Below are 56,265 nucleotides of genomic sequence, written 5' to 3' on the forward strand. Positions count from 1 at the left end.
AACGTCTCCCCCAAGCTGACTTCCTCTGGGATGTCGGCGGATCGGTCCTTCGTCTCCGAGGCACTGGCGTTCTTTCGCGACTGCGAGCGGGCGACGTTCAAGTTCGTCTGCGGCCGCGATGAGGACTTGGTCGAGGTCGAGCAGACACTGACCGCTCATTCCCTCCCACGGTCCCGCGTGATCCTGATGCCGGAGGCGCTCTCGACCGAGGCGCTCCAGACCCGGCGGCCCTGGCTCATGGGGAAGTGTCTGGACGCGGGACTTCGCTACTCCGACCGGTTGCATGTCGCGGCGTACGGGGCCCGCCGCGGCATTTAAGACGATCAATGCCGGCACGACCTCCATAGCTCAAACCCAAGGTGCGACGGCCACTGGGGTCAAGGGGGAAACCCCTTGCCGCCGGAGGCGCTTCCATGAGGAACCGTGGTAGGCAACGGGCGTCCGTTTTGTGGAACCGGCGTTGAGAACTCACCGCTTGCTCCGGAATCCCGGCGGGTTGGTGAGGGGGCATCCGACACGATGTCCGCGCTTGGACACTTCCTCCTTCAGACATCTCCCGACGGCCAGGCCTCCGGCGGGCAAAGGGGCATTCTGCCCCCTTGCATCCCCCTGACCAGGGTGCCCCTGGACCCGGTGAAAGGATGAGGGGTTTGTTGCGACGCTGACGGTTTCTCCTTGACGGGTGAGACGGGTGTTACACAATTGGTTCAATGTGTAACACACCCTCCCACCAGCGGATCCTCGCCGCGGCGCTCGAACTCGCCTCCAAACAAGGGGTCCGAAAAACCAGCCTCGAAGACGTTGCCCACTTCGCCGGAGTCAGCCGGCTCACCGTCTACCGCAACTTCCACGACCGCCGCGGACTCGTCGAAGCCGTCTGCCGCCACGTCACCGACGTCTTCCGCGAAGCCGCCAACGGCCAGCCAAACGAAAGCGTCCGCAACGTCGACGAACGCCTGATCCGCCTCTTCCAGCAACTCGAAGAAATCCCCTACGCCGAACTCGGCCCCGCCTTTCGAGAAATCGGCCAGCTCTACCCCGACATGGCCACCGAGTTCCGCGGCGTCCGCGACAAGGCCGTCGACGACTTCCTCAACCAGGCCTTCGCCGCCGCCGCCCGCGAAGGGGCCCTCCGCCGCTCGTTCGACCCGCAGATCCTCCGCAGCCTGTTCCGGGTCACCCTCCTCGGCCTCCTCGAATGGCCACAGGCCCTCCCCCCGGGAACCCGCCTGGAAACGGTCCTCTCCACCCTCCTCAACGTCTTCCGCTACGGCGCGCTCGAACGGGACGCCACCGTCGTCCCGATCCCCGTCGCGGACTCCGCCTCGTCCGCCCGCCCACCTCGAAAACTCCCTCGAAACTCAGCGGGCCGAAAGGAGCCGCGGACATGATCCGCCATCGCCCCGCCGAATCTCTCCTCACCCTCCCGGAAAACGAACCGGTCGTCATCCGCCCGCTCCGTCCCCGCGACCGCACCGGCTACCGGCTCGCCTTCGCCCGCACAAGCCGCCGGACACGGATCGACCGCTTCTTCCGGTCCGTCGACCGCCTCTCCGAGGCTCAGGTCCGCTACTTCACGGACGTCGACATGGACCGCCACGTCGCCCTGTGCGCGATCTCCCGCAAGACCCCCGTGGCAGCCGGCATCGCGGTCGGCCGCTTCATCCGGAACGAGGAGAACCCCCGCCGCGCCGAGTTCGCGATCACGGTCATCGACGACTACCACTCAAAAGGCCTCGGCCGGGCTCTCCTGACGCGTCTGGCCTCGATGGCCCGCGACCGGGGCGTCGACACCTTGTGGGCCCAGGTCCTCTCAGAAAACATCCGCGTCCTCGACTGGATGAAACGCCTCGGAGCCCAGCGGCGGTTTCTCGGAGAGTCCGTCCGCTGCGAACTCGCTGTCGCCGAACTTCTCGAACACCTCGGTTCCCCAAACCATCCGGACGAGTCCCTGCTGGAGAAGAATCTGGCCGCCGCGGGCCGGTCGCAACCGTAGCCTCGCCTCCTGCCACAGAGCGGCACTCTCCCTTCCTCTCCTCTGTGCCTCTCCGTGTCTCTGTGTTTCAATCTCCTCTCCGGACGTTGAATTCCCGACGACGGGCCTCCCGTCGCGACGGGATTCCTTCGCTATCAAACGACTTGCGCTGCGGCTTCAGACCATCTCCCGCATCCCCCGCGGAATCCTCCAGGAGACGCGCCGCGTGACAATTCTGCCGAAAAGACTCGTTGTGCCGGCTGCCCGAGGACGATGAATCTGGCGGTGATTGAGCGGCGGACGAAGGGCTCCGCGGACTCTCCCCATCGCCGAGGAGACAAGGATGTCGAAGTTCAGACTGTGGGCCGCCTGTTGCGTGGCCGTGATGGCGGCGGGATTCGTGGCAGCGACCCCGTCCGTCGAAGCGGCTCCTCCCGGCCAGCCGAGCAACTGGCAGCGGTTCTACTACTATCCGTACGTCTACTACCCGCACAACTTCCAGAAGCCGGTCGAGTACGATCACATGTACTACCGGTACCCGGTCGAGCGGCGGATTCCGGTGTACAACCAGCACTGGAACAACTTCTACCCGAACCCGCACCCGTACCACTCGGGGAACCATTTCACGATGGACGTGTTCTAGCGTTTCCGGGGGCGATGCAGCATGCAACCCGCGTCTGATCTTCAGATGCGGGTTGAGCTGTTTTGTAGAGCGATTCTCCGAATCGCGGGCGGAGGGCCGTTCTCTGCGATTCGGAGTGGGGACGGCTTGCTGGTGGTCCAGAAGTGTGGGGCGACTGCTCTGCGGTACGGAGTGCCGCACCACGATCAGGCGACAATGCCGTCCAGCGGCAGGCCGTCGGCGATCGGGAAGGGCCGTCCCGTGATGTCGTGGATCTCCGTCGTCGGATCGATCCCCATCTGCTGATACACCGTCGCGGCGACTTCACCCAACCGGATCGGGCGGCTCTCCGGCAGCGCGCCGTCGCGGTTCGACGCTCCAAAGACATGACCGCGGCGGACTCCGCCTCCCGCCAGCAGGGCGGTGTAGCACGCAGGCCAGTGGTCGCGGCTGGCGTTGGCGTTGATCCGCGGCGTGCGGCCGAACTCGCCCATCCAGACGATCAGGGTCTCGTCGAGGAGCCCCCGTTCGTCGAGGTCGTTGATGAGCGCCGGCAGGGCCTGGTCGGTCAGCGGCAGCTGCCACGACTTGAGGATCGGGTACATCCGCGTGTTGTCGAACCCGTGCGTGTCCCAACCCCCTTCGGCCCGGCGGCCGCCGATCGTTCGCGAGAAGTAGACGTTGACGAACTTGACGCCCGCTTCGACGAGCCGGCGGGCCAGCAGGCAGCTCTGGCCGTAAGTGTTCCGTCCGTACCGGTCGCGGACGACATTGGTCTCCTGCGAGAGATCGAACGCTTCGCGAACGCTCGGGGCGAGGAGCATCTGGTAGGCGCGGTCGTACATTTGGTCGACACCGGTGACCGCCTGGGACTCGAGCCCTTCGAGCTGCTGGTCGAGGGCTTCGAGCATGTCCCGCCGCGAGGAGAGCCGCTCCGCCGAGACGTCGTCGGGCAGGCTCAGCTCTGGAACGCCGAAGCCCTTCTCGTTGGGGTCGGACTGGATCAGAAGCGGGTTGTGGCGTTTGCCGAGGAAGCTGGCGTGCTGGGCCGGCGTGATCGAGCCGTCGGAGATCGTGTAGGGATGGGCGACGAAGGTCGGCAGCCCCTGGGGATTGGGGGCCAGGTCGTCGATGACGGAGCCGTAGGCCGGGAAGAGGTCGAGCGTGTCCTTGAGCCGCTGGTCGTTGAATGGCGGACGCCGGCCGGAGAGGGCGTAGTACCCGGCCGAGTTGTGGTGGGTCATGTCGTGCTGGAGGCCGTGCACGAGGGTCACCTTGTGCATGACCTTGGCCATGTTCGGCAGGTGCTCGCAGACCGGCAGTCCCGGAAGCGACGTCGAGATGGGCGAGAACTCTCCCCGGATCGTGTCCGGCGCGTTGGGCTTCATATCGAACGTGTCGATATGGCTCGGTCCGCCCCACTGAAAGAGGAAGATGACCGACTTGGCCCGGACCGGCAGGTGCGAGAGCGGCCTGGCTGCGGCCAGGCGCGGCATCGTGAGTCCCAGGACGCCCATCCCTCCGACCTGGAGGGCTTTGCGGCGGGCGAAGCGGAGATCGAGAGAAGGCGAGCGAAGCATCTTCACGGTCTCAGTCGTTCAAACGTGCGGAGCCACATCGGCCTCGCACCCATCCACTATGGCTGATGAGACAAGGTGTGACCAGTCTGGTTATCGGTTGTGTGTCGGGACGGCGCACCTGTCGATTGGTGATCGACGGGCTTTTCACCGGGTCCAGGGTCTCCCTGGTGGGGAGTGCAGAGGGGCAACGCCCCTTTGCCCGCCGGGGGCCTGGCCGTCGGGAGATGTCTGAAGAAGTGAGTGCCCAAACGCGGACATCGTGTCGTATGCCCCCTCACCAACCCGCAGAGATTCCAAGGCGAGCGGTGAACTCTCGACGCCGGTTTCACCAAACGGGCGTCCGTTGTTTACCACGGTTCCTCGTGGAAGCGCCTCCGGCGGCAAGGGGTGCCCCCCCCCTTGACCCCAGCTGCCGTAGCACGTTGGGTTGAGCAAACAACGCCGTGCCGGCAAGTACGCCCCGAACGAGCCGGCCGGACCTCGCGGTGGCTTTCTACGAGACCGAAGCCGGCAACATCGGCGTCCCAAACCGGACCGTCCCATCCAGCACGGTCGTCCGGATCTGCAGTCTCCCTTCAACGTGGTCGAAGACTACCAGATCGGCCCGGCTTCCCGGGTTCAGCGAGATCTCCTCACAATCCAGCAGCGCCGACGGGTTGTGCCCCGCCAAGTCGCAGGCATCGGCCAGTGAGATCCCAGTCTGCTCGATGATCTTGGCCACGCACTCATCGGTCAGGCTCCCCGACCCGGCGAGCAGTTGCCGCTGACCGGCAATCACGATCGGCCCATCCTCGAGGACCTCGAATCGCCCGTTGTTATACTCATACGTCCCCGGCGGGCTGCCGGCCAGACCCGAGGCATCGCAGGTGATGATGCAGTGCCCCAGCCCCTTGGCGAACAGGACCGAACGAACGAAGCTCGCCGGGATGTGGTAGCCGTCGGTGATCAGGCTGGCCGAAAGCCGCGGCTCGCCAAGCTGGTCCCACAGGTAGTTGGGATGCCGCGGCAGGACCGGGTGGCAGCCGTTGCCAAGGTGCGTGCTGAGCCTCGCCCCCGCCTCAACCGCCGCGCGGATCTGATCGCCGGTCGCCGCGGTGTGGCCGATTGAGATCACGACGCCCTTGGCTGTCACCTCCCGGATGAAGTCGACCGCGCCGGGAGCTTCCGGCGCGAGGGTCATCAGCCGGATCCGGTTGCCCGAGGCCTCCTGCCACCGCTGGAACTCGTCGACGGAGCACCCGCGGACGTGAACCCGGGGATGTGCCCCGCGCGGACCGTCTTCGCTCGCGATGTAGGGCCCCTCGACGTGGCATCCCGCCACCATCCGGTCGACCCACACATCGCGCTCGCACGCCTCCCGGATCGCGACCAGTCCGTCGCGGATCGCTTCGAACGAGTTCGTGATCAGTGTCGGGCAGAGGCGCGTGACGCCGCGAGCCAGGTACGCCTCCAGGACCGGCCGGACCGCCTCGGGAGTCAGTCCTTGGTCGCTGAACCACTGACCGCCGAAGCCGTTGACCTGCAGGTCAAAGAATCCGGGGGCGATCCACGGCCAGTCCTCACCCGATTCGTCATGGAGGAGCTCGACGGAGTGAATCCGGCCCTCCTCAATCGTGACGCAGATCGGTTCCTCGAGGCGATAGTGTCGTCCAAACAGCTGCATCGGTTTTCAGGCTTTCGGGAAGAAGACGCTCTCGGCGGTCTTCCGCAGGAGCCAGTCCCGTTCTTCCGCCGTCACGAAGTCGATCCGGTCCCGCACGAGCGCCACGGAATCGGGGTAGTTGTTCGGCGCGGTGAGCTGATAGGGGCAGTCGCTCCCCCACATCAGCCGCTTCGCGCCGTAGGTCTCATACAGCCGCCGGATCATCGGCAGCAGTTCGGTGTGCGGAGGCTTCTTGTTCCCCAGGGCATAGTACGCCGAGATCTTGACGTGGGCCGTCTTGTGCCGCGCCAGGTCCGCGAGGGCCTTGAGCTGGCTCTCCTCAACCGGACCCGCCATGCCGACGCGGGCGAAGTGGTCGACTACGACCGTCGCATCCGGATAGCGGCCGCACATCTCGTCGACCTGGGCGATGTTCTCCGGATCGATCAGCGGACAGATCGCCAGCCCCGACTTGCCGGCGTGCTCCCACATCGCCCGGATTCCCGCGCTGTCCCTCCAGAGCTTCGTTCCCCCTTCGCCGGGACGGATCCGGAACCCGATGACCCCCTGGGCCTTCAGGCGGTCCATCTCCTTTTCCGGATGGGGAGCCGCCTCGTCGATGCAGGCGACCGCGCCGAACCGTCCCGGATGCTGGGCGATGGCGCTCGTGATGTAGCTGTTGTCGACGCCGTGATACGGCCGGTGCTGGATCAGCACGACCCGCGTCACGCCGCTCTTCCCCGCAAGGGCCAGGAGCTCATCCGCGGTGAAGCTCTCGGGCTTGAGGTCAGCCCGCGTCTGGCCGTTCGCCAGCGGGAACTTCTCGAGGTCGGTCGTCCAGATGTGGGAGTGGGCGTCAACGTAGCCGCTCGCCACGTCCGCCGCGTTGGCCACGGTCGACATCAGTTCCGATCCCAGGGAGACAGCGAGCGCTCCCGCGGCGCTCGCCTGAAGAAATTCTCGACGCGAAACAGACGTCATGGCACCACAAGTGGGGGAAGGAGGAATGATCGGAAGCGACTCCCTCCTTCCGCTCGATCCATCTCCGGCATCATGACGACTCGCCGCCGCCAGCGACACCGGTCAGAACAACATCGGCTTCCCCTGCAGCCGCCGGAGCGTTGACAGCTGGCCGAGGTGGACGGCGAAGTGCGTCGCCAGCAGGTGGGCCAGCATCTCGCCCCGCGTCAGCAGCCCCGACCACTTCAGCCGCTCGATGCCGTGCTGCGTCTGGGCCCATTCGGCGGTCATGCCGCGGGCACCGTCGCAAAGCGATCCGTAGCCGTCCGTGATCGCGACCATGAGGGCTTCGAAGCTGGGCCGGACGCGGTCGTGCGATCCCGCCTGCGAAGTCGGTCCATAGGCGGCGTGCCACTCGTGCGGCAGGCGGGTCGGCTGCCCGATCAGCTTCAGTCCCATGTCGCCGACGATCGCCAGATGCGACAGGATCCAGCGGGGGGAATGCAGGCCGGGGGCGGGACCGTGGTCGAGGTTGTCTTCCGTCATCTCCTCGACGAGCCGGCCCAGGTAGCGGCGGTTGAACTGATTGAGAGCGATCTCGTTCTCGAACATCCCTGCACTCCTCGCCGCAGTCCTGCCGGAGCGGCGTTCACTTGGCGGAACGGGAACGACAGCGGGCCCGTTCCCGGCCGCTCCCTGTCCGTTGGCCCATCAAGCCTAGCGAAACTCCTTCTCGGCGTCCGCCTTCTTGTAGAGCGAAGTCGGGATCTTGATCTCCTTGGGAACGTCGGCCCCCTTGGAGTGGGCGACGATGGCATTGACCGCTTCGATCCCCATCCGGTCCGGGAACTGGATCGGGTCGGCGTAGATCTTCCCTTCGAGGATCGCTTCGCGACCTTCCTTCTGTCCGTCGAAGCCGACGATCGTGATCTCCTTCTCCTTCTTGGCCTTCTCGATCGCGGCGAGGGCTCCGAGGGCAGAGGGGTCGTTGATGGCGAAGACCCCCTTGAGGTCGGTGGTCGACTGCAGGGCGTCGTCCATGGCTCGCAGTCCGGCGTCCTTGGCTCCTCCGCCGTCGAGTTCCACCGCGATGTCGATGCGGTTCGGATGTTCGGCGTTGTAAGCGTCGAGTTCGGCCTTGAAGCCGTCGACGCGGAGGATGCAGGATTCGGCCTGCTTGAAGCCGAGGACGGCGACTTTGCCTCCCGAGGGGCCGAGGGCTTCGATCATGGCGCGTGCGGCCTGGCGGCCGCCGTCGAAGTTGTCGGTAGCGATCTGGCAGACGATGTCGACTCCGTCTTCGCGGCAGGGGATGTCGACGGTGAAGACGGGGATGCCGGCTTTGTTGGCTTCCTGGATGGAGGGGACGATCGCTTTGGCGACGCAGGGGCTGATGACGATGGCCGAGACTTTTTGGGCGATGAAGTCTTTGACCTGCTGGTCCTGGAGTTTGGGGTCCTGGTCGGCGCTGAGGGGGATGGTGGTGTAGCCGTGTTTTTTGCCTTCGGAGTCGATGTTGTCGGCGATGATTTTGAAGAAGGGGTTCTGGAAGGTGAGGAGTGAGACGCCGATTTTGCGGTCGGAGGCGGCGGTGGCGGGCGCCTCCTTGGCACTCCCGGGTTTGTCTCCGGCGGGTGGAGGGGCGGGTGAGGATCCGGAGCAGCCGGTGATGAGGAGGGTGAGGCAGAGGGCAAAGGAGCGGCGCGACAGCATGTTTTCACTCAGTGGGCGAGAATCTGGTGAACGATGAGCCGATATTAAGAGCCGCTTCAACAAAACCCCAGCGACCACACGCACCGGGTCCAGGGGCACCCTGGTCAGGGGATGCAAGGGGGAGAATCCCCCTTGCCCGCCGGAGGCCTGGCCGTCGAGAGATGACTGAAGGAGCGAGTGTCCAGGCGCGGACAACGCGCCGGATGCCCACTCACCTTAGCCGCAGGGATGACAACGCGAGCGGTGAGTGCTCAACGCCGGTCCCACAAAGGGGACGTCCGTTGTGTACCACGGTTCCTCATCGGAGGCCTCCGGCGGCAAGGGGTTCCCCCTTGACCCCGGCTGCCGTGGCACAATGGGTTTGGCGTAGCAACGTCGTGCCGGCAAAGACGGTGTTTTATTCGCCCGTCTTACGAGGGGACTTTGAGGCCGGCTTCGGCCGCTTCGGCTCCGCCTTGTCTCCCAGCGCCTTCCGCACCGCCTCCAGTAACGACTCCATCGCGAACGGCTTCCGCAGATAGTCGGAGACACCCAGCATCTCCGCATAAGCCTTGTGCCGCCCACCCTCGTTCGCCGTGATCATGATCACCTTCGGCGGATTCGGCAGCGTGCGGAGAAACTCCAGCACCGGAAAGCCCCCCATCCGCGGCATCATCATGTCGGTAATGACCAGATCCGGCTGCTCCGCCTGGATCAGCCGCTGACCATCGATGCCGTTCGGAGCCGGAAAGACCTGGTACCCCGCACCATCCAGCACGCCGTGCAGCGTAGAGGAAATCTCCCGGTCATCCTCGATCAGAACAATCTTGGCCATACTGCACTCGAAGCCACGCCGCGGCAGCGAAGGTCGCCACAGTCAACCCGGCCCGAGCATCTTACCCCCGTTCCAGCCCTCCAACCAGCCAGGGCCGGGCTTCGAACGCGGTGGGGTGCATTCGCAGATTGGTGTCGCCCGATACTGGCCAACCGGGTCCAGGGGCACCCTGGTCAGGGGGTGCAGGGGGCAGAATGCCCTTTGCCCGCCGGAGGCCTGGCCGTCGGGAGATGTCTGAAGGAGCGCGTGTCCAAGCGCGGACATTGTGTCGTATGCCCCCTCACCAACCCGCGGAGATTGTAAAGCGAGCGGTGAGTCCTCAACGCCGGTCCCGCAAAGGGGACGTCCGTTGCTTACCACGGTTCCTCATGGAAGTGCCTCCGGCGGCAAGGGGGCGTGGCCCCCCTTGACCCCAGGCTGCCGTGGCACATTGGGTTTGAGCTATGCGCGTCGTGCCGGCAAGGACGCGATTCGCGTCAACGGGACAATCCACCCTACCCAGAGAACGCCTCCAACGCCCCGCTACTCCTCCCGGGGCGGCCGCATCATGAGCGCGTTCGTGGCAGCAAGCGGCGAGCGGCCGGCAAACAGGACGTGATAGACCTGCTCGCAGATCGGCATCTCGATCCCCTTCTGCCGCGCCAGATCATGCACACTGGCCGCCGTGTTGACCCCCTCGGCGACGGAGGGCATCGAACTCAGAATCGCATCCAGCGTCTCCCCCCGCCCGATCCGCTCGCCAACGCCGCGGTTCCGGCCGTGAGGACTGATGCAGGTCGTGATGAGATCGCCAATCCCCGCCAGCCCCGCAAACGTGGCGGAGTCCGCCCCCAGCGCGACGCCGAACCGGGTGATCTCCACAATTCCCCGCGTCATCAGGGCTGAGACCGCGTTGTCCCCAAACCCCAGCCCCGCACAGATCCCGGCCGCGATCCCGATCACGTTCTTGAGCGCCCCGGCCAGTTCGACGCCGAGGAGGTCGGAGTTTGAATAGACCCGGAACCGGTCCGTCGTGAACATCTCCTGAACCCGCCGGGCGAGGTCAGGACTGGCGGCCGCCGCCACGACACTGGCGGGCAACCGATTGGCCACCTCTTCGGCATGGCTTGGACCGCTCAGGACCGCAACATCCCCGACCGGAAGACACTCGCGGATGATCTCCGTCGGACGTTCCAGGGTGCGGTTCTCGATCCCCTTCACGACACTGATCGCCGTGACACCGGTCGGGAAGGCTCCCGCCAGCGGAGCGAGCGTCGCGCGCAGGTACTTCGTCGGAACCGCGACAACGAGGTAGTCGGCGCTCGCGGCCGCTTCACGGATGTCGCCGGTGACCAGCAGCCGATCGGGAAACCGCACGCCCGGCAGCAAGCGGGCATTCATCCGGTCGCGATTCATCGTCGCGGCGTTGGCCGGATCACGGCACCAGAGAGCAACCTGCTGATCCTCACGCTCGCATAGCAGGAGCGCGCATGCGGTCGCCCAGGCGCCGCTTCCCAGAATCGTAATCCGCGACGGCATTCCCGCTCCTACTGCGCGGGGGGGGCGGGAGGGGCCGGAGTCGTCGGCGCCGGCGGAACGAGGTCCTCCGCCACCCAGCCGCAGGACTTGTGCGTCCCGTCACAGAAGGGCCGCCGCTTCGTCTGTCCGCAACGACAGAGGGCGACGTTCTCCTTCCCCGTCAGGTCGTAGACGTTCCCCTCATGGTCAATGATCTTGACCGGCCCCGTAACCAGCAGGGGACCATTCAGACGCGTCTTGATGACCACTTCACTCATGGCAGGCTCCTCTCGACTTTGCGCAGGTCCGTCGAACACGCCCTGGCCTTTGCCATTGCGTCAGTTCACGTACTTCGCTGCCTGGTCCTGGCCGGGAACGACTTCGCCGCACACCCAGGAGTCGCAGCCGGCGCCGCGGAGGACTTCCTGGACGCGGGCCACGGAATCGGGCCGGACGATGAACGTCATCCCGATCCCCATGTTGAAGACCCGGAACATCTCTTCGCGATCGATCTTCCCGAGTCCCTGGACCCAGTCGAAGAGCGCCGGCGTTTGCCAAGTCCCGCGGTCGATCACGAGCCCGCAGCCGGCCGGCAGCAGGCGAGCGATATTGTCGCACAGTCCGCCGCCGGTGATATGAGCGATCGCCGACAGGCCGCTCTTGAGCGCGGCGTCGCGGGTCACGGCCGCAACCGTCTTGGCGTAGATCCGCGTCGGCGTGAGCAGCGCCTGACCGACCGTCTGGTTCAGTTCCGGAACGTGATCGTCGACCGACTTGCCGCCCGCTCCGAAGACCGCCTTCCGGACGAGGCTGTAGCCGTTCGAATGCAGACCGCTCGACCCGATCGCGACCACGACATCGCCCACCTGGATCCGCGAACCGTCGAGGATCGCGTTCTTCTCGACGACCCCGACGCAGAACCCGGCGACGTCGAACTCTTCGAGTCCGTAGACGTCGGGCATGATCGCCGTCTCGCCGCCGAGCAGGGCCGCCCCCGCCTCGACGCAGCCGGTCGACACTCCTTCGACGACACTCACGATCAGGTCCGGGTTGTCCCGGCCAAGGGCGATGTAGTCGAGGAAGAAGAGCGGCTCGGCTCCCAGGCAGAGACAGTCGTTGACGCACATCCCGACGAGGTCGATGCCGATCGTGTTGAACACGCCGGCCATGTGGGCCACCTTGATCTTGGTCCCCACGCCGTCGGTCCCCGAGACGAGGACCGGATCCTCGTACCGGTTCTGGGCGTCCTGCAGGCGGAACAGTCCCGCGAACCCGCCGGGAAGCGGCATCGCCCGCTTCGTCATCGTGCGGGCCATGAGCTGCGGCAGCCGCCCCATCGCCTGTTCGTACAGGTCCAGGTCGACGCCGGACGATTTGTAGGTGAGCGACATGCTTCCAGTTCTGCGGGCGGGACTCAGGAATGCAGGAGGTGAAACACCAAGGCACCAGGAAGGCACAAAGGACACCAAGAGGATGCTAAGAACAGGAAGGCAAGTCCCGCGAGACCGCAGCACTGATTCGCGCCACGGGCTTCCTCTCAGGCCAACGCCTCTCTCCATCCTTTGTGTTCTTGGTGCAACCTTAGTGTCTTTGTGTTTAACTCTCCTCGGCCTACTTCCACTCCGCCAGCTTCTTGGCCACGCGGTGCTTCGCGAGGACGACGTACTTCGGCAGGCCCCCTTCCATCGGGACCGTCGTCTCGCCGACGATCAGCGGGGCGGCGTAGTCGACGAACTTCTGGTTGACCATCATGCCGCACTCCGAGATCCAGTCGCTCGGCAGGAAGTGCTCCACGTTGGCGATGTCTTCCAGCGGCTGCAGGCCGGTCGTCCACTTGTAGGGGCTGGTCGACTCGCGGACGATCTTGACCATCAGGCCGCTCTTCCCTTCGACCGCGGCGCGGGTCGCCGCGTTGCCGCAGGCGACCGCCTCTTCCGCGTCCGTCAGGCTGGCGAAGTGAGCCGCGGCCCGCTGGGCGTAGCCGAGCTTGACCGTCCGGGTCTTGAGGTTGAGCTTCCCTTCGACGATCTCCTTCAGCTTGTCCGCCGAACCGGCCAGGACCGCGTGGCCGAAGGCGTCGAGGCGGGACTTGTCGGCCCCGATCTCCTCCCCGTCCTTGTTCTTGAGCCCTTCGCCGACGATGACGATGCAGTAGCGGAGCTTCTCGACGACGCTCTTCACCTTCGCCAGGAACTTCTCCTCGTCGAGGGCGATCTCCGGCAGCAGGATGATGTGCGGCGGGTTGTCTTCCTGACCCCGCTTGGCGAGGACCGCCCCGGCCGAGATCCAGCCGGCGGCCCGTCCCATGACCTCGATGATGCAGCAGGAGCCGTCGTCGGTCGCCATCGAGCCGACATCGAAGCCGACTTCCATCGTCGTCGCGCTGATGTACTTGATGACGCTGCCGTAACCGGGGCAGTGGTCGGTGTGCGGCAGGTCGTTATCGATCGTCTTCGGCACGCCGATGACCCGCATCTCCCAGCCCCGCTTGACCGCTTCGAGGTGGATCTTGTGCGAGGTGTCCTGGGAGTCGTTCCCGCCGGCGTAGAAGAAGTACCGGATGTTGTGGGCCTTGAAGACCTCAAACAGCCGGTCCATGTCCTTGGCGGCCTTTTCCGCCTTCTTCTTGAAGTCGAGCTTGTAGCGGCAGGTCCCGAGGGCCGCGGCGGGGGTGGTCTTCAGCCCCTCGATGTCCTCGGGCTTTTCCTTGCGGATGTCGATGATGTCTTCGCGGAGCATCCCGTAGATGCCGTTCATTCCGCCGTAAATCTCCTTGATGCAGGCGTGCTTGAACGCTTCCTGCATGACCCCGGCGACGCTGGCACTGATGACCGAGGTGGGCCCACCGGACTGACCGACGAGGAGATTGCCTTCAAGCTGTGCCATGGGAGGGGTCGAAAAAGGGGAGAATGCGGAGACGAGAAACATCATCCGAATCCGATGCGAACGACATCCTCGCACTCGAATCCCGGACTCTCGCGACAGGATAACGGTCCCGGTCCGGGCTGCAACGACTCGGAAAACGTGGCCGGACCAATCAGGAGGCGGTTATACTGGTCAGAGCAGGAGAGGTTGCTATGGGACGGGGTGAGCTGGAGGAGTTCCACGAGTTCGTCGCGCGGACGCTGCGCGATGGAGGCTCGACGCTCTCCCCCGAGTCCGTCCTCGCTCAATGGCGACGGGTTCGCCATGACGATGAAGACGTCTCGCTCCTGCGGGCCTCGCTGGAAGAAGCCGATGAAGGCCAGCTGGTTCCCGCCGCCGACGTCCTGGCCGATCTCCGGGACGAGTTCGGGCTGGGCCGATCGGATTCGAGCCCGTCGTGAGCGATCGTCACCGGGTTTTCATGACGCCAACCGCCAGGCGAGACCTTCGTCAGCAGGCTCAATGGCTCCATGCCCGATCGGCCACGGGAGCCGCCCGCTGGCTGAACGAGTTCGAAAGAACCTTGGAGACGCTCGCAGCGAATCCCCTCTCGGCAGGCCTGGCGCCGGAGAGTGACTTTGTCGGCCGGGAGATCCGTGAGGCGGCATTCAAGACGCCCCGCGGAAATCCGTATCGAATTGTTTTCGACATCGCGGGCCCGGTCGTCCGAATCCTGCGAATTCGCGGACCAGGGCAAGACGATCTGTCACTCGAGGACTTGGAGTAGACGGAGATCACCGTGATTCTCCGACCGATCGGCCTCAATTCATGTGTTCCTTGATCGCCGGGATGCAAGTTGACCCCGGCGCGACCAATTCCCAACTCATTGATTCACGAATTCCGCTCCACTAAAACTCGACGTCACGCTGCAGCCCCGCGGTGCGGGCCGTGACTTCACCCCGATTCCTCAATCTTCGCTTCCATGCCCACACACGACATCGGTTTGGTTGGTCTGGCCGTCATGGGTCAGAACCTCGTCCTCAACATGGCCAATCACGGCTTCTCCGTCGGCGTCTACAACCGCACGACCGAGACGACGGACGAGTTCGTGGGGGGCCTCAAGAGCGAGCCGGCCGACAAGGTCCACGCCGGCACCGCCGACCGGATCAAGGGCTACCACACCCTCAAGGACTTCGTCGACAGCCTCAAGGCCCCGCGGCGGATCATGATCATGGTCAAGGCGGGGGGCCCCGTCGACGCCGTCATCGACCAGCTCAAGCCGCTCCTCGCGCCCGGCGACATCATCATCGACGGCGGGAACTCGGACTATAAGGACACGAACCGCCGCGACGCCGACCTCCGCAAGGCGGGCCTGCGGTTCATCGGCACCGGGGTTTCGGGGGGCGAAGAAGGGGCCCTCAAGGGACCGAGCATCATGCCCGGCGGCCACCACGACGCCTGGCCGTTCGTGAAGGACATCTTCCAGTCGATCTCCGCCAAGGTCGGCCCGAACAACGACATCCCGTGCTGCGACTGGGTCGGCGATGCCGGCGCCGGCCACTACGTCAAGATGGTCCACAACGGGATCGAATACGGCGACATGCAGCTCATCTGCGAAGCCTACTTCATCCTCAAGAACGCCCTCGGCCTCACGAACGAGGAGATGTACGAGGTCTTCAAGGAGTGGAACGAAGGGGAGCTCGAGAGCTACCTCATCGAGATCACCCGCGACATCTTCACCGTCAAGGACAAGGCGACCGGCGAATACCTCGTCGACGTGATCCTCGACACCGCCGCCCAGAAGGGGACGGGCAAGCTGATGAGCCAGCACGCCCTCGACCTCGGCGTGCCGACGACCCTTATCACCGAGGCGGTCTTCGCCCGCTGCCTGTCGGCTCAGAAGGAAGAGCGGGTCCGGGCCTCGAAGCTCCTGACCGGCCCGACCGGCGCGAAGTACCAGGGGGACAAGAAGCAGTTCATCGAGGACGTCCGCCAGGCGCTCTACGCCTCGAAGCTCTGCAGCTACGCCCAGGGCTACGTCCAGCTCGACGCCGCCGCCAAGGAATTCGGCTGGAAGCTAAACAACGGCAACCTGGCCATGCTGTGGCGCGGCGGCTGCATCATCCGCAGCCGGTTCCTCGGCGACATCAAGTCCGCCTTCGACAAGAACCCGCAGCTCGAAAACCTGCTCCTCGACGACTTCTTCAAGGCGGCGGTCATCAAGGCCCAGCCGAGCTGGCGCCGCGTCGTGGCGACCTCGGTCGAGCTCGGTTACCCGATCCCGGTCTTCAGCGCGGCCCTCAGCTACTACGACGGCTACCGCAACGGCCGCCTCCCGGCCAACCTGCTCCAGGCCCAGCGGGACTACTTCGGCGCTCACACGTACGAGCGGACGGACAAGCCCCGCAAGGAAATGTTCCACACGGACTGGATCCGCGAGCGGAAGGCCTGAGCCAGTCCCTGCCCGCCGAAGCCATTCTGAACGCCGAGGGAATCCACCTCGGCGTTCTTTTTTTGCCGGGATCGAACTCTCGAACCGGACGGAACTCTATCGAGGTCCTGGTCGAGACGCTTTTCTCTCGCCCGCAATCGCAGCCAATTGCGAGCTCTTGGGGATCAGCGATTCGCGACGCTCCATCGGTTGCCGGAGCGTCACGATGTCGTACCAGACTTCGTCCGCCTCGCACTCCGCTCCGAGATGGAGAAGGTCAAGGAGACCAACGAACTCGAAGTAAACGGAGTGGCCCGCCTCGTTCTGAAACTCGTACTCCGCGGCCCGTCCCCGCTGTTCCGCGACGCGAAGGGCCGACCCGGCATCCGCCGCACGCAGCAGGAGCATCCGCTTTTCGCAGGTCCGGTTCCGGTTGTCTCGGCCATCGACCGCGACTCGGTACTGGAACAGCAACGTCGCGGAGAAACGATCCTCGGCGGTCGTCTTGTCAGCCCGGCTCATGGCTTCCCCCTCTGACGTTGCGGGACTACTCGTCGTAGTGCGGCTTGAGGCCCCAGAGGGCAAGCACTGCCCGCTCCCGTTCCCGCATGAGCGGCTGCTCTTCGTCGGTCAGGTCGTCGTAGCCGCACAGGTGCAGGAGGCCGTGGACGAGGTAGAGCGTCAGTTCGTTCTCCGGTGACCAGCCGAACCGGGCCGCCTCGCGGACGGCGGTGTCGCCGCTGACGATGATCTCCCCCTCAATCCGCTTCCCCGCGCCGCGCGGGGCCCGCGGGCCGGGCTCTGTCAGGACTTCGTCTTCAAAGAGGAAGCTGATGACGTCGGTCGGGTAGTCGTGATCGAGGTGGTCGCGGTTGACGTCGTGGATCGTCGGATCGTCGACCAGGGCCACGCTGATTTCCGCCTCGAGGACTCCCTCGACCGTGAGGGTCTCGCGGATGATCCGCTCGACGACGGACTCGGAAATCTCGACAGCCGACTGCTGATCGGAAACAGCGATCTGATAGGTCCCGGACATTTCCACTCTGGTCATTGGAGACATTCGTCCCAGGAGGGTGACGCTCCCGCGGAGCCGCGACGGTACGCGACGCCTTCGGTGCTGGCCACGCCGAGAGACCGATTGCGGTCTCAATCATAGAGATTCAGCGAACGCACCCACGCGCCGACGCGCTCCCGGCCCGTCGTCCGGTCCGCGGGGATCGACAGCGGCCGACCGCGCGCATCGAGGATCAGCCCAACCGTCCCTCCGCGGACCTCCGCTTCGACAACTTTTCCCGGTCCGGCTCCGAGATCGAACGCGGACGCCGGACGCAGCACCACGCGGGCCGTCTCACCCGCCGGAAGCGGATAGAGCCGCAGGTCGCCCACGTTGATCTCGCCGGTCTCGCGGAGCGACGGCCCCGTGATCTCATACTGAAAGCAAAGGCTCCCCGGCTGTCCCTGCCCCTTCGCGGCGATGACGGTCCCCAGATAAATCAGACAGTCCCGCTCGAAGACCTCGATCGCCGCCTGCGGATGGACCGAGGCCAGGACTCCCAGGTGCGGCATCATGAAGATGCTGTCCTTCGCGAGCTCCGTGATCCCTTCCGGCTCAAAGGCGTCGATCAGCATCATCGCCGTCTGCTCCATCCGGGGAGCATGCGAGAGGACGCCGCCGGAGGCAACGAGCAGGTTGAGCTGCATGTTGTCGACGATCGTCTGGCCGCTCGTCGTCTGCTGGAACGTGTCGCCGACGGTCCGCTGCTGCTGAACCCCTTTGAGCGTCGTCGCGAACGCCTTGTGCTGGATGTAGGCCAGCCGCAGTGCCTCGCGGGAGACCGCCTGCTCGAAGATCAGGGCCTCGAGCGTCTGGGGGATCGTGGTCGGCCGGATCATCTTGTTCTTGACCCGGTTCCGCAGGTCCCGCTCGTCCATCTCCAGATGGACCCAGCGGAGGACGTTCTCCATCCCCGCCTCGGCGCAGACGTTGGAGATCGAGTAGCTCATCCCCAGGTTGGCGCTCACGGTCCGGTTGAAGACCGGCTGGCCATCCTCGCCGCGGAAGACGCTGAAGACGTCGGTCGTCGCCCCGCCGATATCGACGCCGACGCAGTTGATGCCACGGGCCTTCGCGATCTGCTGCAGGATGTCGCCGACGGCCCCGGGGGTCGGCATGATCGGGGCGTCGGCCCACGAGATCAGCTTGTCGTAGCCGGGAGCGTGGGCCATGACGTGTTCGAGGAACAGGTCGTGGATCTTGTCCCGGGCCGGAGCGAGGTTTTCCCGTTCGAGGATCGGCCGGACGTTGTCGACGACCGAGAGCGTGATCGAATCGTCGAACGTCTTCGCCACGAGGGCTGCCGCCTGGTCGTTCCCGGCGAAGATCACCGGGAGCTTGTAGTTGCTGCCGAACCGCGGCCGGGGTTTGGCGGGGCCGATCAGCTCAGCGACCTGCAGGACGTGCTTCGTCGTCCCGCCGTCCGTTCCACCCGCCATCACGACCATGTCGGGCCGAAGGTCGCGGATCCGCTGGATCTGCTCGTGCGGCTTCCGCTTATCGTTCGAAGCGATGATGTCGAGAACAATCGCTCCCGCCCCGAGCGCCGCCCGCTCGGCGCTGGCGGCCGACATCTCGCGGATCACGCCGGTGACGAGGACCTGGAGCCCCCCGCCGGCGCTCGAGGTCGAGATATAGATGTCGCACCCTTCGCGATCGGTCGCGGGGCGGATGATCTGGCCGTCATCGTCGATGAGGCGGCGGCCGGCGAGTTCGCCGACTTCGGTCGCGGCGTTCGTGACGCCCACCGTGACGTCGGCAACCGGCTGTTCGACTGTTGTGGGGGCTTCGCCGCGGTGGGTCTGGCGGTAGTGCCCGTCGACCTTCTCGATGAGGATCGCTTTGGTGGTGGTGCTGCCGCAGTCGGTCGCCAGGATGACTTGGATCTGACTGGGATCGACGGGCATCCGGTCGCTCTCGGTTCGGGGCAGGCCTCAACGGGATGGACGAGCGAGAGATACCACAGTCGCGGCAGTGACACCATTCCGCCCGCGCCGGCACTGATCGGCTTACCTGGCCGCCGCCTCGAAAAGAACGAGAGGATCGATCCAGACCCCTTCGTTGAGGACGTCCCAGTTCTCGCCGTAGTCGACCACGAGCGCGAGTCGCTTCTTCCCGGCCAGGGAGACCGGCGGCACCCGTTGCCGCGTTCCTCCGCCGCGAAGCAGGTCTGATCGATACGCGTCGACCCCGTCGAGCTCGATCCGGAAGCGGGCGCTCCCGGCGGCCCCGACCTGGTCCGGTAGCCCGATCGACGAACGAAACTCGGCGGCCGTCGGAGGAATCTCAAATTCCCAGCGGGTGCGGCCAGTGCCGGCCAATCCCTGGCAGAGGGCCCGCCCGCCGATGACCGCCACAGGGGGCGCCGCAGGGGAGTCGGCTTCCGCGACCTCCGATAGCCCGGGAAGAAACGGTGTCCTCCTGATCGCGACCGGCGGGAACTTCGAAAGGGGCCGGACGCGATCGGTCAGGAATTGAATCTGGACCATCGCGTCTTCGGAGATCGCCAGCTCGTCCGCATCGCGGCGAAACCGCCAGCGGGAATCCGACGGATCGAACTGTGTGCTGTCGACAACAAGGTTCGTCCCGTTCACCAGCTCAACCGTCTCGTGTCGTCTGGGGACCGGTCTCGTCGTCAGCAGCTCCGGACTGAACAGGATGCCGCGATAGCCGGCTTCCGGAATCTTCGTCTCGCCGACGCTCGACCGGAACTGCAACTCGCCACGATTAAGTCCGACGAACTCCCCCCGCAGGATGTCCCGATTGCTCAGGAACACGACGTCATCCGCGGGCTCCGCGTCACGGGGGCGGGTGGGGAATCGAGAGAGGCGCTCCCCTTCAAGGCGGCGGATCGCGCGGACTTCTTCGAGCGGGACCGGAATCTCGACTGATGTGGGCAAGGAGAGCCGGACGTGAAGCACCTCATCCGCCAGCCGTAGGTCTCCGGCGATCAGGACATCGCCTGCGGTCGTCCAGACACATGATGTCCCCTCCGACTCCGGCTTCCGCGGCGGAAATCCGATCGAAAGGACCTGCTGCCGATCAAAGGTCTTCGCTCCGGACGGTCCCTCGATGGCGATCGCCTCATCCGACCAGCGGACGATCCGGCTCGCGGCCACCGGCGCCGGTTCTCCCCGGACTTCGATCTGCAGCTCGCTCGCCGGCAACGGTGAGGCAACCGCAACGAGGCTGGTGAAGACCACTCCGGCAAGGATTCGGCTGAGCGTCTTGAACGGCTGAACCATGGGTTCCGGTCTTCAATCCAACGACACAGCGGGGCAGGGGAATGAGCAACAGAGCGGCGCCGCGAGCGGCTCACATGTTCTTCTTGGGACGGGGAACACGCCCCTTGCTTCCACCGCCGCGTCCACTCCCTTTGCCGCGGCGGCCTCGCTCCCCGCGCTCCCGCGTACCGGAGGTCGCGAAGCCGGGACGATCGACATCCCCCACGGGAATCGACTCGCCTCCCCTGGCCATCTGCTGCTTGAGCTGATGGACGCGGTCCCGGAGCTGCGCGGCCCGTTCGAACTCCAGGTTCTGCGCCGCCGTGAACATCTCCGATTCGAGCTCGGCGAGGTACTCCTGCGTGACGAACTGCCGCTCGTCGGTCGCCCCCGCCGCCTGCTGGACGATCCGGCGGGCTTCGATCTCCTCTTCGATGCCGCGCTTGATCGCCTTCTTGATCGTCTCCGGCGTGATGCCGTGTTCGGCGTTGTAGGCCATCTGAACCTGCCGGCGGCGGTTCGTTTCGTCGATCGCCTCCTGCATGCTGTCGGTGATGACGTCCGCGTACAGGAACACCTCTGCGTTCACGTTTCTGGCAGAGCGGCCGATCGTCTGGATCAGGCTCGTCGCGCTGCGTAGAAAACCTTCCTTGTCGGCGTCGAGGATGCAGACGAGCGACACTTCGGGAAGGTCGAGGCCTTCCCGGAGCAGGTTCACACCGATCACCGCGTCGAACTTCGCTTCCCGCAACTCGCGGAGAACTTCCACGCGCTCGATTGCGTCCAGCTCCGAGTGCAGCCACTCGCAGCGGATCCCTTCTTCTTTGAGATAGCTGACGAGGTCTTCCGAGAGCCGCTTCGTCAGGGCGGTGACGAGCGTCCGCTCGCCGCGGGCGGCGCGGATCCGGATCTGTTCGATGAGGTGGGGGACCTGGCCGCGGGCGGGGTGGATGTGGACCACGGGATCGACGAGTCCGGTCGGCCGGATGATCTGCTCGACGATCTGGCCTTCCGCCTGATCCAGTTCCCAGTCGGCCGGCGTGGCGGAGACGAAGACCGCCTGCCCGCGGCGGGCGTTCCACTCCTCGAACTTGAGCGGACGGTTGTCGAGCGCCATCGGGAGGCGGAACCCATGGTCGACCAGCGTCGTCTTGCGGGCCTGGTCGCCGTTGTACATCGCCCGGACCTGCGGGACCGTGACGTGCGACTCGTCCACGAACAGCAGGAAGTCATCGGGAAAGAAGTCGTACAGCGTCGCCGGCGGCTCGCCAGGGCGGCGTTTGGCCAGGGCCCTCGAGTAGTTTTCGATTCCGGGGCAGTAGCCGATCTCGCGGAGGAGCTCCAGGTCGTGCCGCGCGCGGGCGGAAAGCCGCTGGGCTTCGAGGAGTTTTCCTTCTTTCTGGAACTTGGCGAGCTGCTGGTTCAGTTCCTCCTCGATCTCGCCGACCGCGTCGTCGATCCGGTTCTGGGGGAGAACGAAGTGCTTGGCCGGGTAGATATAGACGTCGTTCTGCGGCTTGGAATTCTCGCCGCTGACGGGGTTCACGATCGAGAGTTTTTCGATCTCGTCTCCCCAGAGTTCGACGCGATACGCAAACTCCTCATAGGCGGGCCAGATCTCGATGACGTCGCCGCGGACGCGGAACTTGCCGCGGCTGAAGTCGATGTCGTTCCGCTCGTATTGGATGTCGATCAGCTGGCGGAGCATCTCATCGCGGTCGATCGATTCCCCCACGCGGAGGGGGATCATCATCTCGATGTAGTCCTTCGGCGAACCGAGGCCGTAGATACAGGAGACGCTGGCGATGACGATCGTGTCGCGGCGGGAGACGAGGGCGCTCGTCGCAAGGAGGCGAAGGCGGTCGATCTCCTCGTTGATCGAGGCGTCCTTCTCGATGTAGATGTCCCGCTGGGGGATGTAGGCTTCGGGCTGGTAGTAGTCGTAGTAGCTGACGAAGTAGGCGACGGCGTTGTTGGGGAAGAACTCTTTGAATTCGCTGTAGAGCTGTGCGGCAAGGGTCTTGTTGTGGGCCAGGACCAGTGCCGGCCGCTGGAGCTGGGCAATGACGTTCGCCATGGTGAACGTCTTGCCGGTGCCGGTGGCGCCGAGGAGGACCTGGGAGCGTTGTCCGGAGCGGAGGTTATGGACGAGGGATTCGATGGCCCTGGGCTGATCGCCGGCGGGGGCGAATTCGGAGTTCAGTTCAAACTGCGGCATGAATCCCATCCAGGGGCGAAAAGTCGAAGCGATATTCTACGCCAAGCGCTGAATGAAAGAAGGCGTAAAGAGTCGCGGGTCAAGGGCGGCCAGCCCTTGCCGCCGGAGGCACTCCTGTGAGGAACCGTGGTACACAACGGGCGTCCCCTTTGTGGTGCCGGCGTTGGGAACTCACCGCTCGCTTTGCAACCGCTGCGGGTTGGTGAGGGGGCATACGGCACGGCGTCCGCGTTTGGACACTCACTCCTTCAGACATCTCTCGACGAGAGGGCCTCCGGCGGGCAAGGGGCATTCTGCCCCCTGCACCCCCTGACCAGGGTGCCCCTGGACCCGGTGGACGAGCCCTCACCGTGTTCTCGCGACATCACCATCGCCCGATATACTTCCCGGTCCAAACAATCCGCACAGGATTCTCCATGGACTCGCAACTGGAAGAACGGTCATTCTCGATCGGCACGCTACGGCTCAACGTGGCCGTCGGTCCCCAAAACGGCCCGCCGCTGATCTTCTTCCACGGCGTCACCCGCCGCTGGCAAACCTTTCTGCCCATGCTCTCCGCCTTCATCCCGCGGTGGCAGGTGTTCGCAGTCGACTTCCCGGGACACGGCAAGTCGGACCGGGCCGAAAGTCCGCACCTCGTCGCCGACTACGTCGAGTGGGGAATGACATTCCTCCGGACACACTTCTCCGGCGAGATCAACCTCTACGGCCACTCGCTCGGCTCCATGGTCGCGGCCGGATGCGCAGCCCGGCTGCGGAACGTCCGGGCCATCATCCTCGAAGACCCGCCGTTCGACGTCATGGGAGAACGGATCGCAACGACGCCGCTGCTAAACTACTTCCGCGAACTTTTGCGGTTTGCCGGGTCCCCCGAGAGCGTCCGCGACGTCTCGCGGAAGCTTGCCGAGGTCCGGATGGGGTCCCCGGGGAGCACCAATACGTTTCGCCTGGGAGACATCCGCGACGGCGTCTCGCTCCGCTTCACGGCGGCGAGCCTCAAGCAGCTCGATCCGCAGGCCCTCGTGGCGGTCGTCGAGCGGAACTGGCTCGAAGGGTACAATCGGGACGAAATCCTGAGCCGCATCGATTGCCCCGCGCTCCTGCTCCAGGGAGACGTGAAGGCGGGCGGAATGCTGCCGGATGCGGACGCCGACGACGTGATCGGGCGGCTCCACGACGGGACGCTGATCCGGCACCCGGGAATCGGCCACGTCATTCACTGGCAGAAGACGCAGGACGTCATCAACGCCGCTCACGGCTTTCTGGAATCCGTTCGTTGACCGCTGACTCACCCCCGCCGCGGATCTACCTCGACAACGCCGCCACGAGTTTTCCAAAACCGCCCGGTGTGGTGGAGGCGGTCACGCGGTATCTCACGGACGAAGGCGTCTCGCTGGGACGGGCGACCACCCGCAGCGGCGAAGAGACCGCCCGTCGAGTCAGCCAGCTCCGGACAAAGCTCGGCCAGTTCTTCGGCGCCGGCCCGGGCGACGAAGTCGTGTTCACGTTCAGCGGAACCGACAGCCTCAACATGGCACTCCACGGCTTCCTGAAGCCGGGCGACCACGTCGTGACGACCGACATCGAGCACAACTCCGTCCTCCGGCCACTCGAATGGCTGCGGCAGCGCGGAATCGCCGTGACGCACGTCCCCTGCGATTCCGCAGGCCGAGTCGCGACGGACGATATACGACAAGCGATCCGTCCCGAGACGCGGCTCCTCGCGGTGTCCCACGCCTCCAACGTAACGGGGACGGTTCAGCCGATCGCCGATTTCGCCGAGCTGGCCCGCAACCACGGAGCCCGGATCCTCGTCGACGCCTGCCAGACCGCCGGGCACATTCCGATTTCGATCCGCGAAGCAGGAATCGACTTCCTCGCCTGCTCCGGCCACAAGGGACTGCGCGGCCCGCTCGGAACCGGCGTCCTCGTCATCGCCCGCGACGCAGTCCCGGACCTCGAAAGTTTCCGGCAGGGGGGCACGGGAAGCCACAGCGACTCCCCGCTCCAGCCCGCCGCCGGCCCCGACAAGTACGAGGCGGGGAATCACAACACCCCGGGACTCCTCGGCCTGGCCGCAGCGCTGGATTGGATCGAACAGGAAGAGCTCGGTGCTCTCCACGAGCGGGAAGCCGCGCAGACGGCGCGCCTTCAGGAGGGACTCCGTTATCTTCCGAACGTACGAGTTCCCGGTCCCGAGCCCGACGAGCGCGTGCCGGTCGTGAGCTTCGTCATCGAGGGGTTCGACTCCCGCGACGTCGCGTCGATCCTCGATGCCGAGTTCGGCATCGAGGTCCGGGCGGGCCTCCACTGCGCCCCGCGCATCCACACCGCCCTCGGCACGCTCCCTTACGGAGGAACAGTCCGCCTCAGCCCCGGACTGGCCACGACCGACGGACAGATCGACGCCGCCCTCGACGCGGTCGCGGAGATCGCAGGCGGCTGAGCTCGCTGGATTGGAGCCGGCACAGCCGCGGCGGCGAGGACGGCGTTCAGACAGTGATCAGAGGCTTCCCGGCTCGCCCGGGAGCACCAGCAGCTCGACCTTCCGGAAATCAATCGGATGGCTCTCCGACTGCAGCGAGATCGTCCCTTCCTTCAGCATCTTCGTCCCCGCCTTCTCGGCAAGTTCCTTGGCATGGGCGTCCCGCTCATCCAGCTGCGCCTGTTCGTACTCCAGCACGGTCTCGCCATCAATGATGTGCTTGATGACCTTGTCCCCATGGACCTCGATCTCCACGGTCACCCACTGTTCGCCGTGATACGTCTTGGACTTCGAACTCGTGCAGTGCGGCAGGAACAGCTTCCCCCCCATCACGACATTCGTCCCCGGGGTGCAGAGGTTCGCCGTCGTCCGCATCCCGCTCCCCGTCCCGCCCAGGAACTGAACTTCGATCGAAGCGGGGAAGTCCTGATCCTTCGCCATCCCCTTCGGATCTTCCCCGTGGAGCATTGCCCCGCTGTTGCGGATCGCCCACCCCGGGCCGCCGGGACACTGGTCGCCGACAAACCGGTACTCCACCCGCAGCCGGTAGTGCGAGAACTTGTCCTTGTAGAACAGGTGCCCGAAGGTCTCGTTGTACTTGTCGTACCCGTCGTAGCGGACCTTGAGCAGCCCGTCCTCCACGCGGAACGTGTCCTTCCAGTTGTCCCCGAACTCGTGATAGCGGATCTTTGGCGTCCAGCCGGTCAGGTCTTTGCCGTTGAAGAGCTGGATCCACTCTTCCTTCTTCGGCTCCTGTCCAAAGGAGACGAGGGACGACGTCATCAGGAGAGCGAAGGCGAACGAGGCGATCAGGCGGCGCGACACGGAAGACCTCAATGGCAACAGGCAGCGTCGTGAGACGGGAATGAACGATCCGGAGGGGCGATTGTGGACCCACGATCCCGGCAACGCAATCACACCGGAAGGCCGCGGCGGACGGAGGCTCCCTTGCGCCAGTGAACCGGGGTCCAGGGGGCCCCCCCTGGTGGGGAGTGCAGAGGGGCAACGCCCCTTTGCACGCCGGAGGCCCGGCCGTCGAGAGATGTCTGAAGGATCACGTATCCAAACGCGGACAACGTGCTGTATGCCCCCTCACCAACCCGCCAGGATTGCAACGCCAGCGGTGTGGTTTGAGGGAGTCCTCAACGCTCGTACCACAAAGCGGAAATCCGTAGTGCCCCACGGTTCCTCATGGAAGCGCCTCCGGCGGCAAGGGGTTGCCCCCTTGACCCCGGCCGCCGTCGTACGTTGGGTTTGAGTGAGCAGAGTCGTGCCGGCAAGGACGGTGCTGTCACGCGCCGGAATCGCACTCACTCCTCAACTGCCCACCTTTCGGCCAACGCACCCACGGGCGGACCTCACAGTGATCGCAGATCCAGAGGCCAGACGTCCACCACCGCGCCGGAACGAATCGCGTAGAGAACCCGGTGTGCCGAATGCCGTACGGAGTCCGCCGAAGGGACCAGTTCGACCTTGTCGCCAATCCGCAGATCATATGACTCCGGCCCCAGGGCCAGCCGGCAGGTCTCGTCATCGACCGCGTCGATCGCCGCATCGGGCAGCTCATGACCCCCGGCAATCCGCCGCACGATCGGACGACGCTCGAAGGATGAGAACACCGCCGCACCGCAGTCGAGAACCGCCCGCTCCAGCTTTCCACGGTGAAGGACAGTCCCGATCAGGCAGAGCGCCGGACGCAGCGACAGGTCCTCCGCCGGCCGATGTGGGTCACCGAACACGTCTCCGCCGATGCGCAGCTCAGTGGGCTCCGGACACCGCGCCGCTTCTCCGATGAGATCCGCACCGGCGACCGAGACGACATCGCACCGCATCCCGTCCTGCGCCATCCGCTCGCGGGTCTCCCCCAGGATCCCCATCGCGCTCCAGACCAGCCTCTCTCTCTCGGCCGCCGGAGTCATTGTGTCGAGGTGCCCGACATCACCGGTCAGTCCGATGACCTCAACATTCGAGAGCCGGCGGATTCCCCGAAGAAGATGCTGAGTGTCCGGTCCGGGCCGCACCCCCAGGTGGTGCCGGCCCAGGTTGACCTCGACGAGCAGTTCCGCGCGAAGCCCCTCGCGGTGGCAGATCGAGTCGATCTGCTCGGCATGAACGTAGTGGTCGACCGTCGCTACCAGACGGACTCGCCGCGCCAGCCGGGCGTACCGCTCCAGCTTGTCCGGACCGACGATCGGCCGCGTCACAACGAGATCGGTTTCCCCAGCCTCGGCGAGACGTTCAGCCTTCGACAGCGAGGGGAGGGCAGCGCCACTTAAACCGAACGGGGCCAGATAGCGGATCAGTGACGCCGAGAGCAGCCCGCCGGCGTCACAGCGCCACCGCTTTTCACACGCCTTCAGCCGCTCGCCAATCCGCGCCGCATTCTGCTCGAGGATGTCCAGATCGACACAGAGCGCCGGCGTTTCGAGCGTACTCGAGTGCCTGCCGATCATCGACCGGTCATCCCTCGGCGGATCAGTGGTGGCCGCCATCCTTGAGGGCGATCTTGCGGCGGGCGCTTTCCTGGGCCTGCTGCTTGGCGGCGTATTCTTCGTCCGTTCCGACCGGCATCTGCTGCGTGGCCGCCAGCTCGGCGCGGGCCTTGGTGGCGTCGATCTGCGAAGCGGGGACGGCGACGTTCGTCAGCAGGGTGACGATGTGCCCCTTGATCTGAAGGAACCCGCCTTCGATGAAGTACCGCTCGACGCCGCTCCCCGTATCAAAGTGGAGCTCGCCGGTGCCAAGCCGACCGACCGCGGGGGCCCGCCCCGGCAGGACGCCGATCTGTCCGTCGAACAGCGGGAACTGCAGCGACCGGACGTTCTGGTCGATGAGCGTGGTTTCCGGGGTAACGACGACGAGTCGCAGTTCGGTGGCAGCAATCATGTTACAGCGAAGATTCCGATGAGACGCTGGACGGACGTTCGACAACTGTACCGCAGACGAGGGGGAGCGTCACGGATCGGGGGCGAATTCTCACGTCCGGGGTGCCGGCGGTCCGCCCCGCCTCCGGCAGAAGCCCCTTCGACGGAGGTCGCCGGCACGCGGTATAGTGCCGCCGGACCAGGGCAAAAGTGAGTCGCGGGAGGGGGTCAGTGATGCAAAAGGTGTTTCTGTGTCTCGTTGGGGCAGCGGTCCTGCTGGGTCTCGCGCAGACGGCCACGGCCGATGAGCGGGTCTCGGTCCTGTTCGTCGGGGACATCATGCTCGACGGCGGACCGGGGCATCTCGTCGCCTGCGGCAAGGACCCATTCGAGCACTGCGCGGCCCTCCTGGACGATGCCGATTTCACGATCGGTAACCTCGAATGCGTCCTCGGGAGCAAGGGGAAGCAGCTCCTCAAGTCCTACACCTTCCGGGCCGCCCCCGGCTCCGAGACCTCCCTGAAGCGGTACTTCTCCGCCCTGAGTCTGGCGAACAATCATACGGCAGACTTCGGCTCGGACGGCTTCGCCGAGTCGCTGCGGCTGCTCAAGGAAGCCGAGATTCCCCACTTCGGCGGCGGGAGCACGCTCGAAGAAGCCCGCAAGCCCCTGATCCTGGAGAAGGACGGCGTTCGGATCGCGCTCCTTGGCTACAACGGGTTCCGGGCCAAGGAGTACGCGGCCACCGAAACCGCCGCCGGCTCCGCTCCCCTTTATGCGGAGATGGCCGTCGCGGATGTCCGCCGGGTTCGGGAATCGAAGGCGGCCGACGTCATTATTCCGTTCCTGCACTGGGGAGACGAGATGATCGCCATGCCGGACGCGGACCAGCGGGGGCTGGCCCGGGAGCTGATCGACGCCGGGGCCTCGGCGGTGATCGGGTCGCATCCGCACGTCGTCCAGACGGTCGACGTCTACCGCGGCCGGCCGATCGTCTACAGCCTTGGGAACTTCGTGTTCGACTACTTCCCGGAAGACCCCGAGGAGTGGACCGGGTGGGCGGTCCGGCTGACGTTCTCCAAGGGGGACAGCACGCCCGTCGATCTGGAGACCTTCGCCGTGACGCTGGACTCGGCCGGAATCCCGCGGCCCGTCGACACCGCATCCGACGGCCCGACGATCCCGGTTCCTCCCGGCTCCTCGCCCGGCGCCGGCCCGGCAGCTCCCGCGGCGGTCTCGACCCCGGCCGCCTCGACGATTCCCAGAGGATCTGCGGCGACGCCCCCTGGAAAATCCGGGGATTGAACCGCGCCGGTGGTGACGGTGTCCGGTACCCGGCCTAAAGTTCACCCCCGCTTCGTCCCCGCCCCTGCCTGCCGGCTGCCGGGCCGATCCGGCGATCTCTCCTCGCCTTGGGCGAATCGAGACCGTCGTCCCTTCGTTCATCTGAAATCCGCGGTTCCGGAGTCGGACGCCCGCGGCCCCGTGATCCATGCTCGAAAATCTGCCCGTCAAGTCGCTGCCGTTCCAGGGATACACGATCGAGGGGTACTCCCGCGCGGCGGTCCAGAGCTACTGGCGGATCCCGGAACTGCGGGTCGGGTTCGACATGGGCGGGACCCCGTGGTCGTTCATGGGGACGCAGACGTACTTCATCACGCACGCCCATCTCGACCACATGGCGGCGCTCCCCGCCTACGTAGCGCGGCGGAAGATGATGAAGATGGAGCCGCCGACGATCTACGTGCCGGAGGAGGTCTATGAGGCGACCGACCGGATGCTGAAGTCGTGGCAGCGGCTGGATCGGGGGCGGATGCTGTGCGAGTTGATTCCGGCGAAGGCGGGGGTGGAGTATGAGCTGTCGCGCGAGTATGTCGTGACGGCGTTCCCGACGAAGCACACGGTTCCGTCGCTGGGGTACATCCTGTGGGAGCGTCGGCGGAAGTTGAAGCCGGAGTACCAGGGGTTGTCGGGGGACGAGATCCGGGACATCAAGTTGTCGGGCCAGGAGGTGGCGGCGGAGGTTCGGATCCCGATTGTCTGTTATTGCGGGGATACGGCTCCGCAGGGGCTGGATGGGGATCCGGCGATTTATCAGGCGAAGATTCTGATTACGGAGATGACGTTTTTCCGTCCGGAGCACCGGAAGGAGAAGATCCATAAGTTTGGTCATACGCATCTCGACGACATTATCGAGCGGGCGGAGAAGTTTCAGAATGAGTTGATTGTGCTGGGCCATTTCAGCACGCGTTACATGGACAAGCAGATCAAGGCGGCGGTGGAGAAGAGGCTTCCGGCGAGCCTCAAGGAACGCGTCCACCTGTGGTTGTGAGTGGACAGATCCGGGGTCCAGGGGCTCGCCCCTGGTGGGGAGTGCAGAGGGGCAACGCCCCTTTGCCCGCCGGAGGCCCGGCCGTCGAGAGATGTCTGAAGGAGTGGGTGTCCAGGCGCGGACACGGTGCCGTATGCCCCTCACCAATCCGCGAAGAGTCCAAGGCGAGGGGGGAATCCTCCACGCCGGTGCCGCAAAGGGGACGTCCGTTGCTTACTACGGTTCCTCATAGAAGTGCCTCCGGCGGCAAGGGGTTGCCCCCTTGACCCCAATGGCCGTCGCACGTTGGGTTTGAGCGAGCCATATCGTGCCGGCAAGAACGCGGTTCGAGTCAGGCCGCAGCAACCATCGCAGCCGCAATCCCTTACAACCTTAACAAAAACACCAAACCCACATGCGAACCTGTTCGCCCCCCACGTGTCGACCGACAGCCCACCAGTGATGCCCAGAGCGTCATCCCCACCCGAACGGATTTGCCGCGGATTATGCCGAGCTCACTGACCGTCGTCCTGCTCATCGTCTGCCTCGACGCCATCGGCTTCGGAATCGTCCTGCCGATCCTCCCCGACCTTCTGAAGGAAATCTCCTCCCAGGTCCACGTCGCCAACCACTTCGGCTGGTTCCTCTCCGTCTACGCGCTGATGCAGTTCCTCTGCTCACCCGTCCTCGGCGCCCTCAGCGACCGGTTCGGACGACGCCCCGTCCTCCTCGTCTCCCTCGCCGGCGCCGCGGCCGACTACGTCATCATGGGACTCGCCCCCAACCTGACGATCCTCTACATCGGCCGCATCATCGCCGGCATCACCGGCGCCAACATGGCGGTCGCCACCTCGTCGATCGCCGACGTCTCCAACGACGAAAACCGCGCCAAACACTTCGGCATGATGCACTCGGTCTTCGGGATCGGGTTCGTCATCGGCCCCCTCATCGGCGGCGTCTTCGGCGCCATGTCGCTCCGCTACCCGTTCCTCATCGCGGCGGCCCTCAACGGAGTCAGCTTCCTCCTCGCCCTCTTCGTCCTGAAAGAATCGCTCCCCGAAGAGAAACGGCGAAACCTCGACGTCACCGCCCTCAACCCGTTCAAGTCCCTCCGCTGGGTCGGCAGCATGCCGGCCCTCGTCCCGTTCCTGGTCGTCTTCATCATCGTCCAGCTCGCGGGACAGATGCCGGGGAGCCTCTGGATCATCTCCAGCATGGACCGCTACGGCTGGAGCCGGGAACTCGTGGGAGCGTCGTTCTCCGCCTACGGACTCCTGATGGCGATCTCCCAGGCGTTCCTGACGGGGCCGGTGACGAAGCGCCTCGGCGAGTTCCGGGCGATGGTCCTCGGCCTCTCGGTCGAGTGCATCTGCTACGTCCTGTTCGCCTTCGCGACGCAATCCTGGATGGTCTTCGCCCTCCTGGTCCCCCTCTGCTTCGGCGGCATCGCCCATCCGGCGATCCAGTCGATGATCTCGCGGCAGGTCTCAGACTCGCAGCAGGGGGAACTCCAGGGCTCGCTCGTCAGCCTGATGAGCCTGGTCACGATCATCGGACCGATCGCCTACACCTGGATCTACGACCGGCTTCCCACGGAGCAGGCCGGCCTGATCTGGCTCATCGCCGCCGGCCTCTACTGTTTCTGCCTGCCGATCGTCCGCGTCCTGGGCCGCCAGGAAACCGTGCAGACAGCCGTCGAAGCAGACGCCGCTTAGAAAGCCCGCGGCAAGAATGCGGACGTCGCGACCGACTACGGGTGCATTCGCCGATGGTGGTCGCCCGATACTGGCCAACCGGGTCCAGGGGCACCCTGGTGGGGGATGCAAGGGGGCAACGCCCTCTTGCCCGCCGGAGGCTTGGCCGTCGAAGGATGTCTGAAGGAGGGAGTGTCCAGACGCGGACGACGTGCCGTATGCCCCTTCACCAACCCGCGAGGATTGCAAAGCCAGCCGTGTGATGTGAGGGAGTTCTCAACGCGGGTACCACAAAAGGGACGCCCGTTGTGTACCACGGTTCCTCATGGAAGCGCCTCCGGCGGCAAGGGGGCGTGGCCCCCTTGACCCCTGGCTGCCGTAGCATGTTGGGCTTGAGCTATGGGAGTCCGTCCGGCGAGGACGCGGTTCGGGCCAGCGGGACAATCCATCCCGTCCCCCGTTGACCAACCACCATCCAGCGAATGCGCCTACAGGGCCGCCCGCTACGAGCGCTGCGACGGCCGGGACCGGCTGGCCGCTGTCCGCGACGGAACCCAGTTCTTCCCCTCGGCCTTGATGTCGCGAACCTCCTCCGCTGTCGGCGGAGCGTTCGTGCCAAAGGTGTCGTAGGTCGGCTTGGAGATCTTGGGGCTGTAGCCCACGTACTGATTCCGCCCCTTGCGGCCCCGGAACCAGGAGAGCGCTCCGGTCGGCAGCGGCACCCGCGGAATGACCCCCAGCACCAGGATTGAAAGAATCAGGAAGCTGGCCACGATGACGCCGAGCGTCACATAAGCATTCTCAGGCGAAGCCAGGAAGGCGACAAAGCAGACCCCCGTCATTCCGACGAACAGCACGATCACGCTGGCCATGATCGAGCCGCCTGCCCGCCGCATTCCACCCGTCGAATCCGACATCGGTTCCACCTTCGTTCCGGATGCCTCTCCCTACGTCCCAATCTCCGATGGCGTGGGAGGATTTTCACGCTCTCTGAAGTTTCGCACCAACTCGGCTCGGCGGACCAGTCGCGAATCTGTCGAAGCCGTCACGTCCCCGCCGGCTTCTCGTCCGCGGGGGCCTCTCCCGCTGCTCCATCGGCGGCTGCCTTCGACTTCTCGTAATCGGCCAGCAGTGACTTCCGGCACCCCTCACAGCAGATGAACACCGGCTTCCCGCCAACGTCCACCTTGATCGGCGTCCCCATGCTTCCCAGGGCTGAGTGTCCCACCGGACAGGTCTTCTGCTCCTCGGCGAGCTTCCGGTCTTCCTCCGGCAGCTTCGATAGCGCCCCGCGGATCTCCGCCGCCTCCTTGTCCGCGGCGGAAACCGGCGGCGTCTTGGCGCAGCTCGACGAAACCAGGAGAGCCGCAAGGGCGAACAGCGAGCCGAAACGGGCGATCTTCATAAACGGAGCCACTCCGGGACAACACCGCGGGCCACGTGGAGGGGCATTCCGAATGCCCCCGTCCCGGGCCGCGACGAAGATTGTACGCATCCGCGGCTCCGCGGACGATCAGTCCAGTCCGGGATGGGCGACTTCTTTCCAGCGGTTTTCGAAACCGACCTCTTCCCAGTTGATGTCGTTTTCCCCGTCGTGGCACTTCCGGCACGACTGTTCGGCCTCCGCCTTGGAGCGGTGCATCATCTTCCGGGAGGCCAGCATCTTGGCCATGTCGGTCCCGGCGGTCTCCAGGGCGACGTGCTCGCTCCCCGGCCCGTGACAGTTCTCGCACTGCTGCCCCGCCAGATGCGGCGTGGTCATCATGTCCACAAACCCGCCGTCGATCCGCTGGGCCGACTGGGCATTCCAGCCGACGACGTGACAGCACAGACACTCCGGATCGTAAACCCGCGAAACGAAATCCTTCTCCTGCCCCTTCCGCCCCTTATCGATGGCGACGTACGCGTTGGCGTGCTTGGAGTTCTTCCAGACCTCATACGCCTTGGTGTGGCAGTCCTTACAGGCATCGACCCCAACAAACTTCCGCTCGGACGGAATCGATTCGGCAATCAGGTTCTGGTAGTCGTCCTTGAGCCGTTCCTGGTACTCCCGCATCACCTGCGTCATGGAGTCCTGGTTGCTCAGCGTCTCGGGGGCGACTTCGATGTTCGTGTACTTGAACGGCTGAGCCCGGTCCTGCGGGTAGTAACCGACCACGCCGATCGTCTTCCCCTTGATGCCTGACGTCACAACGATCGTGTTCCCCACCTTTTCCGGCGTCTGCGGCGGCTCCTCGTAGCCTCCGGCGCTGACGACCAGCTGGAACACAGGGAACTTGCCGGCCCACTTCTTAGAGTTGTCGAGCGAGTCGTGCGAGAGCAGGACGTACAGGTCCGGCTTCTCCTTCTGCTGAACCTCCGCCAGAACCCGCTTCAGCGTCTGCTCCACGCCGGCGACCTTCAGCTCCTCCTGGGAGAAGGAATCGACTTCGTTCTTCCAGGCCTCGCCGAAGATGCTGACGATCGCCACCTTCTTCCCGCCGCGTTCGACGATCGTGTAGTCCAGCGGCATTCCGAGAGACTTGTCGATGATCGTCAGGTTCGCCCCCAGGAAGGGGAGGGCGAAGTCCGGGTCGACGTTCTTGAACTCCTGAAACACCTCGAACAGCTTTTGCGGGCCGAACTTCAGTTCCTCGGTCCCCACCGCCAGGGCGTCGTACTTCATCCGGGCCAGGCCTTTGACGAGGGCTTCCAGCTTCCACCGGGCCTGAACCTGGAAGACGCGTTCCATGTTGAGCAGGCCGCCGACGTCGACCGCGATGACGGGCCATTTGCGGTCTTCGCGAAGCATCCGGACGAAATCCGCCCGCCGCGAGTATCCGCCGATCATCCGTTCCGAGCATCCGCACGGTTCGATGTAGCCGTGGGCCTGTCCGGTGATGACGAACGCGAGTTGCGGGGTGGTCCAATCGGCCAGGAGTTTCTTCCCGCCCGTTCCGCCGGCGCCAGTCTTCGGAGCTGTTCCCGAAGCGGCGGTCTTGGTGGCCCGGGCATCCGCGAGTTCGTTCGTCTCGGCGGGTTCTTCGTCTTTGGCGGTCTCGCCGAGGACGACTTCGGTAGCCGCTTTGGCGGTGGAGGTCGTTTCGGGGCGCCGGTCTTCGCCGGAGGAGTCGGTCTTGGCCGCAAGCCGCGACTGGTTCCAGAGATAGAGGGAGGTCGCCCCGGCGGAGACGAGGACGATCAGGATCACCAGTGCGGCACGTCCGCTGCGCGACGGAAGCTGCGAAACCATCAATCACTCCATCCGTGAAATCCCTTGGGAGTGAGCCGGAGGGCGGCGCCAAGGGGAGTGTGGAAATTGTAACCATCAGGCAGAAGCCGCACGACACCAGGGTGCCCCTTACCGGGTCCAGGGGCACCCTGGTGGGGAGTGCAGAGGGGCAACGCCCCTTTGCCCGCCGGAGGCCTGGCCCGTCGAGAGATGTCTGAAGGAGCGCGTATTCAAACGCGGACAACGTGCCGGATGCCCCCTCACCAACCCGCGGGATTCCAAAGTGAGCGGTGAGTCCTCAACGCCGGTTCCACAAAACGGTCGTCCGTCACCTTCCACGGTTCCTCACCGGAGCGCCTCCGGCGGCAAGGGGTCCCCCCTTGACCCCAACTGCCGTCGCACATCGGGTCTGACGTACCACCACCGTGCCGGCAAGGACGTCAATGAGGCAGACCTTTCCGTCCCTCCCGATTCCAACACCAACGTTTCCCACCTCTCCCCACCCCCAACTCACGAATTCGCTCGTTTCTCGCTCCCCCCGCCGGTAGAATCCCCGTCCCAGCCGGGCCGAAGGTGCGCACACCCGTTCACCTTCCCCGGCCTCGCCCCAAGTCGGGGCAGTCTCCTGAACCTCTCAGGGGACCACCGTGTCGGGAACCGCATCGTTGGGTTTCCCAGATTTTCCGTTCGCACTGTTCAACCGTTTGCGAAGAGAGACGACTGTGCCACAAGCACCCGCCCCCGCTGCCACGCAGCCCCAGACCCAGAAGCAGGCCCTCACCGGAGCCGACATTCTGGTACTCGCACTGGTTCAGCAGGGCGCCGAGTTCGTATTCGCCTACCCCGGCGGGGCCAGCATGCCCCTCCACCAGGCACTCCGCCTCCACCGCGAAAAGATCCGCACCATCCTCCCCCGCCACGAGCAGGGGGGAGGCTTCGCCGCCCAGGGTGTCTCCCGCACCAGTGAATCGGTCGGCGTCTGCATGGCCACCAGCGGCCCGGGGGCGACGAACCTCGTCACCGCCATCGCCGACGCCAAGATGGACAGCATCCCCCTGATCGCCGTGACCGGCCAGGTCGCCCAGGCGGTCATCGGCTCCGATGCCTTCCAGGAAACGCCGATCGTCGAGATCTGCCGCGGCATCACCAAGCACCACTACATGATCACCGCCGAGGACTGGCGGAACCCGGAAGACGTGCAGGCCGCCCTCAGGGAGATCCCCCGGATCGTCAAGGAGGCGTTCTACGTCGCCAAGACCGGCCGCCCCGGCCCGGTCCTCATCGACTTCCCGCGGAACATCCAGATCTCCGTGCTCGAAGGCGAAATCGACTTCGACCCGCCGATGCACCTCCCCGGCTACCACCCGGAGCGGAAGCACGTCGCCAATGAGCAGGTGAAGCAGGTCATCGCCGCCATCAAGCGGTCCAAGAAGCCGATCCTGTACGTCGGCGGGGGAGTCATCAACTCCAACGCCGCCGAAGAACTCACGGCCTTCGCCAAGAAGTCCAACATCCCCGTCACCATGACGGTCATGGGCCTGGGTTCGTTCCCCGGCGATGACCCGCAGTCGCTGCACATGCTGGGGATGCACGGCACGGTCTACTCGAACTACGCCATCAACGAGGCGGACCTCCTCCTCGCCTTCGGCGTCCGGTTCGACGACCGCGTCACCGGCAAGCTGGACGAGTTCGCCAAGCACGGCAAGATCGTCCACGTCGATATCGACCCGTCGGAGATGCACAAGAACAAGGAAGCCCACATCCCGATCGTCGCGGACGTCAAGGTCTTCCTGGAGAAGCTCAACGCCGCCTTCACCGATGCGGACAAGCCGCAGATCGACGAATGGTGGCAGCAGATCAACGCCTGGCGCGATAAGTTCCCGCTCAAGTACAACGACGCCGGGGACTTCATCCTCCAGCAGTACGCGATCGACGAGCTCTGCCGCCAGACGAAGGCGCTGAACCCCTACGTCGCCGTCGGCGTCGGCCAGCACCAGATGTGGGCCGCCCAGTTCTACAAGTTCAACAAGCCCAAGCACTGGCTCTCGAGCTCCGGCCTCGGCACGATGGGCTTCGGCCTCCCGGCCGCGATGGGCGCCCAGGCCGCCCACCCGGGCGAGCTGTGCATCGACATCGACGGCGACGGCTCGATCCTGATGAACATCCAGGAGCTCGCCACCCTCAAGTGCGAGAAGCTCCCGGTCAAGGTTCTCCTGCTGAACAACCAGCACCTCGGCATGGTGGTTCAGTGGGAAGACCGGTTCATGTCGGGCAAGCGGGCTCACACCTACCTCGGTCCGATCGATCACCCCGAGTGGCTGGGCGAAGGCAAAGGCGACCACTACGCCGAAACCTATCCCAACTTCGTGGAGATCGCCCGCGGCTTCGGCCTCCAGGCCAAGCAGGTCCGCAGCAAGGCCGAGTACCCCAAAGCCCTGGCAGAAATGCTCGCCTCGGAAGGCCCCTATCTCCTCGACGTCCTCTGCCCCTACCAGGAACACGTCCTCCCAATGATCCCCGGCGGCAAAACCGTCCGCGACATCATCACCGAATAGCCAAGGCATCCGCCCTGGCCCCGGCTCGCCGTAGGTGCGGTGGGTTGAGCTAAGGGCGTCGTGCCGGCATGCACGATGTTCGACGGAAATCAGAGCCGTGTGAGCCGGGAAACTGGTTCACGCGGCTTTTCTCGTTTACACCGACATACGGACGGTTCAACTCTCCACGCATCCAATCTATCCTACGCTTCGCTTATTTCCAGACTCGGTACGCCGCCGACGTTCGTGTCGCCGTTTCTCTTGAGCTCTTCCATGCCAAGCTTCACACCCTCCGAACAGACGATGTGGGTTCAGCTTCCACCGGAGTCTCCAACGCAGCTCAACGACGATCAGATTAACGAGAAGTACGGCAAGCGAGAATTACGCATCGTCACCGAGACGAATCGAGAGCAGCTGCCCAACTTTGTCGAGGCGCTAAATCGACCGGGATGGATGGAGTTGCGACCGTTCTACCAACGGCGACCTCGATGGGAAGCGAAACGTCAGTCCAAACTCATCGAGTCGTTCATAATGAACGTGCCAGTTCCACCACTCTTTGTGTACGAGTCAGATCTCGCGAAGTACGAAGTGATGGACGGACAGCAGCGCATCACTGCAATCAAAGAGTTCTACTCGAACAAACTCCGCCTCGAAGGGCTTGAACAGTGGCCTGAACTCAACGGGCGGCGGTATGACGACCTTCCGTCCGAGATTAAAAAGGGAATCGACCGTCGATCGATTTCATACATCGTTCTTCTCAAAGAGTCTGCGACAACCTCTGACGAGGAAGCTTTGCTGCGGCAACAAGTCTTCGAGCGCCTAAACACCGGAGGAATCGAGCTCACTAAGCAGGAGATCCGTCATTGCATTTACCACGGCCCTTTTGACCAACTCTTGCTAGAGCTGTCAAAACACGAGCTCCTCCGAAAAGCTTGGGATCTTCCACAGCACACAAAAGACGAGGATGCGAAACCTCCCAAAGCCCTCCTCGACAAGAAGCACTTCTCACAGATGAAGGATGTCGAAGTTGTCCTGCGATTCTTCGCACTACGCCATGTTGAACACTATCGTCGCGGCATGCAAGGATTTCTCGACTTGTACATGGTCCGCAGCCGTCGATTTACAGACTCGGACATCTCCACGCTTCGCGATATATTCTGCAGAACAATCATCATTTGTCACGACATTTACGGCGAGCACCTCTTCAAGCCTTGGGTTCCGCTGCAGCATCAGTGGGCAGCGGCACCGCAAATTGCATTCGCAGACGCCGTCCTAGTTGGCTTTAGCGAACACCTCGAACGAGCCGACAAACTCCGCGCCGCAAAGGATGAAATCGTAGCCAAGACGAAAGAACTCTTTGCCTCACACGCTGCCGGCACTTTCACCGGACAGAAGAACACCAAGCAAGACCTGAAGGATAGGCTTCGACTATTTAACGAGATGCTTGACGCATTCTAGCGACAGGGGTTTGGTCGCTACCGATGCCCCCCCAACACCACCCCTTTTTTAGTCGATACAACTTTTTCGTAATGGCCGTTGTTGATTATTGAACACGATTGACTCCGAATGACAGAGTTTACGATTGCAGGGCCATGTTTGAAAACACACTCACATCCGCGAGCAAGTCGATACAAACGGTTATCTCGGTTCTTCGAACGAATGATGCCCTGCGAGCGTTGTTGCTCAGGAAGGGGCAAGACGCTTCTGGCGCACAGCCAGAGCCTTCCAATCACACTGGCATTGACAACACGAAGTGCGAGTCAGACGCCGTTTGCAACTTTCCCCAAGAGCTTCTCGCGGCTGCGCCGAACAAAATCGACTGGCAGATATTCGATCACTGCGCCAGCTTCACTCGGATCTACGCAATTTTTGAGCAGTTTGTCACCGATCTGGCAACCGCATACATAGGCGAGCTGCCAGTGCTTTACCCAACATATTCCGGCTTATCCGAATCAGTCAGAACGCAGCATCGCGTTGCAGTGGGTCAGATTCTTCAAAAGTGGAGCAGCGACGGTCCTTACAGGCACTTAACAGAACAATCTATTGTGAAGGGGCTATCTGACGGATTGGCCGCCGCACCTAAATATTCACTGCTGGCAGATGCATTCTTGATTGACCCCCACAATTATCGCCCTGCGGCGATTCGCAAAATTTTTGGCTACCTTGGATTTTCAGACTGCTGGCAAGGAGTCCAGCGGCATGCCGCGGTAACGAACTATATGGCCAAAATCTACGGTGGCAGCGAAACCGCAGAGTCAGTCCTGACAGCAATTGTGGAGTTTCGCAATAATGCCAGCCATAGCGTCGTCTCGGACGTTGCCAGCGTCGACGACATCTGTAAATACGCTGAATTCTTACTAACGCTGTGCACGGCATTGTGCGACATTGTACACAAAGGAGTTATACGACGAAGAATTGAGGCGGGAATGGCACCTGAGATCGGAGTTGTCGTAACCCGATTTGGGAGAGCCTCTGGCGTCAGGTTAAGATCATGTGAGCTGTCGATCGGCGACGAGCTGTATATTCGTCGCGGTAATTCCTTTCGATCGGTTCGAGTGAAATCCATCAGGAAGGTGCGCGAGGACCGCGAAAAAGTCGTTGTTACATCTGACGAGGAGTTCGGGGTATTACTAACGCATTCACCCGACGAAGGCTACATAGTATACAAGGCACCTCATCTCCACTCCGCCTTCGACAACGCGATCCAAGCCGATGAATCACTCGCTGAGGACGCGTCTGACGAACCAGACACAAACGGGCCTGCTGCGGACGAGGATTCCTCGTCCGCAGCAGACTTACCGCAAGGAACGTCCGTTAACGTTGACGGAGTGGCCGGGGCGAGCTGACGCAGCTGGGTGATTGTGGTCGCGGCGCAGCCAGGTAGCACCATCGTCTCCCACCCATCCCCAACGCGCCGCACGTTTTGACACGCGACGGGGGAGGGGGCTGGTGCGGGCTGATACCCCGATCACCAGAACGTGGCGCTCGCAAACTGAGCGGGGGGGGGGGGCTGACGTGAGGCACGTCAATTACAGTGATTAATAGCGAGGCTGTCATTAAGGTGGCGCAGCCAGGTAGTAGTCGACCTAGCGGTAAATGTCGCATTTTGTGAGAGTCTGTTCTGCAGACATAGAAGGAGCTGACGTTCAAGGAGGACGGCATGGGGAAAAGCATCGGGAAGTGGGCGGTACAACTGACGGACGCGGAGCGGGAACAGCTTCAGAAGCAGACTCGGGCGCAGTCCGCCTCGGCACTGGCGGTCAAACGGGCTCGAATCCTGCTGTTGTGCGATCAGAACCAAGCGGACGGCGGGAAGACGGATGATGAAGTTGCCGCACAGATCGGGATGACGCGGCGGCAGGTCCAGCGGATCCGGACGAAGTTCGCCCAGGAGGGACTGGAGACGACGCTCAGGCGGGAGGTGCGGTCGGATCGTGGAACCGCCCGGGTGCTGGACGGCCGCGCCGAAGCCCGATTGGTGGCGCTCTGTTGTGGTACGCCTCCGGAGGGGCGTCAGCAATGGACCATGCAGCTGCTGGCCGACGAACTGTGCCGGCTCAAGGTCGTCACCCACGTCTGCGCCGAGACCGTTCGGCAGACGCTGAAAAAAATCAGCTCAAGCCCTGGCTGACGCGACGGTTCTGCATACCCGAAGCGGATCGAGCCCGATTCGTCTCTCAGATGGAAGAGGTTCTGGACGTCTACCACGAACCTCGGGATGCTGCCCACCCGCTGATCTGCATGGACGAAGCATCGAAGCAGATCGTCGCCGACACGGTCGCCGCGCTGCCGATGACGCCCGGCCAGCCTCGGCGGGAAGACCCGCACTACGAGCGGAAGGACGTCCAGGCGATCTTCGCGTTCTTCGATCCCGTCCGCGGCTGGCGGCGGATGTCGGTTCGGCGGACTCGAACGCGGCAGGACTGGGCGGAGGAAATCCGTCGGCTGCTGGACGAGGACTACCCCGCGGCGCAACAGGTGACGCTGGTCTGTGACAATCTGAACACGCACAACATCGCCAGTCTGTACGCGACGTTTGCGGCGTCGGAGGCGCATCGTCTGGCCCGCAAGCTGCGTCTGGCCCGCAAGCTGCGTCTGGTCCACACGCCACGAAGCGGCAGCTGGCTCAACATGGCGGAGATGGAACTGAGTGTGCTGACCCGGCAATGCATTGGGCGGCGGTTCGAGAATGCGGAGGCGATGACGGAGGAAATGGCCAAATGGGAAGCGAACCGCAACGAAAGCGGCCTGGGTGCGCACTGGCGATTCACAACCGCCGACGCCCGAATCACCTTCCGGAAGCTCTATCCCGTCGAATGCGACATTGAGCGATAGGTCGACCAGTAGGGTGCATGCCAATGCACCATCGCCTTTGATGACGCTTTCCGCATCGCCAACGACTCCTCACGTTCGTGGTGCGTTGACACGCATCCTACTCGAGAGCCATATCGCGAATGCTCGCCGGTTCCTCGTGCCCCCATTCCTCGGGATAGCCAGGTAGCACCATCTTTCTCTTACCGGCTCCCAACACACCGCATGCCTCCTCTCGCGCGTGGTGCGTTGGCACGCACCCTACTCGAGAGACAAGCCACCGATGCTCTCCGGCTCTGCACGCCCCCACTCCTTGGGATAGTGCCCCTCGCGGACGTACTTTCGGAACGTTGACCACTCCCAATCCCAGGGGTGCGTCACGAGGCCGTGCGTTACAGGATTGAAGTGGATGTAGTCGAAGTGGGCCTCCAGATCCGCCTCGTCGCGAATCACGTGCTCCCAGAATCGACGCTGCCAGACGCCAGAGGAACCCCGACGCTGACGGCTCGCCGACACCTCGGCTGTGAGCCCTCCTTCGCGCAACCAGGCCTTGGCAAACTCCCCCTTGATCTTCTTCCATCGCGTTGAAAAGTCCCGATCTCCCCGTGGCAGCCTCCACGGCGTGTGCAGATGATCTGGCAGGAGAACAATGGCAACGACCTCAAAGGGATCGCTCTCAGCAATTGATCGAATCACGTCACCGAGAAGCCTGCGCGCCGCCGCGTCTGCGAAGATCGGGATTCTGCGCTCTGTAACGACCGTAAAGAAGTATGTCCCTCCTTCGACGTACCATCGCCTGTAGTCTGACATCGCCGCCCGCCTGCAACTGCTGCTGTCCTGGCATACCACCAACGAGGTGCCACCCATGCCTGTTGTACAGCTGTAACCCATGCCTCCGGTACAAACAGCAAAGCCTCCAGTGCGTACCCCTCGAACGCTTGGGGTCGCCTGTCTGGCGCGATCCCTACCGATGGCCGAAGCGCAGGATGTCGGCCGTGATGTTCAGTCGAAGCTTGAGCTCCGTGCTCTTTCGGGCGGGTTCGTCCGTAAAGCCGCCGTACTCGGCATCGATCTCCGCCCCGAACTGGGCCACTGCGAGGGCGGCGCACCGGCAGGCGTACCCCACCTCTCCGGAGACTCCTCCCGCACTGAGCTGCGCGGCTCGCTGCTGCTGGCCGGGAGTCGTGCGACAGCCGAGCTGATACGCCAGGTATTCCATGACCGCTTCCTCGCTGATTTCGCGGATTCGACGGGCGTACTCCCGAGCCGCGCGACGTGCCGATGCGGTCTGAAGAGCCATCGGCTCGGCGTGCGTCGTCGCCAGTGCGAGTGCGCGTACCGGGGCGACGCTGGCGACTCGCTTCTCCCAGTCGATTGCCTCCGAGGGACTCGTAATCACCTGGGTCTGCCGTGTGGCCGGATCGCCGAGCTCCGCGAGGTATTCGTCCACCTCCGGCGACGGCTTGAAGTGCAGGCGATGCCCTCGAACAGGAGAGACCCAGACCCGGCAGTAGGCCATCTCCCCCCGCTTCCCCATGCTGTCGACGTCGATGTGCTCATAGATGCCGTCAACCGGACTGGGGCGAACGAAATCCAGGTTGAACTGCCTCCCGAGCCATTTCTCCCAGGCGAGTTGAAAGCCCGCGGGCGAGAGGAGGTCCAGCAGACGCCCGCCTTCAATCATGGATCTCGTTCCTGGCTCTTCCATCATGAGGCGCTGTTCCACTGGTGACTCGGCGGGGACGCCCCCGACCCGCTCAGAGGTCCTGATCCCTCCGGGAAGCCAGCGCGAGCTTCCTGACGAGCGCATCAGGGATTGGCTTGCTGGGCGAGAAGGTGACGCCGGTCTTGGTGTACTTGAGCCCGGCCGCGGCAATGTCTTCGGCATGCGACTGGATAGCGGACGGAGCGAGATAGAGCCCGCACTGCTTGCTGAACGCCGCATACCCAGCGACGATCGTTTTTCCGATGCGGTACCCCGGCATCTTGTAGGCGATGACTTCTTCGGCGTCCGGCAGCGCGTCCGCAAGCTCTGCACGCAATCGAACCAGCAGCGGCCGAAGGTCTTCAGAAGCCTCAGCAATATAGGCGTCGTGAGCAGAAACCATGGTCAGAGCACGCCTCCGTTGGCATGACGTTCAAGGCCAGCGTCCACAATCTGACCTTAAACGAGTTCGATGACCCGATCAAACTGATCGGGAGAAGACGACTACGCTCAAGACCTTGAGCGGCGCGGACGTCACGCCTTGAAGGCTTTGCATCAGAGCGTGGCGCGGGGTGGCACTATCAGGGATGCGCTGGTGACAATCACCTCGGAGAACACTCGATGCTGGTGCTCATCACGCCCACGGCACCCTGGCCCCGGAATCGTGATCGCCCCTGGTTACGCCCGAGACATGAAGAGACATGACTGAGCCGGCACCATCGCTCTCCGGGGACTTCTGGCTGCGGCTGTTTCCCGCGTCGGACTATCGCCTGCCGATGGGGGTCCGACCGGGCGAGGCGAGACGCTTCTGGGGTAATTCGCCTGAGGCGGCTTACGTGCTGGCGGAGCGGCGGCGCTGGATTGCCGAGGCTCCCGAGCGGCACCTGTTGTTCCTGCCGGAAGCGGAACCAGCCACGGCGGAGGCGGTGGCGTGGTTCTCGTCGGTCCTCGGGCGGGTCTTCAGAGACGCGCGCGATGCCGCCTGCGGGCTGGAGCCGGATTGGGTGCTGCTCGGCGGCGACGCGGCGAGCGGCTTACCCGTGCTGGGCGGGGCGCTGGCCTTTCCCTCGGGCTGGGCGCTGGAAGAGAAACTCGGTCGTCCGCTGGCCGATGTGCACGACACGGTGCCCGGACTGGCGGCCGCGATCGGTCCGCAGATCACCACATTTCTCGCTCGGATCGCGACCGGTTCGACATGGGAGCGGGACAACTGGGGACTCAGCGCGGATTCCTCGCTCAATCACCATCCCGCGCAGCCCATCGCCCGGCTCCGCGAGGACGCGCCGCTCGATGCGACCTGGCTCCGCCTGGAGCAGCAGTTTCTCACCCGGCTGCCGCACTCCCGCGCGATTCTCTTTGGCATCCGTGTGACGAACCATCGTCTGGACGCACTCCTCGACGTGCATCCCGTACTGGCCGGCCGGATGGCCCGTGCTCTGGAGACCATGCCCGACACCCTGGCAGCGTACAAAGGCCTGACGGCCGCTCGCCCCGTACTCGTCCGTCAACTCGCCGCCCTTCGATCAGCCTTTCCGTGACGCAGGCGCCTGCGGCGCGTTACGCTGTCAGCGAGAAAATTCCCGTACTTTGGTCGCGTGAGCGAGTTTCAGTCCGGTCTCTTCCGTCGGGCTCGCGGAATGTTTGAACTGTCGCTGACGATCGCCGTTCTGATGATCCTGACCGCAGCGGTCCCGTTCAGCGTCCAGCCGCGCTGGGCCTGCGGGCTGTTGTGCGTGGGATGGCTCCTCGTCTGGGGGGTCGTCCATCTCGTCAACAGCGTTGTCCGCTTCGTTCCCGCCGTAGGAGCGCTCTACCTCTTCCTGATCGCGGCGTTCCCGATCGCCCGCGTGATGAAGCTGAACTGGCTGGGATTCCAGTCGATCGCCCTCGTCGGCGCCGTCGGGGCCTATGGCCTCGCGATGTTCCACTACATCCCGGCCTACCACGAGCATCGGGAGCTGCAGTCCCGCTTTCCCGCGGTCGACTTGAAGCCGCGGCTGGCGGACGAGCGGCCGCTCCTGACCGCGTCTGGACCGGTGTCGGCGGAGATCGACGCCGCTACCGACGTCAAAGCAGCCGCCAAGTATGACGCCAGGGCACTGCGCGAGCAGGATGACGTCTTCCGACAGTATCTCGATCTCAACACGTTTCGAATCGAACTGGCCAAGAAGGATCGCCGCCTGGCCTTTCGGGCACTGGCGCAGGTCCACGAAGGGTTCGTCGCGGATTTCATCGCCCAGCCGGGTGTGGGGCGGACTCGTCTCCCCGGCGTGAAACTCCTGCGCAAGGACAGCTTCGTTGAGGAAGTGGAAGACGTCCGGCTCGATGTTACTCCCGAACCGATCAGACAGCCTGATTCTCTCGAATCGAGTCCGCTCTCGGCTGGTCGCTCACACTTCCCGGACGAGCCGACTGATGCCGGTTCCCTTCACCCCGCAGCGACGTTCCGGGCCGTATCACACATCACGGAGCGCCCTGAGCTGGAGAGCCTGCACCGGCACAACGTCGCCAACTTCGTGCCGCTGTACTCCCTGGGCGGAGTCGATCGCGATTTGAAAGCTCGAGGCTTCGAGCCCCACGCCTTTCGCCTCTCACCGATGCAGTCGGATGCGGTACCACGTCCGACCAGTTGGCGGCTCTCCCGCCTGGAGCTCGTCAGTCTGCTGAAGCACCGCCCGCCCGCGGTGTACGTTTCCGAGCATCTCCCGGCGATGGAAGAACTGAGAACGGCGCCGACGCGTCCGTTGTCGCCGTTCGAATCGGACGCGATCGCCAAGCTGCTCGGCGGCGAAGATTTGGTGGCTGGATTCGCCAACGAGGGTGACCTGGCGATGGTCGGATCGATTCGGGCGATTGCCGCTTGCCGCGAGTGCCATCAGGTTCCCGTCGGGGGACTGCTCGGCGCCTTTACCTACCGATTGAAGCCCATCCCGGTGGCGCCAGCCGCGGTCCGCCAAGGCGAAGAGCCATTCCCGCCCTCAGCCTCCCCCGAGCCGTAGGCCGCAGCATCGACCGGGTGTCTTTGTCATGGAACGGCCGAACGGAGGAACATGCCCGTGCGATCCACGGGCATGTTGCCGGTCCCGAACGCCATCCGCCGCACGGCTCATTCGCCGCCGGGAATTTCCGGCTCCACGAGGCGGGCCAGCTGGAGAAGCGATTCCTGCCAGCCGAGGTAGCACATTTCCGCCGGGATGGCCGCAGGAAGGCCCTCATGGAGGATCGTCATCTCCGTACCGCAGCTGACCGCTCGCAGCGTGATGGTCTTGGTCATGTTGTCGGTCGCCGGCCCCGGGGCGTCGAACTTGTCGGCGATGCGGATTCGCTCGTTCGGAACCAGCTCGACGAACTTGCTCTCGAACGAATGGCTGTCCCCCGTCCCGAAGTTGATGAACGACATGTGATAGCCGCCCCCCTCGCGAGGGTCGATGCGATGGATCTTCCCCAGAAAGCCGTACGGCGGCAGCCACCGGCACAGGGCGTCCGGGTCGAGAAAGGCCTTGAAAATCCGCTCGGCCGGGGCCCGAAGCACGCGATGCAGCCGAACGGTGTTGGATGAATCCGCCATGGAATATTTCTCCTCAGGAACTGTGAATGACCGTGTTCACAAGGGCGTCGACTGACCGCCCGCGAAATCGACATCGTGAATCGGAAAAATTCCGGATTCCTTTCTGGCCGGTGGAGAGCTCGTCTGGCACATCCATGGGACATACGGCCATTTCAACGTAGAGCGGGGCCATGCGGACTTCAGCGACCGCCGGCGAGGTCAATGAACGTTCCGGTCGCATAGGAGGCCTCCTCGGAGAGAAGCCACACGATGGCGGCGGCCACCTCGTCCGGCTGGCCGCCGCGCTTCATGGGGACTCCCGCCTTGACCCGGTCGACCCGGCCCGGCTCGCCGCCACTGGCGTGGATCTCGGTGTAGATGAAGCCCGGCCGCACGGCGTTCACGCGAATCCCTTCTTCGGCCACTTCCTTCGAGAGGCCGAGCGTCAGCGAGTCGATCGCCCCTTTGGCCGCGGCGTAGTCAACGTACTCCCCCGGCGCTCCGACCCGCGCGGCGACCGACGACACGTTCACGATCGCCCCCCCGCTGCCGCCCCGTCGCGTCGACATACGGCGGACCGCCTCCCGGCAGCAGAGAAACGAGCCGGTGACATTCGCCGCGAAGACGCGCTGCAGCCGCGCCGCGTCCATCGCCTCGACCCGCATCTGGGTCTCCAGAATCCCCGCGTTGTTCACGAGCGCCGTAACCACCCCGAGTTCCGCGTCAACGGTTTCGAACAAACGCACGACATCGGCCTCACTCGCCACGTCCGCCTGAACGGGGAACGCCCGGACTCCCAGCTCCCGACAGTCCGCCACCACGCGATCGGCCGCGTCGCGATTCGCCCGGTAGTTCACGCACACGGCGTAGCCCCGCCGGGCCGCCAGCCGGCATGTCGCCGCTCCGATCCCCCGGCTTCCTCCCGTCACAACGACGATTCGTTCCACTCCACCCTCCTCATCACATGCTCAACGTTCGGCCGAACTCGCGTCGACCCGCGATGGAGTTTAAGAGGCCTCTCCAGGGATGCCCAACTCCCCCCACTCCCGCCCCAGGAGCCTGTTCCCGCCGCCGCGGAGGTGTGGTTACCGATCCGCATGACAGACGGACCACCCGCGTTGAGAGACAAGGATGGCCGCCGGCGGGTAGAGTCCGGACACGTCGTGAACGATTCCAGTCCTGTCACAACTCCGGTGTTCTGATGTCTCGTCTCGCTCCGGGAATTTTCGCCGCGGCCCTCGTGTGCAGTCTGGCGATGGCTGTTGCCGAGGATGTCCCGCTGGAGATCGACGCCCGCATCGCCGTTCCGTCCACGGACTGGCCCTGGTGGCGGGGGCCGCAGCGGAACGGCATCGCGACTCCCGGACAGCCGGTCCCGCTGCAGTGGACCGAGACGAAGAACATCGTCTGGAAGGCTCCCCTTCCCGGACGGGGGCACGGCTCGCCGATCGTCTCGGGGAACCAGGTCCTGCTCCAGACCGCCGAGACGGACCCGCAGGTCCAGTCGGTCGTCTGCCTGGACCGCGGCACCGGAAAGCTCCTGTGGCAGACCCCGGTTCACCACGGCGGCGTCGAGATCAAGCAGAACGAGAAGAGCACCTACGCCAACTCGACTCCCGCCTGCGACGGCGAGCGGATCTTTGTCAATTTCCTGAACGCAGGCGGCATCTACACGACCGCCCTCGACCGCTCGGGAAAACAGATCTGGCAGGTCAAGGTGACGGACTATGTGCTGCACCAGGGCTTCAGCTCCTCCCCGGCGCTCTACCGGTCGCTCGTGATCGTCTCGGCGGACAACAAGGGGACGGGGGCCCTCGCTGCCCTCAATCGCGATACGGGGGAGACGGTCTGGAAGCGGGACCGGCCCGCGCTCCCGAACTACACCTCGCCGATCATCCTCAAGGTCCACGGCCGCGATCAGCTCCTGTTCGTCGGCTGCGATCTGGTGACGAGCCTCGATCCGCTGACCGGCGAGACACTCTGGGAGACCGCGGGGGCCACGACGGAATGCGTGACCTCGACGGTGACCGACGGCAACGTGATCTTCACGAGTGGCGGCTATCCCAAGAACCATCTCGCCGCCATCCGGGCCGATGGATCGGGGGAGCGGGCCTGGGAGAACGGGTCGCGGGTCTACGTCCCTTCGATGGTCCTCTCGGACGGGCACCTCTACGCCATGCTCGACGCCGGGATCGCCCAGTGCTGGGAAGCCTCCACGGGCAAGGAACGATGGAAGGCCCGCGTCGGCGGGACCTTCAGCTCGTCGCTGGTCCTGGCGGATGGAAACGTCTTTGCGACCGACGAAGCGGGGAAGACGACCGTCTTCAAAGCGGATCCCAGGACGTTCGAGCGAGTCGGCGAGAACCAGCTCGGCAACTCGGTGTTCGCCACCCCCGCCATCTGCGACGGCCGAATCTACCAGAGGGTCATCACCGGACAGGACAAAGAGCTCAAAGAGTCCCTCTACTGCATCGGTCAGTAGCCGGTCCCCGCGTCAGGCCGCCGCCGATCGCCTCTACGACGACGGCTTCACCGCATAGTGCTTGAGCAGCCCGCATTGCGGGCACCGGAACGTCGTGATCGGAATCATCGAGCTGGTCTCCAGCTTGAGGTTGCCGGTCAACGTTTTCGCGGTCGCGGTTCCCGGATGCCACTGGCTCTGGATGATGCAGGCGTAGTGATCGGGAACGAAACCGATCTCCAGATCGATCTGGCAATCGGGACATTGGTGTGAGCGTGGCATGTTGTGTCCTCCGCGGTAGCTCCGAAGGGGATTGGCGGAGCATTCCAAGAGACTTTCCGCAGCATCCCATAGAAACGAGACCGGACGCGGACGGGATCACGACAATCCGCCGGACCGCGGGACCGAATCTGCCCCGTCCACCAGTCGTCTTCCTGCGAAGCTGCCCCAACCTCGATTGGGCCACATAGGCTTCCCTCCCTTTTAACGCGACATGATACCCGCGAGCGGCCGGGCGACCGATAATGTGGGCTGCCGCCTCGAAGGCGGTTCCCGTCGGCCGTCCGCTTCCACAGGTGATCCCATGACGTCGAAGACTCTCGCTTCCCTCGTGATCGCATCGTGCCTCGCCTGGACCACCATCGCCGGTGCCGACGGCAAGGCGGAAAGCGCCAAGAGCGAGAAGCCCCCCTTCGACAAGTTCGCGCAGCTGGCCGGCGAGTGGGTCGGGAAGGGGATCCATGGCGATTCCGCCGAAGAGGTCCACGTCGTCTACAAGGTCACCTCCGGCGGCAGCACTGTCGTCGAGACGATCGCCCCCGGGACCGATCACGAAATGATCACGGTCATCCACCAGGACGGCGATGACCTCCTGCTGACGCACTACTGCATGCTCGGCAACCAGCCGCACCTGAAGGCCCTGCCGAAGAAGGGAGAGAACACGATCCCGTTCGAGTTCATCAAGGCGACGAACCTCAAGTCCGAAAAGGACATGCATATGCGGACCGTCACCTACACCTTCGTCGACAAGGACACGCTGAAGTCCGAATGGACGCACTTCAACGACGGAAAAGAAGCGGGCAAGGCAATCATCGAACTGAAGCGGAAGCAGCCGGCCGAGAAGAAGTAGACCGTTCTGGAGCGAAGCAAATAGAGTCGCCCTGTCTGGGCTCACAGCAGCGCGATGACGACCGAGATCATCAGCAGCACGGCGCCGACGAGCCGGAGGAACATGGTCCGGTTCGAGTGCCCTGCCTCGGGACTCGCAGCGAGGCGGCTGAGCCCCCAGGCGAGCAGGACGGACCAGAACCCGCGGAGGGCGTAGACGATGTTGATCCGCGTGGCGTCGCCGTACTGTCCCAGCGAGTAGGAAATGCTCACCGCCTGGGTCGCCATCAGGAGTGCCGCCGGCACGAGGGACTTCATCGCCCCCAACCGGCGGACCCGCGCGGGACTGTCGGCCCACGGAAGCAGCCCGCACGAGAAGAGCCCGGTGAAAACGAACATCGTCACCAGAAACCGTTCGGCCCCGTACCGGCGGCCGCAGATCTGCAGGCCGATGTCGAAGAGCGAGAGGGCGGTCGCGGCGAGGACCGCGAGGAGAATCGTGAGCGCCGCCCGTCCCGCGGACGTCCGTGAGTGCGAGGCGACCTTCCCGCTCGCCTGAACCACCCCGACTCCCACCGCCGCCAGCACCGCCGCGATCCAGATCCGGGTCTCGACGGGCTTCTCCGCCAGGACCGCGCTGAGGATCGCCACGATGATGATCTTCACGCCAAAGACCGGCGTGGCCAGGGAGACGTCGCCATAGTGGAACGCCAGGTACGTGCAGAGCTGACCGGCCACAAAGGCCAAGGCGATCGCCGCCGCGGGCCACCAGGCATCGGGCGACAGCCCTCCCGCCCGCACCAGGCCGAAGGCTCCCCAGAACAGCGCCAGACATAGGTTCGAAAGGGCGGTATTCGTGAAGGGGCTCACCCCGCGAAGGGTCGCCTGCCGGGCCAGCAGGGCGCCGAAGACGAACAGCACACTCGAGAAGAGCGGGAACAGCAGGTGGAGGGAACCGGGCATGTCGGAGCATATCCGGCCCGGGGCCCGTTTCGAATCATGAATTCGTCGCGATGAAGTCGCGAATCAAGCCCTATCGACGGCGGAAAATGACGCCGCGACGCGGCCACGACGAGTTCGATCGTGGCTGGGGAGCCGCCTGGCGATGCTCCCGCTCCCACTGCTCCGCGCCGTAGTTGATCCCGCTGATATTGAAGCTGCGATACGGATTGTTTCGCGAGAGTTCCCCCGCGCCCGCAGAGGCCGGTGCCGCGAGGGCGAAGACCGAGACGGCGAGCAGCGTGCCGACAGACCGGAGAGTCATCGTGGTCACCTTCCTTCTTCTGAAGAGCTTTCGCTTTTGATTTTACGGAATCGATCCAGGCGAAGGGAACCGGTTCCCGGAACCTCACGCTCTATCGTGTGTGCGTCCCGAAAGTCGGTAGAAGACTCCAACGTGGAGAGTCCACAGAATCCCATCGTTTGAGATGATTGACTCGGGAGGGCGAGGCTCCGGCCGAGCCGCGGCGATGGAGGACGTTCTCGGTCGCCCCTTCGCCCCGGTCCGAAGAGAATCGTCGTGGCCGGGGCGTTGCTCAAGGGAAGGGGCGGGAGGTCGAGGCGACCGAAGCGATGCGTTTCGAACCTGCACGGCTCAGCAGGAGCTTCGCCCGCCCAGGCCCATGCGATCAGACGTCTCTGACCGCGAGCCACAACCGACCTTCACACACCGCCTTATCGATCCACCGGGCGGGCTGTCCGGCGTTCACTGTGGCCCGGACGTCGGGCCGAACCGGGACCAGCGATCCCCGGGCCAGTACAGGTAACTCAGCACCCCCACAATCTCACTGTGAGCCACGGGGCCGAACTCCCGACTGTCGATCGAACGGGAGCGGTGGTCTCCCAGCACGTAGTAACACCACAGCGGCACGGTCACCGGCGGACTGTCGCGCGGTCCCTCCTGCTCCGCGGGATCGTCGAGCACCGCATACGCCACGCGATCGGCATGCTCGATCTTCAGTGCCGCGCCGGAAGCCTTTCCCGCCGGGGAGCCATCAGTCGATGCAGGCCCCGGTTCGAGCGGCAGCGGCTGGCCGTTCACGAACACCTTCCCGTCGCGGATCTCGACCGTCTCCCCCGGAAGTCCGATCACCCGCTTGATGAAGCTCTGGCTCCGATTCTGCGGGTTGCGGAAGACGACCACCTCCCCCCGCGACAGCGTCCGGTCGGCGATCCCCAGCTTGGTCACCAGGACCCGGTCCCCCGGCACCAGCGTCGGCACCATCGAGGCGGAGGGGATCCGGAACGCCTCGACGACGTTCGCCCGCAGGAACAGGGCCAGCCCCAGCGCGTAGGGAACCCCCGTCATCGCCAGGAGGACATAGACCGCCGGACGGTTGTAGTCCCGCGGAATGAACTCGGTTCCACGAAGCGCCCGAGCCCGCCGGCGGGCGTCGCCGATCGACCACAGCGAGATGCCGAGGACGGCCGTCAGGCTCGCCAGGAGCAGGATCAGCATGCCGGTGGACGTCGCCGTCAGAGCGGTCGCAACGACGATCGGCCCCAGGAGCAGGCTGAGGCTCAGCAGGATCAACCCGCGGCCCGCCTCGCCGCAGTAGATCTGCCCCAGCCCGCAGCAGAGCATCGAGAGGGACATCGCCACCAGGGGGCTGCGTTCACGTGACGTCGTTGCGGACATGGCTCTCGTCCTCGAAGAACTCGCGGGTGATGGCAGGCTCGTCCCCGGAGGAGGGGACGACGACTCCGGCCAGGCTCGCCAAGCGGACGACCGCCACGACGAGCGAGCAGACAAACAGCAGCAGACAGGCGGCGGCTTCCAACCGATCCCGCATCCGTGGCGGAGCGCGGCGAGGCGATGGTCCAGTCGTCTGCGGCTCCGGCGCGATGGTGTTCATGACCCGGTCCGCCAGATCGGGAGGCGGGGCGGGTGACCGCCGCGAGGCGATCCAGTCCTCGAGAGGATCGTCAGGATTCATGGGGAATCTCCGAACGGAGGCGGGACGGGGCGGCCGCGGGGGTGGATGGGGGCGACATCGCGGCGGCGGGTCGCGGCTCCGGCTGAAAGGCGCGGAGGAGCGTGCGAAGCCGGTCTTTGGCCCGGCTGACGCGGGACTTGATCGTGCCGATCTCGACCGCCTCGATCGTGGCGATCTCGGCGTGCGGCAACTGCTGGATCTCAGCCAGAACGAAGGCGGTCCGCTGGTCGAGCGGCAGGAGGTCGAGCGCTTGGTCGAGGGCCGTCCAGAGTTCGCTCTCGCCGAGCCGTTCGAGTGGCCCGGTGGCGCGAGAGAGGGGATCGGGGACAGTCTCCATGGGGGAAGGAGGGGGGCGACGGCCCAGCACCGAGAGGCATTCGTTGCGGGCGATCGTCAGCAGCCAGGTGGCGAACCGGGCGCGGCGCGGATCAAAGGTTCGCAGGCTGCGGTAGGCCGCCAGGAACGTTTCCTGGGTGACGTCTTCCGCGTCCGTCGGCCGGCGGAGCATGTTGTGTACGAAGGTGAAGACGAGTCTCTCGTGTCGTTCGACGAGACGGCGAAAGGCGGTGGTTTCCCCGGCCAGGACGGTTTCGACGGTTGTCTGGTCGTCGTCCATGTTGGTTGGGGGGGGAAGTTGCGAGAGGCCGCGGAGTCTTTCCTTCGGGCTTATACCGCCCACCGCTGAAAAAGGTTCCCAAGAAAATGCGCGGCCCAACATCACCGGGTCCAGGGGCACCCTGGTCAGGGGGTGCAGGGGGCAGAATGCCCCTTGCCCGCCGGAGGCCTGGCCGTCGAGAGATGTCTGAAGGAGTTTGTATCCAAACGCGGACACCGTGTCGGATGCCCCCTCACCAACCCGCGGGGATTGCGGCACGAGTGTGGAGTCCTCAGCGCCGGTCCCACAAAGGGGACACCCGTTGTGTCCCATAGTTCCTCATGGAAGAGGCCTCCGGCGGCAAGGGGGTGAGACCCCCTTGACCCCGGCTGCCGTTGCACGTTGGGTTTGAGCTATGGGAGTCGTGTCGGCAAGGACGGTGTTCGAGCCGGCCGGATGTCCCACCGCTTTACTTCGAGCCAATCGAAACGACAGACTGCGCCACTCACCGGGCGCTGACGGGAGCCAATAGACCAGGTGCCGCTCTGAGCGGCGGGGGATGTCGATAATGCACCGATGGCTGATCGCTGGAATCCTGTGCCTTCTTTTCACCACAGGCTCCGCCCGCGCGGAGCACGAAGGAAAAGTGCAGATCCTCCTGCTCGGCGACAGCACGACCGAGGGAAGCATCCCCCGGCGGCACGTCCCACAGGGCCCGCACCTGGAAGAGGTCATCCGAAGCCTCCTGGCCGAGGAAAAGGACCTTCCCCCCACGAACGTCATCAACCTCGGCCTGAGCGGCGAGTACATCCAGCGGCTCCTGGAATCGGGCCGGTATGACAAGGTCGCCTCCAAGCTGCCGGGGATCGACTACGTCCTGATCCGCTACGGACTCAACGACAACGCCCGCCGTGACAACTTCGCCGAGAATTTTCCGAAGGACTACCACGACCTGCTCGACCGGCTGCATCGCGACCATCCCCAGGCGGAGCGGATCGTCATGACCGTCATCCCCTATCTCGACGAAGCCTCCTCCGCGCGGGTCAACGCCCTCAATGTTCAGGTCGCGGAGAAGGCGGGGCTTCCGCTGTTCGACATCTATCCCCGTTACGCCGCGGAACTCAAGAACGGCCCGAACATGCTGAACTACCGCCGATTCCCGCTGGCCAAGATCCCGGAGAACCGCCACGAGTTCGTTAAGCCGTTCGTCGTCCCGGGATCCGCGCCGTCGGTGGAAGTCCTCGACAACCGTCTCGACGCCCACTTCGGCCACCTCCCCGGCTGGTACGGCGACCGTCATCCCAACCTCGCCGGATACCACGTCATCGGGGACGAAACGGCCAAGTACCTCGCCCCGCGAATCCGCGAGCGGTTCGTCACTGCAAAGAAGGAACCGACCGACTCACCTCCGGCCGCTGGAAACGGCAGCAAGAACTGAGGGACGGCGGCGAAGAAGCACCGCCCTCTGGCTCATGACTGACAACTAACCACTGACAATTCCTCCCATGACCGCGTACGTCGCACTCCTGCGGGCCGTGAATGTCGGCGGCACCGGCAAGCTCCCCATGACGGACCTGAAACGTCTCTGCGAGGAAGCCGGGTTCCAGTCGGTCCGGACCTATATCGCCAGCGGGAACGTCGTCTTCGACAGTTCCCTCAGCGAGGCGCGGGTCAAGAAGGCCCTTGAGAGCCGAATGGAGGAGTACGCGGGCAAGCCGGTCGGCGTCCTCGTCCGCACCGGCCTCGAGCTGGCCCAGGTCGTGGCGGACAACCCGTTTCCGGACGCCAAGGCGTCGTGGTGCGTCGCGCTGTTTCTGGATGAGGCGCCTCCCAAGGACGCGCTCCAGACCGTCAAGGGGCAGCAGGACGAACAGGTCGCTCTCGGACGCCGCGAGATCTACGTCAACTA

Annotated in this window: 54 protein-coding genes (2 of these 54 cut by a window edge); 22 read left to right on the top strand and 32 right to left on the bottom strand. The window is 64.6% G+C overall.

The window, feature by feature from the left end; all coding sequences use genetic code 11:
- From VT03_RS07935 to VT03_RS07950, 4 genes are all read left to right on the top strand, one after another.
- A protein-coding gene (locus VT03_RS07935) for a 7-carboxy-7-deazaguanine synthase QueE (protein ID WP_075092493.1) crosses the window boundary here: on the top strand, window positions 1-318 show its 3' portion. The gene continues 447 nt to the left of window position 1, outside the view; the window shows 318 of its 765 coding nt (coding positions 448-765); its start codon lies off the left edge, out of view; its stop codon occupies window positions 316-318.
- Window positions 319-710: 392 nt separating this feature from the next.
- Window positions 711-1,391 carry a TetR/AcrR family transcriptional regulator gene (locus VT03_RS07940; protein WP_075092494.1) on the top strand — a complete coding sequence of 227 codons (681 nt, stop codon included), beginning with the start codon at window positions 711-713 and terminating at the stop codon, window positions 1,389-1,391.
- On the top strand, window positions 1,388-1,996 hold the full coding sequence (locus tag VT03_RS07945) for a GNAT family N-acetyltransferase (RefSeq protein WP_075092495.1): 609 nt from the start codon (window positions 1,388-1,390) through the stop codon (window positions 1,994-1,996). The genes VT03_RS07940 and VT03_RS07945 overlap by 4 nt, the downstream gene beginning before the upstream one ends.
- A gap of 322 nt (window positions 1,997-2,318) precedes the next feature.
- Window positions 2,319-2,618 (top strand): hypothetical protein, encoded by a 300-nt coding sequence (locus VT03_RS07950; RefSeq protein ID WP_075092496.1) that lies wholly within the window; start codon window positions 2,319-2,321, stop codon window positions 2,616-2,618.
- Window positions 2,619-2,803: 185 nt separating this feature from the next.
- Here the strand turns inward: VT03_RS07950 and VT03_RS07955 are convergent, their stop codons facing one another.
- The 10 genes from VT03_RS07955 to VT03_RS08000 form a co-directional block, all read right to left on the bottom strand.
- Window positions 2,804-4,177: a DUF1501 domain-containing protein gene (locus tag VT03_RS07955; protein ID WP_075092497.1), complete on the bottom strand. Its 1,374-nt coding sequence runs from the start codon at window positions 4,175-4,177 to the stop codon at window positions 2,804-2,806.
- Window positions 4,178-4,670: 493 nt separating this feature from the next.
- Window positions 4,671-5,840, bottom strand: a complete 1,170-nt coding sequence (locus VT03_RS07960; protein ID WP_075092498.1) for an N-acetylglucosamine-6-phosphate deacetylase — start codon at window positions 5,838-5,840, stop codon at window positions 4,671-4,673.
- Between the two features lie 6 nt (window positions 5,841-5,846).
- A complete protein-coding gene (locus VT03_RS07965; protein WP_075092499.1) occupies window positions 5,847-6,800 on the bottom strand; it encodes an amidohydrolase family protein in 954 nt (317 codons plus the stop codon).
- A 102-nt stretch (window positions 6,801-6,902) separates the two neighbouring features.
- Entirely contained in the window at window positions 6,903-7,391 is a 489-nt protein-coding gene (locus VT03_RS07970; RefSeq protein WP_075092500.1) for a DinB family protein, read from the bottom strand.
- A gap of 105 nt (window positions 7,392-7,496) precedes the next feature.
- The gene (locus VT03_RS07975) at window positions 7,497-8,492 is read right to left on the bottom strand and encodes a substrate-binding domain-containing protein (RefSeq protein ID WP_075092501.1); all 996 of its coding nucleotides are present in this window, start codon (window positions 8,490-8,492) and stop codon (window positions 7,497-7,499) included.
- Window positions 8,493-8,889: 397 nt separating this feature from the next.
- Window positions 8,890-9,306: a response regulator transcription factor gene (locus VT03_RS07980; protein WP_075092502.1), complete on the bottom strand. Its 417-nt coding sequence runs from the start codon at window positions 9,304-9,306 to the stop codon at window positions 8,890-8,892.
- 522 nt (window positions 9,307-9,828) lie between these two features.
- Window positions 9,829-10,824, bottom strand: a complete 996-nt coding sequence (locus VT03_RS07985; RefSeq protein ID WP_075092503.1) for an NAD(P)H-dependent glycerol-3-phosphate dehydrogenase — start codon at window positions 10,822-10,824, stop codon at window positions 9,829-9,831.
- Window positions 10,825-10,832: 8 nt separating this feature from the next.
- Window positions 10,833-11,081, bottom strand: a complete 249-nt coding sequence (locus VT03_RS07990; protein WP_075092504.1) for a CDGSH iron-sulfur domain-containing protein — start codon at window positions 11,079-11,081, stop codon at window positions 10,833-10,835.
- 60 nt (window positions 11,082-11,141) lie between these two features.
- Window positions 11,142-12,194, bottom strand: coding sequence for a phosphoribosylformylglycinamidine cyclo-ligase (purM, locus tag VT03_RS07995; RefSeq protein WP_075092505.1), 1,053 nt, complete (start codon window positions 12,192-12,194; stop codon window positions 11,142-11,144).
- A 220-nt stretch (window positions 12,195-12,414) separates the two neighbouring features.
- Window positions 12,415-13,689, bottom strand: coding sequence for a 6-phosphofructokinase (locus VT03_RS08000; RefSeq protein ID WP_075096994.1), 1,275 nt, complete (start codon window positions 13,687-13,689; stop codon window positions 12,415-12,417).
- 191 nt (window positions 13,690-13,880) lie between these two features.
- Between VT03_RS08000 and VT03_RS08005 the strand changes: the two genes are divergently transcribed.
- The 3 genes from VT03_RS08005 (at window position 13,881) to gnd (ending at window position 16,120) form a co-directional block, all read left to right on the top strand.
- The gene (locus VT03_RS08005; protein WP_075092506.1) at window positions 13,881-14,129 is read left to right on the top strand and encodes a hypothetical protein; all 249 of its coding nucleotides are present in this window, start codon (window positions 13,881-13,883) and stop codon (window positions 14,127-14,129) included.
- Window positions 14,130-14,149: 20 nt separating this feature from the next.
- On the top strand, window positions 14,150-14,455 hold the full coding sequence (locus tag VT03_RS35205; RefSeq protein ID WP_410000419.1) for a type II toxin-antitoxin system RelE/ParE family toxin: 306 nt from the start codon (window positions 14,150-14,152) through the stop codon (window positions 14,453-14,455).
- A gap of 195 nt (window positions 14,456-14,650) precedes the next feature.
- Window positions 14,651-16,120 carry a decarboxylating NADP(+)-dependent phosphogluconate dehydrogenase gene (gnd, locus tag VT03_RS08015; RefSeq protein ID WP_075092508.1) on the top strand — a complete coding sequence of 490 codons (1,470 nt, stop codon included), beginning with the start codon at window positions 14,651-14,653 and terminating at the stop codon, window positions 16,118-16,120.
- A 96-nt stretch (window positions 16,121-16,216) separates the two neighbouring features.
- Here the strand turns inward: gnd and VT03_RS08020 are convergent, their stop codons facing one another.
- The 5 genes from VT03_RS08020 to uvrB form a co-directional block, all read right to left on the bottom strand.
- On the bottom strand, window positions 16,217-16,621 hold the full coding sequence (locus tag VT03_RS08020; RefSeq protein WP_075092509.1) for a DUF4288 domain-containing protein: 405 nt from the start codon (window positions 16,619-16,621) through the stop codon (window positions 16,217-16,219).
- Between the two features lie 25 nt (window positions 16,622-16,646).
- Entirely contained in the window at window positions 16,647-17,150 is a 504-nt protein-coding gene (gene ybeY, locus VT03_RS08025) for an rRNA maturation RNase YbeY (RefSeq protein WP_197489248.1), read from the bottom strand.
- A 95-nt stretch (window positions 17,151-17,245) separates the two neighbouring features.
- Window positions 17,246-19,060 (bottom strand): glutamate mutase L, encoded by a 1,815-nt coding sequence (locus tag VT03_RS08030; protein ID WP_075092511.1) that lies wholly within the window; start codon window positions 19,058-19,060, stop codon window positions 17,246-17,248.
- A 102-nt stretch (window positions 19,061-19,162) separates the two neighbouring features.
- Window positions 19,163-20,398 (bottom strand): NPCBM/NEW2 domain-containing protein, encoded by a 1,236-nt coding sequence (locus tag VT03_RS08035; protein WP_075092512.1) that lies wholly within the window; start codon window positions 20,396-20,398, stop codon window positions 19,163-19,165.
- 70 nt (window positions 20,399-20,468) lie between these two features.
- Window positions 20,469-22,595, bottom strand: coding sequence for an excinuclease ABC subunit UvrB (uvrB, locus tag VT03_RS08040; RefSeq protein ID WP_075092513.1), 2,127 nt, complete (start codon window positions 22,593-22,595; stop codon window positions 20,469-20,471).
- Window positions 22,596-23,011: 416 nt separating this feature from the next.
- Between uvrB and VT03_RS08045 the strand changes: the two genes are divergently transcribed.
- Entirely contained in the window at window positions 23,012-23,875 is an 864-nt protein-coding gene (locus VT03_RS08045) for an alpha/beta fold hydrolase (protein WP_075092514.1), read from the top strand.
- On the top strand, window positions 23,872-25,041 hold the full coding sequence (locus VT03_RS08050; RefSeq protein ID WP_197489249.1) for an aminotransferase class V-fold PLP-dependent enzyme: 1,170 nt from the start codon (window positions 23,872-23,874) through the stop codon (window positions 25,039-25,041). Before VT03_RS08045 ends, VT03_RS08050 begins: the two co-directional genes overlap by 4 nt.
- A gap of 57 nt (window positions 25,042-25,098) precedes the next feature.
- Here the strand turns inward: VT03_RS08050 and VT03_RS08055 are convergent, their stop codons facing one another.
- From VT03_RS08055 to VT03_RS08065, 3 genes are all read right to left on the bottom strand, one after another.
- Window positions 25,099-25,863, bottom strand: a complete 765-nt coding sequence (locus VT03_RS08055) for a DUF1080 domain-containing protein (protein WP_075096996.1) — start codon at window positions 25,861-25,863, stop codon at window positions 25,099-25,101.
- A gap of 575 nt (window positions 25,864-26,438) precedes the next feature.
- Window positions 26,439-27,533, bottom strand: coding sequence for an alanine racemase (locus tag VT03_RS08060; RefSeq protein ID WP_197489250.1), 1,095 nt, complete (start codon window positions 27,531-27,533; stop codon window positions 26,439-26,441).
- 22 nt (window positions 27,534-27,555) lie between these two features.
- On the bottom strand, window positions 27,556-27,966 hold the full coding sequence (locus VT03_RS08065; RefSeq protein WP_075092516.1) for a FoF1 ATP synthase subunit delta/epsilon: 411 nt from the start codon (window positions 27,964-27,966) through the stop codon (window positions 27,556-27,558).
- A gap of 212 nt (window positions 27,967-28,178) precedes the next feature.
- Here VT03_RS08065 and VT03_RS08070 point away from each other — a divergent pair, with 212 nt between their 5' ends.
- From VT03_RS08070 to tet, 3 genes are all read left to right on the top strand, one after another.
- Entirely contained in the window at window positions 28,179-29,249 is a 1,071-nt protein-coding gene (locus tag VT03_RS08070; RefSeq protein WP_075092517.1) for a CapA family protein, read from the top strand.
- Between the two features lie 187 nt (window positions 29,250-29,436).
- Window positions 29,437-30,276 (top strand): MBL fold metallo-hydrolase, encoded by an 840-nt coding sequence (locus VT03_RS08075; RefSeq protein ID WP_075092518.1) that lies wholly within the window; start codon window positions 29,437-29,439, stop codon window positions 30,274-30,276.
- Window positions 30,277-30,761: 485 nt separating this feature from the next.
- On the top strand, window positions 30,762-31,970 hold the full coding sequence (gene tet, locus VT03_RS08080) for a Tet(A)/Tet(B)/Tet(C) family tetracycline efflux MFS transporter (protein WP_075092519.1): 1,209 nt from the start codon (window positions 30,762-30,764) through the stop codon (window positions 31,968-31,970).
- A 482-nt stretch (window positions 31,971-32,452) separates the two neighbouring features.
- Here tet and VT03_RS08085 read toward each other — a convergent pair whose 3' ends face one another.
- The 3 genes from VT03_RS08085 to VT03_RS08095 all read right to left on the bottom strand — a co-directional run bounded on the left by VT03_RS08085 (window position 32,453) and on the right by VT03_RS08095 (window position 35,181).
- Window positions 32,453-32,866 carry a hypothetical protein gene (locus tag VT03_RS08085; RefSeq protein WP_075092520.1) on the bottom strand — a complete coding sequence of 138 codons (414 nt, stop codon included), beginning with the start codon at window positions 32,864-32,866 and terminating at the stop codon, window positions 32,453-32,455.
- 128 nt (window positions 32,867-32,994) lie between these two features.
- The gene (locus VT03_RS08090; protein WP_075092521.1) at window positions 32,995-33,354 is read right to left on the bottom strand and encodes a hypothetical protein; all 360 of its coding nucleotides are present in this window, start codon (window positions 33,352-33,354) and stop codon (window positions 32,995-32,997) included.
- Window positions 33,355-33,462: 108 nt separating this feature from the next.
- On the bottom strand, window positions 33,463-35,181 hold the full coding sequence (locus tag VT03_RS08095) for a multiheme c-type cytochrome (protein WP_075092522.1): 1,719 nt from the start codon (window positions 35,179-35,181) through the stop codon (window positions 33,463-33,465).
- A 701-nt stretch (window positions 35,182-35,882) separates the two neighbouring features.
- On the opposite strand from VT03_RS08095, the gene ilvB reads away from it, so the two are divergent.
- The 4 genes from ilvB to VT03_RS33280 all read left to right on the top strand — a co-directional run bounded on the left by ilvB (window position 35,883) and on the right by VT03_RS33280 (window position 42,029).
- Window positions 35,883-37,715 carry a biosynthetic-type acetolactate synthase large subunit gene (gene ilvB / locus VT03_RS08100; protein ID WP_075092523.1) on the top strand — a complete coding sequence of 611 codons (1,833 nt, stop codon included), beginning with the start codon at window positions 35,883-35,885 and terminating at the stop codon, window positions 37,713-37,715.
- 252 nt (window positions 37,716-37,967) lie between these two features.
- Window positions 37,968-39,152 carry a DUF262 domain-containing protein gene (locus VT03_RS08105; RefSeq protein WP_082846031.1) on the top strand — a complete coding sequence of 395 codons (1,185 nt, stop codon included), beginning with the start codon at window positions 37,968-37,970 and terminating at the stop codon, window positions 39,150-39,152.
- Between the two features lie 134 nt (window positions 39,153-39,286).
- Window positions 39,287-40,540: an MAE_28990/MAE_18760 family HEPN-like nuclease gene (locus VT03_RS33275; protein ID WP_156514351.1), complete on the top strand. Its 1,254-nt coding sequence runs from the start codon at window positions 39,287-39,289 to the stop codon at window positions 40,538-40,540.
- Between the two features lie 314 nt (window positions 40,541-40,854).
- A protein-coding gene (locus tag VT03_RS33280) for an IS630 family transposase (protein ID WP_156514352.1) occupies window positions 40,855-42,029 on the top strand; the annotation gives its coding sequence in 2 pieces (ribosomal slippage) (window positions 40,855-41,299 and window positions 41,299-42,029; 1,176 coding nt in all).
- Window positions 42,030-42,266: 237 nt separating this feature from the next.
- Here the strand turns inward: VT03_RS33280 and VT03_RS08120 are convergent.
- The 3 genes from VT03_RS08120 to VT03_RS08130 form a co-directional block, all read right to left on the bottom strand.
- Complete coding sequence (locus VT03_RS08120) at window positions 42,267-42,815, bottom strand: REP-associated tyrosine transposase (protein ID WP_075096997.1); 549 nt, start codon at window positions 42,813-42,815, stop codon at window positions 42,267-42,269.
- A gap of 154 nt (window positions 42,816-42,969) precedes the next feature.
- On the bottom strand, window positions 42,970-43,689 hold the full coding sequence (locus VT03_RS08125; protein WP_075092527.1) for a hypothetical protein: 720 nt from the start codon (window positions 43,687-43,689) through the stop codon (window positions 42,970-42,972).
- Between the two features lie 73 nt (window positions 43,690-43,762).
- On the bottom strand, window positions 43,763-44,119 hold the full coding sequence (locus VT03_RS08130; protein ID WP_075092528.1) for a DUF1801 domain-containing protein: 357 nt from the start codon (window positions 44,117-44,119) through the stop codon (window positions 43,763-43,765).
- A gap of 292 nt (window positions 44,120-44,411) precedes the next feature.
- Between VT03_RS08130 and VT03_RS08135 the strand changes: the two genes are divergently transcribed.
- Window positions 44,412-45,248, top strand: a complete 837-nt coding sequence (locus tag VT03_RS08135) for a heme-dependent oxidative N-demethylase subunit alpha family protein (RefSeq protein WP_075092529.1) — start codon at window positions 44,412-44,414, stop codon at window positions 45,246-45,248.
- A gap of 99 nt (window positions 45,249-45,347) precedes the next feature.
- Window positions 45,348-46,709 carry a hypothetical protein gene (locus VT03_RS08140; protein WP_075092530.1) on the top strand — a complete coding sequence of 454 codons (1,362 nt, stop codon included), beginning with the start codon at window positions 45,348-45,350 and terminating at the stop codon, window positions 46,707-46,709.
- 107 nt (window positions 46,710-46,816) lie between these two features.
- On the opposite strand, the gene VT03_RS08145 is transcribed toward VT03_RS08140, so the two are convergent.
- The gene (locus VT03_RS08145) at window positions 46,817-47,278 is read right to left on the bottom strand and encodes an SRPBCC family protein (RefSeq protein WP_075092531.1); all 462 of its coding nucleotides are present in this window, start codon (window positions 47,276-47,278) and stop codon (window positions 46,817-46,819) included.
- A gap of 179 nt (window positions 47,279-47,457) precedes the next feature.
- A complete protein-coding gene (locus tag VT03_RS08150) occupies window positions 47,458-48,204 on the bottom strand; it encodes an SDR family oxidoreductase (RefSeq protein WP_075092532.1) in 747 nt (248 codons plus the stop codon).
- 254 nt (window positions 48,205-48,458) lie between these two features.
- On the opposite strand from VT03_RS08150, the gene VT03_RS08155 reads away from it, so the two are divergent.
- A complete protein-coding gene (locus VT03_RS08155) occupies window positions 48,459-49,739 on the top strand; it encodes a PQQ-like beta-propeller repeat protein (protein WP_082846032.1) in 1,281 nt (426 codons plus the stop codon).
- A gap of 33 nt (window positions 49,740-49,772) precedes the next feature.
- On the opposite strand, the gene VT03_RS08160 is transcribed toward VT03_RS08155, so the two are convergent.
- Window positions 49,773-50,000 (bottom strand): hypothetical protein, encoded by a 228-nt coding sequence (locus VT03_RS08160; RefSeq protein WP_156514353.1) that lies wholly within the window; start codon window positions 49,998-50,000, stop codon window positions 49,773-49,775.
- A gap of 301 nt (window positions 50,001-50,301) precedes the next feature.
- On the opposite strand from VT03_RS08160, the gene VT03_RS08165 reads away from it, so the two are divergent.
- Window positions 50,302-50,847, top strand: a complete 546-nt coding sequence (locus tag VT03_RS08165) for a hypothetical protein (RefSeq protein ID WP_075092534.1) — start codon at window positions 50,302-50,304, stop codon at window positions 50,845-50,847.
- Window positions 50,848-50,888: 41 nt separating this feature from the next.
- Here VT03_RS08165 and VT03_RS08170 read toward each other — a convergent pair whose 3' ends face one another.
- The 5 genes from VT03_RS08170 to VT03_RS08190 form a co-directional block, all read right to left on the bottom strand.
- Complete coding sequence (locus VT03_RS08170; RefSeq protein ID WP_075092535.1) at window positions 50,889-51,788, bottom strand: EamA family transporter; 900 nt, start codon at window positions 51,786-51,788, stop codon at window positions 50,889-50,891.
- Window positions 51,789-51,858: 70 nt separating this feature from the next.
- Window positions 51,859-52,089, bottom strand: a complete 231-nt coding sequence (locus VT03_RS08175) for a hypothetical protein (protein ID WP_075092536.1) — start codon at window positions 52,087-52,089, stop codon at window positions 51,859-51,861.
- Between the two features lie 441 nt (window positions 52,090-52,530).
- Window positions 52,531-53,463, bottom strand: coding sequence for a signal peptidase I (gene lepB, locus VT03_RS08180; RefSeq protein ID WP_082846033.1), 933 nt, complete (start codon window positions 53,461-53,463; stop codon window positions 52,531-52,533).
- Complete coding sequence (locus VT03_RS08185) at window positions 53,441-53,761, bottom strand: anti-sigma factor (protein WP_075092538.1); 321 nt, start codon at window positions 53,759-53,761, stop codon at window positions 53,441-53,443. The genes lepB and VT03_RS08185 overlap by 23 nt, the downstream gene beginning before the upstream one ends.
- Window positions 53,751-54,377 carry an RNA polymerase sigma factor gene (locus tag VT03_RS08190; protein ID WP_075092539.1) on the bottom strand — a complete coding sequence of 209 codons (627 nt, stop codon included), beginning with the start codon at window positions 54,375-54,377 and terminating at the stop codon, window positions 53,751-53,753. The genes VT03_RS08185 and VT03_RS08190 overlap by 11 nt, the downstream gene beginning before the upstream one ends.
- 547 nt (window positions 54,378-54,924) lie before the next feature.
- On the opposite strand from VT03_RS08190, the gene VT03_RS08195 reads away from it, so the two are divergent.
- Window positions 54,925-55,794 carry an SGNH/GDSL hydrolase family protein gene (locus tag VT03_RS08195; protein ID WP_075092540.1) on the top strand — a complete coding sequence of 290 codons (870 nt, stop codon included), beginning with the start codon at window positions 54,925-54,927 and terminating at the stop codon, window positions 55,792-55,794.
- 67 nt (window positions 55,795-55,861) lie between these two features.
- Window positions 55,862-56,265: the 5' portion of a DUF1697 domain-containing protein gene (locus VT03_RS08200; RefSeq protein ID WP_075092541.1), read on the top strand. Its footprint extends 151 nt past the window's final position; the window shows 404 of its 555 coding nt (coding positions 1-404); it begins with the start codon at window positions 55,862-55,864; its stop codon lies beyond the right edge, outside the window.

Origin of the sequence: Planctomyces sp. SH-PL14 (assembly GCF_001610835.1) — a bacterium.
Lineage (GTDB): Bacteria > Planctomycetota > Planctomycetia > Planctomycetales > Planctomycetaceae > Planctomyces_A.

Coding starts and splice junctions, on each gene's coding strand:
- VT03_RS08020 (WP_075092509.1), bottom strand. CDS start 16,621: ATGAGCCGGGCTGACAAGACGACCGCCGAGGATCGTTTCTCCGCGACG.
- VT03_RS07965 (WP_075092499.1), bottom strand. CDS start 6,800: ATGACGTCTGTTTCGCGTCGAGAATTTCTTCAGGCGAGCGCCGCGGGA.
- VT03_RS08055 (WP_075096996.1), bottom strand. CDS start 25,863: ATGACGTCGTCCCTCGTCTCCTTTGGACAGGAGCCGAAGAAGGAAGAG.
- VT03_RS08035 (WP_075092512.1), bottom strand. CDS start 20,398: ATGGTTCAGCCGTTCAAGACGCTCAGCCGAATCCTTGCCGGAGTGGTC.
- VT03_RS08135 (WP_075092529.1), top strand. CDS start 44,412: ATGACTGAGCCGGCACCATCGCTCTCCGGGGACTTCTGGCTGCGGCTG.
- gnd (WP_075092508.1), top strand. CDS start 14,651: ATGCCCACACACGACATCGGTTTGGTTGGTCTGGCCGTCATGGGTCAG.
- VT03_RS08175 (WP_075092536.1), bottom strand. CDS start 52,089: ATGACTCTCCGGTCTGTCGGCACGCTGCTCGCCGTCTCGGTCTTCGCC.
- VT03_RS08140 (WP_075092530.1), top strand. CDS start 45,348: ATGTTTGAACTGTCGCTGACGATCGCCGTTCTGATGATCCTGACCGCA.
- VT03_RS07945 (WP_075092495.1), top strand. CDS start 1,388: ATGATCCGCCATCGCCCCGCCGAATCTCTCCTCACCCTCCCGGAAAAC.
- VT03_RS35205 (WP_410000419.1), top strand. CDS start 14,150: ATGACGCCAACCGCCAGGCGAGACCTTCGTCAGCAGGCTCAATGGCTC.
- ybeY (WP_197489248.1), bottom strand. CDS start 17,150: ATGACCAGAGTGGAAATGTCCGGGACCTATCAGATCGCTGTTTCCGAT.
- lepB (WP_082846033.1), bottom strand. CDS start 53,463: ATGTCCGCAACGACGTCACGTGAACGCAGCCCCCTGGTGGCGATGTCC.
- VT03_RS08125 (WP_075092527.1), bottom strand. CDS start 43,689: ATGATTGAAGGCGGGCGTCTGCTGGACCTCCTCTCGCCCGCGGGCTTT.
- VT03_RS07985 (WP_075092503.1), bottom strand. CDS start 10,824: ATGCCGTCGCGGATTACGATTCTGGGAAGCGGCGCCTGGGCGACCGCA.
- VT03_RS08170 (WP_075092535.1), bottom strand. CDS start 51,788: ATGCCCGGTTCCCTCCACCTGCTGTTCCCGCTCTTCTCGAGTGTGCTG.
- VT03_RS08000 (WP_075096994.1), bottom strand. CDS start 13,689: ATGGCACAGCTTGAAGGCAATCTCCTCGTCGGTCAGTCCGGTGGGCCC.
- VT03_RS08165 (WP_075092534.1), top strand. CDS start 50,302: ATGACGTCGAAGACTCTCGCTTCCCTCGTGATCGCATCGTGCCTCGCC.
- VT03_RS08060 (WP_197489250.1), bottom strand. CDS start 27,533: ATGATCGGCAGGCACTCGAGTACGCTCGAAACGCCGGCGCTCTGTGTC.
- VT03_RS08120 (WP_075096997.1), bottom strand. CDS start 42,815: ATGTCAGACTACAGGCGATGGTACGTCGAAGGAGGGACATACTTCTTT.
- VT03_RS08030 (WP_075092511.1), bottom strand. CDS start 19,060: ATGCCCGTCGATCCCAGTCAGATCCAAGTCATCCTGGCGACCGACTGC.
- VT03_RS07975 (WP_075092501.1), bottom strand. CDS start 8,492: ATGCTGTCGCGCCGCTCCTTTGCCCTCTGCCTCACCCTCCTCATCACC.
- VT03_RS08045 (WP_075092514.1), top strand. CDS start 23,012: ATGGACTCGCAACTGGAAGAACGGTCATTCTCGATCGGCACGCTACGG.
- VT03_RS07990 (WP_075092504.1), bottom strand. CDS start 11,081: ATGAGTGAAGTGGTCATCAAGACGCGTCTGAATGGTCCCCTGCTGGTT.
- uvrB (WP_075092513.1), bottom strand. CDS start 22,595: ATGCCGCAGTTTGAACTGAACTCCGAATTCGCCCCCGCCGGCGATCAG.
- VT03_RS08155 (WP_082846032.1), top strand. CDS start 48,459: ATGTCTCGTCTCGCTCCGGGAATTTTCGCCGCGGCCCTCGTGTGCAGT.
- VT03_RS07940 (WP_075092494.1), top strand. CDS start 711: ATGTGTAACACACCCTCCCACCAGCGGATCCTCGCCGCGGCGCTCGAA.
- VT03_RS33275 (WP_156514351.1), top strand. CDS start 39,287: ATGTTTGAAAACACACTCACATCCGCGAGCAAGTCGATACAAACGGTT.
- VT03_RS08095 (WP_075092522.1), bottom strand. CDS start 35,181: ATGGTTTCGCAGCTTCCGTCGCGCAGCGGACGTGCCGCACTGGTGATC.
- VT03_RS08195 (WP_075092540.1), top strand. CDS start 54,925: ATGCACCGATGGCTGATCGCTGGAATCCTGTGCCTTCTTTTCACCACA.
- purM (WP_075092505.1), bottom strand. CDS start 12,194: ATGTCGCTCACCTACAAATCGTCCGGCGTCGACCTGGACCTGTACGAA.
- VT03_RS07980 (WP_075092502.1), bottom strand. CDS start 9,306: ATGGCCAAGATTGTTCTGATCGAGGATGACCGGGAGATTTCCTCTACG.
- VT03_RS08065 (WP_075092516.1), bottom strand. CDS start 27,966: ATGATTGCTGCCACCGAACTGCGACTCGTCGTCGTTACCCCGGAAACC.
- VT03_RS07970 (WP_075092500.1), bottom strand. CDS start 7,391: ATGTTCGAGAACGAGATCGCTCTCAATCAGTTCAACCGCCGCTACCTG.
- VT03_RS08105 (WP_082846031.1), top strand. CDS start 37,968: ATGCCAAGCTTCACACCCTCCGAACAGACGATGTGGGTTCAGCTTCCA.
- VT03_RS08070 (WP_075092517.1), top strand. CDS start 28,179: ATGCAAAAGGTGTTTCTGTGTCTCGTTGGGGCAGCGGTCCTGCTGGGT.
- VT03_RS08185 (WP_075092538.1), bottom strand. CDS start 53,761: ATGAATCCTGACGATCCTCTCGAGGACTGGATCGCCTCGCGGCGGTCA.
- VT03_RS08160 (WP_156514353.1), bottom strand. CDS start 50,000: ATGCCACGCTCACACCAATGTCCCGATTGCCAGATCGATCTGGAGATC.
- VT03_RS07960 (WP_075092498.1), bottom strand. CDS start 5,840: ATGCAGCTGTTTGGACGACACTATCGCCTCGAGGAACCGATCTGCGTC.
- VT03_RS08075 (WP_075092518.1), top strand. CDS start 29,437: ATGCTCGAAAATCTGCCCGTCAAGTCGCTGCCGTTCCAGGGATACACG.
- VT03_RS08145 (WP_075092531.1), bottom strand. CDS start 47,278: ATGGCGGATTCATCCAACACCGTTCGGCTGCATCGCGTGCTTCGGGCC.
- VT03_RS08005 (WP_075092506.1), top strand. CDS start 13,881: ATGGGACGGGGTGAGCTGGAGGAGTTCCACGAGTTCGTCGCGCGGACG.
- VT03_RS07955 (WP_075092497.1), bottom strand. CDS start 4,177: ATGCTTCGCTCGCCTTCTCTCGATCTCCGCTTCGCCCGCCGCAAAGCC.
- VT03_RS08085 (WP_075092520.1), bottom strand. CDS start 32,866: ATGTCGGATTCGACGGGTGGAATGCGGCGGGCAGGCGGCTCGATCATG.
- VT03_RS07950 (WP_075092496.1), top strand. CDS start 2,319: ATGTCGAAGTTCAGACTGTGGGCCGCCTGTTGCGTGGCCGTGATGGCG.
- tet (WP_075092519.1), top strand. CDS start 30,762: ATGCCGAGCTCACTGACCGTCGTCCTGCTCATCGTCTGCCTCGACGCC.
- VT03_RS08090 (WP_075092521.1), bottom strand. CDS start 33,354: ATGAAGATCGCCCGTTTCGGCTCGCTGTTCGCCCTTGCGGCTCTCCTG.
- VT03_RS08190 (WP_075092539.1), bottom strand. CDS start 54,377: ATGGACGACGACCAGACAACCGTCGAAACCGTCCTGGCCGGGGAAACC.